Origin of the sequence: Arthrobacter sp. efr-133-R2A-120, from assembly GCF_030209835.1 — a bacterium.
Lineage (GTDB): Bacteria > Actinomycetota > Actinomycetes > Actinomycetales > Micrococcaceae > Arthrobacter.
The window spans coordinates 114,331-170,176 of sequence record NZ_JARVRF010000003.1; the positions used below are offsets into that span (position 1 = coordinate 114,331).

Below are 55,846 nucleotides of genomic sequence, written 5' to 3' on the forward strand. Positions count from 1 at the left end.
ATGAACTTTGCCGCCGTGATGAAAGCACCTGTCGTCTTCTTCATCCAGAACAATGGCTGGGCGATTTCCGTGCCCACCGAGCGGCAAGTGGCTGGCGGCTCGGTAGCTGCACGAGCCGCGGGCTACGGAATCCCCGGCATTCAGGTGGACGGCAACGATGTGGTCGCTGTCTATGAGGCCACCCGCAACGCCTTCGCCCACTGCCGCGGCGGGAACGGTCCGGTTGTGGTTGAGGCCATGACTTACCGCCGCGGACCGCATTCCACCGCCGACGACCCCGGGCGCTACCGGAGCCTCGACGACGAGCGCATCGACGCCGGCGAGGACCCACTGGAACGCCACCGCAAGCGTTTGCTGGCCGAAAGCGTGGCCGACGAGGCATTCTTCACGGCCGCCAACCAGGAAGCCCTGGCAGAAGAAGAAGCCATCCGCACCGGAATCGAAGCCCTCGGGCCCCGGCCCGGCAACGAAATGTTCGATTTCGTCTTCCAGGAAACCACCCCCGCCCTTGAAACCCAGGCCATCCGTTGGCGCGAGGAGTCCGAACATGTATGAGAGCACCACCGCCACCCTCGAAGCCAGGGCAGCGACAGAGAACCAGTCCGTCAAGCTTTCCATGCAGCAGGCCCTCAACCGCGCGTTGGACGAGATCCTCTCGAACGATCCCAAAACGGTGGTCTTCGGCGAGGACTGCGGCCGATTGGGTGGAGTCTTCCGTATCACCGACGGGTTGCAGGCCAAGCACGGAGAACCCCGGGTGTTTGACACGCCGCTCGCGGAATCGGGCATCCTGGGCATGTCCGTGGGTCTGGCCATGGCCGGTTTCCACCCCATTCCGGAAGTACAGTTCGATGGCTTCGCTTATCCCGCCATCAACCAGATCGTCTGCCAGATCGCCCGGATGAACTACCGCAGCCGCGGCACCTTGCCGATGCCGATCACGCTCCGGGTGCCCAGCTTCGGCGGCATCCGCGCCCCCGAACACCACGGCGAAAGCCTCGAGGCACTCTTCGCGCACGTTCCGGGACTCAAGGTTGTTTCGCCGTCGGACCCGCACGATGCCTACCACCTGCTCAAGCACGCGGCCTCGCGGCCGGACCCGGTGATCTTCATGGAACCGAAATCCCGCTACTGGCAAAAGGGCGACGTCGACGCAGCCGACGGCGGTACCCTCACCGGCGCCCGCGTTGTCCGGCCGGGCCGCCACCTGACCCTCGTAGCCTGGGGTGCAATGGTTGCCCGGTGCCTGCAGGTTGCCGAACTCGCCGCAGAGGACGGAATCGACGTCGAGGTCCTCGATCTGCGCTGGCTCAAGCCGATCGACGCCGAAGCACTGGCGACTTCCGTCGGAAAGACGCGGCGCGCCGTCGTCGTACATGAGGCTCCGCTGACCTCCGGGTTGGGGGCCGAAGTGGCCCAGCTGATCACGCAAAGCTGCTTCGACACGCTCAAGGCGCCCGTCGACCGGGTCACCGGCTTCGATGTGCCGTACCCCTCCGGCGACCTGGAGGACGAATACATTCCGAACATTGACCGCATCCTCCTGGGGATCCAACGAGTACTGGAGTATCGACGTGGCTGAAATCAGCTTCCCCCTGCCCGATCTTGGCGAAGGCCTCATCGAAGCGACCGTGCTGGACTGGCTCGTCTCCCCCGGCGACCAGGTGGAACGGAACCAGCCGCTCGTGGAGCTGGAAACGAGCAAATCGGCCCTCGAGTTGCCGAGCCCGCAGGCGGGTAAAGTGATCCGTATCCACGGCGCGCCGGGCGAGACCATCAACGTCGGTGAGCCGCTGGTGGTGTTCGAGGTGCCGGACAATACTGCCGGCATCGTGGGCACCGTTCCCAAGGATGACGCACCGAAGCGCCGGGTCCGCCTGAGCGCTGTACTTGATGAGGACTGACACCATGAGCGGCAGGCACACGGAAGAGCACATCCACACTGTGGAAGGAACAGATCCGCATCTTTTCGTGGAAGTCCATGAGCCCGCCGAAGGCACCGATGCGGGTCTGCGCCCGGTCCTGCTGCTGCACGGTTTCTCCTCGTCCACCAAACTCAATTGGGGCGACACAGGCTGGATTTCCACCCTTAAGTCCGCCGGCAGGCGTGTCATCACCGTGGACCTTCCAGGGCACGGCCAGAGCAGTTCCCCTGAGGACCTCGACTCCTACTCCCCGAGCCGGATCCGCGCGGACCTGCTCCAGATAGTCGCCGACGCCGGTGCGCGCCCCGTGCGCGCCGGTGACCCTACCAGCGGGCTCGACGTCATCGGCTATTCCTTGGGTTCCCGGCTTGCCTGGGAATTCGGTGCAACCCAGCCCGAACTCGTGCACCGGCTGGTGTTGGGCGGCCCGAACAAGGAGGACCCCTTGGCGTCCTTCGATCTCGCGGCAGCCCAGCGCTACCTTGCGGACGGCACACCCATCGAAGACGAGTCCACCGCAGGGTTGCTCAAGATGGCACAACTCTTGCCGAGCAACGATCTTTTTGCGCTCTTGTCGCTCATCGAAGCCATCAAGGGCGAACCCTTCGATCCTGCCGAAGCCGTGCCCCACATGCCGATGCTCCTGGTGGCCGGCGACAAGGACGAGCGCGCCATTACCATGCCGGAGCTCGCTTCGATCGCTTCCCACGCCGGAGGCATGGTCGAACAACTGCTCGTACCGGGGCGGAACCACAGCAACGCCGTGACCAGCCGGGTTTTCAAGGACGCCGCGGTGGCGTTCCTCGGCGTCTAGGGGGGTGGCGGAGCGATTGATAGTGGCGGAGCGGCTGCCTTAGCCGGCCAGCCGCTCCGCATTGAGCGTCATGCGCTCGAGCACGCTGACGGCCATGGCGTATTCGTCGATACCGATACCCATCGAGAGATCCCGGCGCGAGTCTTCAACGAGCCGTTGGGCTTCCGTTTGTTTTGCGTGGCCCAGTTCGCTGAGGCTGAGGCGATCATCCACCATGATGATCATTCCGCGGCCTACGAGCGCGGCGAGTTCGTTGTCGCGACGCCGTGTGTCGCCGCCCCAGAATGGGTTGAGTATTCCGTCAAGTTCCTCGGGGCTGAGGGGTGTCTCGGCCAGGACGTTGAGGGTCTGCCATTGCCTCCGGCTGAGTTTCAACCTCGCCAACGTGCTGTCCAGATGCGCCTCCAATGCGGCATCCAAGCGTTTGGTCCAGTAACCGATGGGCTTGTTCACATGGCCCATCGTGGCAGCGCGGAGCGGTCCCGGCAAGAAAGGTAGGCTTGATTCAGCGCTGGATGACGTGGAAGTGGGACGAATGGGCATGCGCTTCAAGGACCGTGCGGACGCCGGACGCCGCGTGGCAGCAGGGCTTCCGCAGCTCCGGCAACGGCCGGACACCATCTTGTTGGGCCTCGCCCGCGGTGGGGTCCCTGTGGCGGCCACTGCCGCCGTCGAGCTCCTCCAGCCATACGGCGCCATCCTGGTGCGCAAACTCGGCATCCCTGGGCGTGAAGAAACAGCGTTCGGCGCCTTGGCTTGGTCCAATGGCAGGATCGTCCGCATCCTCAACCGGCCCCTCGGCGAACGAATGCTGCGGCACGGAATCACCCAGGCTTCGCTCGACGCTGTGGAGGTACGCGAGCGGGGAGAACTCCTGCGGCGAGTGAAGACCTACCCCGGTATCAACTTCGACCTCAAGGGCAAGACTGTGGTTCTTGTCGACGACGGACTCGCCACGGGCGCAACGATGCGCGCCGCCGTCGAGGCCGTACGCGCGGGCGGGGCGGCGACTGTGGTGGCGGCCGTCCCCGTGTCATCCATTGAAGCCCAAGCGTCCATCAGCCGGGTGTGCGATTTCATGATGTGCCTGCACACGCCAGGCAAGTTCCACGCCGTGGGCGCGTTCTACGAGCACTTCGAGCAATTGACCGACGACGACGCGGTGCGGCTTTTGGAGCAGGCGGGGTAATTCGCAAATTTGCCGGAGGGTTGCGGTTGTTCCATCCATACGTGAGCGAGCGTCGGAGAATTTCCAGCCATACGTGAGCGAGCGTCGGAGTGCGAACGACGACGGCGATAGCTCGCCGTCGTCGTCCTACGTGCCGTGGCGAGTTCAGTCCTTCCGCTCCAAGAACTCCCGCACCCGGGCACGGGCCGGCTCGCGGTCGTAGCTGTTCACGAGGGCGGCTGCCATGCGGACAGGGTCACCGAAGAAGAAGTACTCATACAGGGCCTGGCGCCCGGCGAACGCGGAAATGCTGGCATCGAAAGCGAGCTTGAAGAGGCGCACGCGCTCCGGCCCGGTCAACGTTTTCGCCTGCAGGTATAGCTCGATGTCCGGCAACGCGTCACTCGCCACGTCCGCTTCGCCTGGCAGCGCCATGAGGCCCGACGCCGAGAACTTCCGGATAATGGCGGGGAACCGCTGGGCAACCTTGGGGTACCAGTTGCGAGCCGCATTCAGGGTGGGCCAATGCGGCAAGAACACGCCATCCGGGCTTGGAGCTGCCTGGGCTTCGGCGGCCACCATGAGCGCCTTGCCGATTTCGACGGTCTCGATCAGCTCCGCGAGGTCCTCCTGGATGTGTTGGAATCCGTCAATCCCGATCGATGCCGCGATCTCCGAGGCCAGGCCGAGGAAGAACTCGCTCTTCGCGATGGTCCTCGTGACCACCTGGTGGGTCATGAGGGCGCCGGCACCGGTCTCGGAGTAGAAGGCGTTGCACAGTTCAGGATGCCCGAGCATGAAGATGCGCTCGTTCGGCACGAACACGTGGTCGAAAACGACGACGGCGTCCATCTCCTCGAAGCGGCTCGCGAGCGGCTCGTCGTGGGTGCCTCCGCCGTTGTAGAGCGAGGTCCGGCACAGATAACGCATGCCCGGCGCATCGTTCGGGAGGGCGAACGCGTAAGAGTAGGGAGCATCTTCCGGCGTCGAGCGCAGGAGCGTCGAAGGGAACACGAGAAGCTCGTCGGCGATCGGTGCGATCGTGGCGAGCATACGCGCGCCGTGGACCACGATGCCGTCTTCCCGCTCCTCGACGACCCTCGCGGAGAGCTGCCCGCCGAGCTGTTCGGAACCTGACACCGAACGGTTGACTTGCGGCGGGATCAGCGTGTGCGTTGCAAGGAGATCGTTCTCGCGGCAATGCTCGTAGTATTTGCGGATGTTTTCGCCGAACATCGGATCGGCCTGGGCAAACCATTTTTCTGCGGCCGCGAGCGCCGTGAGGGCGCCGTTCATGTAGTCACCCGTCCGGCCCAGGAACCCAAGGGAGTACTCCGCCCAGGTGCGGATCGCTGCATGCCGATGTTCGAGGTCTTCCTTGCTGCGCGGCACGAGGAACGAGGCACTCACCCGGTCACCCGTCGTCGGGGACTCGTAGGTGAGGGCGTCCGCATACTTCGGGTCATGCTGCATGTCGAAGAGCTTCGCGTACGTGCGGGCCACGTTCCTGAAGGACGGGTGGTCGGCGATCTTCTCGGTGACCATTTCGCCGTCGATCAGGACGTGGGGGTTCATCGAGTTGAGCTTGTCCAGGTACTGCTGTCCGGTCCGGATTCCCATGGTTGTCTCCAATGATGGTTGAGCTGAAACGGCATACGGATGCGGCGCCGACGGGCGCCGGCAACTACAGAAGATCCTCCATTCCCAATTGGCTTTCCGGGATAGTGGTGAAAGAGCTGTTGGCGAACGCGAGCGCGTCGCCGCTGCGGTAGTTGAAGTCCGCCACTTCACCCAGGTAGAGGGTGTGGTCTCCGCCGTCGTAAGCCGCCCAGGGCGTGCATTCGAAATAAGCAAGGACGTTGGATAGCCGGGGCGCCGTGTCGCCTTCTACCCAAAGGGGCTCGGGCCCGGGTCGGCCCGAGAAATGCAGGGCGAGTTGCTTCTGTTCGGCGCCCAGGATATTGACGCTGAAGGGGCGCCCGGCCAGCTCATCGTGGGCTTTGGCGTTGCGGGCGATGCTGACCAGGACCAGCGGCGGTTCCATGGATACGGCGGTAAAGGAGTTGACGGTAATACCGTGCCGCTTGGTGGCGCCGTCGAACGTCACGATGGCGACACCTGTGGCGAAGCGGCCCAGGCTGCCGCGGAAATGATGTGCCCGCGGCCGCGAAGTGCGGCTCAAGGGACCGGGCTCCGCATTGTGGCTGGACTTGGCAATCATCGTTGATTCCTGGCTGGCGATTGTTCTATATGTGAATTTGTTCTATATTTGAATAACAAATTCTCATACAGAACCATAGTCTCTTGTGAGTGACAGCACAAGACGGCGGGCCGGTCGCGTTAGGCCCCAACATAGGATGGAGCGCATGATGTCTCCCAGCGCCGCGAAAAGTCTGCAGGGCACGACCGCGACGGTCTCGCCGTCGCAGACCCTCTCCCGCGGAATCCAGGCCCTCGAAATCCTGGCGGCAGCCGAGGCCCCGTTGACCATTGCAGAACTCGCCGGCGCCCTGCGCGTTCATCGCTCGGTGGCCTACCGGATCCTTCGCACGCTGGAGGATCATTCCCTGCTAGTGCGCGACGACGCCGGCCGCGTTCAGCCCGGTCCCGGCCTTGCGGTGCTGGCCCGGGGTGTCTCCCGCGACCTCCAGACGGCCGCCCTCCCGGAACTGACCCAGCTTGCCAACGCCCTGAACATGACGGCATTCGTAGCGGTCTGGGATCATCAGGACTGCGTCACGCTGGTCACGGTCGAGCCCCGCCACTCAGCCGCGACCCTGGCACAGCATCCCGGCACACGCCACCCTGTGAATACCGGGGCGCCTGGAATCGCGATCCAATCCACCATGAGCGAAGAGGAATGGTCCGCCCGCGCTCCGGGCCTGCCCTATCGACCGGAAGCGGCAGAAGCGCGCCGGCTCGGCTACGCCGCGAGCCACGACGAAGTCATCGCCGGCTTGTCATCCTTGGCCGCCCCGATCCGGGTGCCGGGCGGGCGGCCCGCCGCGATCGCCGTCGTCTACATCCGCCGCGAACAGGACCAGGCCGCCGTCGGCGAAGCACTGGCGGCGAGCGCGGCCCGGATAGAGTCCCAACTGGCGTAAGGACCCGTCCCTTGGACCCCTGAGCCTTCACGCTTTGATGCGTGCGTTCGTCCGGTTTCTTCCAACGCTCGCTCACTTATAGGGCCAAACCCGGGAACCATCTCGCAGATGATCTGAGCGAGGGTTCCCAAAAAATGGCCCATAAATGAGCGAGCGTCGTTATGGTTGCGTGCTTGGCCTGCGCCGGAGGACCAGCCCGGCAACGATGCCGAGCACCAGAAGCGCACCCGAAGCGGACGTGGACACCACAAATGCGGCGCCGGGTCCTTGGGTCTGGGCCAACTGGCCGGCAAGGTAGGCGCCCAGCGCCGTACCTGCCACGATGCCGCTCGCCAGGGCCGTCATGACCGTCGCCATCCGGCCGGCCGGTGCCACGACTCCCCCGATACTGAAGACCGTCACCATGACGGGTCCCACGGGAATTCCGAGCACCAACAGAACGACGGCCATCGGCCAGATCCCGGCGGGAAGGAACAACAGGAGGGAGAACGCCGTCATCGCGGCCGCGGCGAGCACCCAACGGATGGTCAGTCCGAAGCGCTGCGGCCAATAGGCAACAGACAGCGCAGCGACGGCGGAGCTCAGGCCCATGACGGAATACATCAGCCCCGCAATTTCCGCCGTGGCGAACTGGGCGGAGAAAGCGCTCAACGCATTCTGGGTTGCACCAAAGAATGTTCCCATGCAGACCATGGCCAGCACCGGAACGGCGACCTTTAGCCAGGCCAATGAACGGACCCTTGACTGCTGCTCTGCAGGGACGCTCCCGACGGCGGTGCGCGCCTTGCGCTTTGCCGGCACCACAGCCAATTGTGAGGGATGGACGGCGAAAGCCGGCACGAGGGTGGCCGTAAGGACCGCCGCCAATGCGAGCGGAAGCCAAGGCGCTACGAGGCTCGCCAGAATGCCGACCAGCGCCGGACCGAGGACGAAAGTGATCTCGTCCGCGGTTCCCTCGTAGGACAAAGCGGTGTCGAGGTCTGCGCGGCTGGATGCCACGCTTCCAGAAGCGGCGGCATTGGCCCCGGTTCCGGGGATCGAATTCCGGGTGTTCAGGTTCCTAGTGGTCAGTGCCATCCAACGGACACGGGCCATGGGCCCCACCTGCGGGCAACTCGCCCCGGCGAGGAACGCTGTCACCAATATGGCAATCGCGTCCGTGGGGGTGTTGAAATCTGGCGTCAGGTACGCCGCAACGAGCAATGCGATGACTGTCATGGCGTTGACAGCAGCGGCCACGAGCAGAACCGGGCGCTGGCCTGAGCGGTCGGCGAGCGAGCCGAGCACCGGCGCGCCCAAGGCCGATCCGATTCCGACTGCTCCGGCAGCCAGGCCGCCGATAGCGTAAGAATGACTGACGGCCGTGACCAGCGTGAGGGTGCCGACGGTCAGCATGGCAAGGGGCAGCCTCGCAAAGAGTCCCAGCGGGAGGAAGCTCCGGCCAGCGAGCTCGGGCAAGCGGGCGAAGCGCCCAGGTAGACGCGAGCGACGGGGCTCCGCCGACGGGGACTGGGCCGACGGTGGCGCAGAAGGAAATTCAGGGTGAGGCTTAAGTGCGGTGTTCGCCGCGGGGTTCTGTGGGGAGGAGCTCATGATTCCGGGTTCGCTGAATGGTGCGCATCGTCCCTCCTCCCGATGCGCGCGACCCGGTGTAACCCTCCAAGTCTACCGGACGGCTGCGCCTGCTCCAGCGGGCCGCATACACGAGCCCGCAGCCTGAACCGGTGTCTAGGCTGCCGCGGCGTCGACGATTCGCACGGTGGAACCGTTCCGGTTTTTGATCACTTGCAGCTGGCTGCTGATCCTCTGTTTCATCTCGGCAACGTGGCTGACCAGTCCGACGACCCTGCCGCCGTCGCGCAGTCCCTCCAGTGCATCCATGACCTGCTCAAGGGATTGCTCGTCAAGGCTCCCGAAACCCTCATCCACGAACAAGGTTTCGATGTCTACACCGCCGGCCTCCTGTTGGACCACATCCGCGAGCCCCAGGGCCAACGCGAGCGAAGCCATGAACGACTCCCCTCCGGACAGGGTTGCGGTGTCCCGCCGCTGGCCTGTCCACTCATCCACGACTTCCAGTCCCAGACCGGATTTGGCGCCCCGGGCAGCCTTGGCGTCCGTGTGCTGCAGGGTGTATCGGCCATCGCTCATGGCGATAAGCCGCTGCGACGCCGCCGCCGCGACCTGTTCGAGGCGGGCAGCGAGGACATAGCTGTTGAGGCTCATCTTGTAGCCGTTATCGCCTGCTCCCCTGGCGGTTTCAGCGAGCTCGTTGAGTACCCGGGCGCGTTCACGGGGGCCGCGCCCGGATGCCGCAGCGTCTTCGTACTGTGAGCGGATCGCCGCCAGGCTGGTCATCGTCCTGGCAGCGAGTCCCGCAGCTAGATCCAGCCGGCGGGCCGTTTCTTCCGTTTGTCCGGCCTCCTGTTCCAGGGCGGCGAGCTCGACGGCGGTCAGGGGCACCTCGCCGATCTGCGCTTCCTTGGCAGCGAGCACGAGTTCCTCGGACTCGAAGAGCTCCGCGAGTCGGGCGCTCTCGGTCTCCGCGGCCCTGATGGTTTCATCGAGCCTCGCGGCATGCTGCTCGTCGAGGATTTCGAGCCGCGCGGCCTCTGCGGTGTCGAATCCGTTCGCCGACAGGGCGGTTTCCAAGGCTGTGGAAGCATCATCCGAAGCCTCCCGGGCACGTTCCAACTGCACTCCCGCGGCCACAGCGGACTGCAGGAGCTCGCGTTGCCCGGTCAATGCCTCAATCCGCTCGCGCAGTGTGTCGAAGCCATCACGAAGGCCGCGAAGCAAGGTCTCCAGGGACTCGCGTTGTTCGTCGAGCAGGACCATGGAGGACGCAGCCTGCGCCGCGGCGGTGTCCTCCTGGACTTGCTCTTCCTCCAAGCGGGCAATGCGCTCCGCCGCGCGTGCAAGGTCGGTCTTGCCCCGTTTGAGCCCGTCGACAGCGGAACGTGCCGAGGCCAGGGCGTCTCTGGCTACGGCCTCCGCCGAAGCGGCTTCCTTCGGATCGATGTCTCCGCCTTGGGCGGCGAGCACGGCAACTTCCTGCTCGGCGGACGCGAGCTCGGCCGCCGCCTGCAACAGTTCGTGCTCGCTCTCGTCATAGCGTTCATGGGCGGATTGCTCTTCCTCGGCAAGGGCCAAGGCGGTTAGCCCGGCTGGCGCCGGAGACGGGTGTTCGGAGCTTCCGCAGACGGGGCATGCTTCGCCGTCGTGCAGCTTTGCGGCGAGTTCGGCAGCGGCATTGGCCAGCCGGGATTCGCGGAGATCCAGCCAGAGTTGCCGGAGGTCCTGGGAGAGGGCCCGGGCCAACGCGTGGCGCTTCACTGCCGCGGACTGGGAATCAAGGGCGGTTGTGTAACGGGCTACGGTTTTGACCGTGTTCTGCGCTGCTGCAGCTTCGCTTTCGCGGAGGGGCAGCTCCACAGCGGCCGCTTCCAGCGGGACCAACTCGCCTTCCAAGGCAGCCGCCTCCGCGCGAAGACCGGCCAATGCGACGGACCGCGCTGCTTTGGCCGACTCCCGTTGTCCTGCCGCCAGCTCAAGCGCGTCAAGCCTGGCAGTGATGTCCTCGAGCTTCTGTTCGTCCCCGACACGGGCCTCCACAATGGCCATCGTTTCTTGAATCCTGGCCAGGGACGCTCCGGGGTCGCTTGCGTCCAGAGAGGCGGCAAGAAGCTTCGCCGTCGCCGACTCCGCCTTCGCGCCCGCGAGGTCTAAGGCCTTCGCGGCGCGGTCGACGGCGTTGAGCTGTCCGCCGAGGACGGCGGCTTTGCGGTGGCGTCCAAGCCGCTCGCGGAATTCCTGCACTTCAGCCGCACGTGTGGCGAGGACTTCGCGCCGGCGCGTGGCGGCGTCGAGCTTCGCGTGCCGTTGAACCCGTTCCCGGGCGGAGCTGAGTTTGTCTGCCAGCTGAAGCCGGACGGCATCGGCAGAGATTGCAGCTTGCTGCCGCTCCAAAGATTCGGCCCGGGCCCGGGCCTCGAGGGTCCCTAGCCGGAGTTCGGGCGTGGACTCGTTGGATCCTGCGTCATCGAGACCCGGATCGCTGGCTTCTTCGATGCCCAGTTGCGCGTACTCTGACTCCGCCCGCTGCACGAGAAGCTGAAGTCCGTGCTGGTTGTCCTGCACTTTTGCTCGCGCGGCGTTTGCCTGGAGTACCAACTGCTGCTCGATCGCTTCAAAACGCTGGGTTCCGAAGAGTTTCTGCAGGAGATCCAGCCGGTCGGAAGCCTTGGAACGCAGGAAAGCCGCGAAGTCTCCCTGCGGGAGCATGACCACCCTGGTGAACTGTTCCCGGTCCATGCCCAGGACGTCACCGATTTCCATGCCGGCTTCGTCGTTGCGGGAAGTCTTTTCTTCCCACAAACCATTGACCCGTTCGCGCAGTAGCGTTTTGGCCTGCTGCGTGGTGAATCCCTTGCGTCCACGGGCGCTTGGCCGGTCCCATGCCGGGGAGCGGGTGACCTCGAAGCGCCTGCCGCGCGCCGAGAATTCGCAGACCACCCGGGGCTCCGCAGCCGGTTCCGCGTGGTCGCTCCGCAGGCGTTTGCCGTCCTGGCGGGCGCCCGGCACCGAGCCATACAAGGCAAAGCAGATAGCGTCGAGCACGCTCGTCTTTCCCGCGCCGGTGGCGCCATTCAAGAGGAACAGGCCCTGGGCACCCAGCTGGTCGAAATCGATTGACTGAAGCCCGGCAAACGGACCGAAAGCCTCAATTTCAAGGCGGTGGATTCTCACAGCTCTGCTCCTTCCAGCCGGACCGATTCCAGGGCTTCACGAAGGGCGGAAAGTTCAGTGTCGTCAGCGGGCCTCCCGCGCACATGGTCGAGGAAGCCGCAGCAAACACCAAGATCGTCCTCTGCCTCTGCAAGCCTGCTGCTGTAACTGGCTTTGACCTTTCCCGCGGCGTCTTCAGGGTCAAAACCCAGCACCAGCGTGTCCGGGAAACGGGCACGGAGCTGTTCCATAGCCTGCGCCGGCCGCGAGGAGTCCGTGAGGGTGACTTGGCAATACGCAGTCTCGGCCCAGGAATATTCCTCCGATTCCAAAAGCTCAGCGAGCTTCCCCCGGAGAATGGCCAGCTCCCGTGGAGCTCTCCATAGAACTTCCTCGACGCTCTCAACACCGTTGACGCCGACATCAATCAGCCATGCACCCTTCCGATGCTTGGCCTCCGAGAACGAGTACGCCAGCGGCGAACCTGAATAGCGGACGTGCTCCGAAAGTTCCTGTCGCCCGTGCAGATGTCCGAGGGCCGTGTAGCCGAAGCCATCGAAGAGATCCAGGGGCACTGCCCCCAAACCGCCGATGCTCAAATCGCGTTCGCTGTCCGAGGTGATGCCGCCGCTCGCGAAGGTATGTGCCAGCACAACCGAGTGCACCGGCCCTGCTTCGCTTCTCCGGGCAATGTCCTCACGGATGAGCTGGACCGCGGCCTGCGTGACGTCAAAGTGGCTCGGTGTTTGGGTACCGAGCCGTTCGGCGACAAGCCGCGGTTCAAGGTACGGAATCCCATAGACGGCAAGCACGGGCGCACCCGGCTGAGCCGCGCCGTCCTCGCCATCCAGCGGAAACAGGACAGGGGAATCGAGATCCTCTACCCGGGTCCGCAAATGGACTCCCCCGCGCTCCAGCAGGCGTGAGGCGAAACCAAGGCGGATCGCGGAATCGTGGTTGCCGCTTGTCAGGACCACCTTGGCTCCGGCATCCGTGATCCGCACGAGGGCGTCGTCGAGAAGCTTCACGACATCCAGGCCGGGCAGCGCACGGTCGTAGACGTCCCCGGCAATCAAGACGACGTCCACCGACTGTTCCCGAACGACTGCCAGCAATTGCTCGATGAAATTGCGCTGGGCGTCAAGCATCCCGACGCCATGGAACGAGCGTCCCAGATGCCAATCCGAAGTGTGCAAAAGCCTCATGTTTTCAAGCTAACTGGAGGCACCGACATTATTGGCGCGGCGCGGCGGCACCGGCCTTAACATGGGCTTCCGGGCAGCTGAATTCCTGCGTCAGTCCCGCTTGCCGTCGAAGAATTCACGGGCGGGGTCGCCGTTGGGCTTCGCTTCGACGGGCGTCGCGGCGGGCGCAGCAGCCGGCGTGGAAACTTCGGCCGCACTTTCCGGGGCAGCAGCTTCAGCGTCGTCGTCGGACTTTTCGTCCCAGCCGTCGGCCGGCAACGGTTCTTCGACCTCAGGCACGGCCGCCGGAGCAGTTTCGCCGAAGCCGCGGAAGATGAGGCCTGCGACCGCCGCGCCCACCACAGGCGCGACCCAGAAGAGCCAGAGCTGCTCCACTGCCCAGCTCGAGCTGAAGATGGCGGAGGCGGTGGCACGTGCGGGGTTGAAGGCAAGGTTGCCGGTGGATTGGCCCAGCTGCAGCAGGACTGCGACTGTCAGGCCGACGGCGAACGGTGCTGCGATTTTGCCGGGATTGCGACGCGCGGTGGCGCCCAGGAAGACACCCACGAGGAGCGCAGCACCCAGGATCTCTATGAGCATCACGCCGGTGACGGGAACCTGGAAGCTCGAATGCGTACCGAAGCCGGAGGTTGCCGTGTCAAAGACGGTCCGGCTGTCAGTGATCCCGGGAACGGTTCGGACGACGGCGAAAATCGCCAACGCGCCCAGCAAGCCGCCCACAATCTGGGCCCCAACGTACGCGGCCCCATCCACAAGCTTCATCCGGCCGGCAACCAGGTGACCAACCGTGATGGCCGGGTTGAAGTGCCCGCCCGACAAGTAACCGAAGGCGAGCATGGCAGCAGTAACGGTCAGACCGCTGGCCAATGAGGCCGGCATCGGAACCGCCTGGGGGTTGATGAAGATCAGCACGCCCAAGCCAATAACCACAAGGAACAGCGTCCCCAGAGCTTCAGCGGACGCCCGGGCTAGGAGCCGGGATCCGCGGGAGGAGGGAGCGGACACAGTTGTGGTCATGTCGAGGGATTCCTTTGTTCGAAGTTCGGGTGGTCTGTTGCGGAGGCGAGCACTCCTGGCACGGCAAGAAGCCCTGCAGCGGACCGCACTCTTGCCCCGCAGCATCCTGTCAGCCGAGTCTGGGCGCTTCCTGAATCCGAGCCTAGCCGCCCAACGCGATTGCGGCGACCGCAGCGCAGGCGAGCGCGATGATGGACAGGGCGCTCGCAAGCATCAAGATAGCCGACGCTTCCTCCGCGCCATGGTGCAACTGATGGGACCTGACCCAAACAACGGAGCCCAGGACGATCGTCGCAGCGGCGGCCGTCAAGGCGCAGATTCCCTGATAATCGAGCCCCGGTATCCCGGTGGGCAGTTGCCCCGCGCCGGACTTGGCCGTCAACCACCGGCGCCAGATGAAGAGGTCCACCACGAGAAGCGAAATCAGGGTCCGCCGCCAAGCCAGCGTGGTGCGCTCCGGTTGCAGCCCCCGATCCCTGGCTTCAATGCTCAACGCGCCACCAGGATCAGCACGGCAAAGGTGAACGCTGCCACGGCAACCACGATCGTCATCAGCAGCATGACCCGTGAGAACGGCAGGGCTTCGTCGTTGCGCATGGCCGCCTCCATCTGCGCCCACCGGCGGTAGGCAAGCGTCGCGAGGCCGGCGCCGATCATGGAAAGCACGACGCACAAGACAATGCGCACGGGCTGCGGCGCGATGTTCGGGGCGAGCTGATCGATAGCGACGGCACCAGCCAGCAGCGCCAAGGAAGTACGGATCCAGGCGAGGAAGGTGCGCTCATTCGCGAGCGAGAATCTGTAGTCCGGGGTCTTTCCGGTTTTCCGCCACGCGGGTTCACGCATCATGCCTCCTGGTTCACGAGCCACCGTATCAGCGGGCAGGTGAAGGCCAGCGATGCAGCCACGGTAAATTACCACTATGACTGCTGAACCGTCCCCCTCCACCATGCCGTCCTTCGAGTCCCGGGTTCACGGCTGCCTGCTGGGAGGCGCCTTGGGTGATTCGCTCGGCTACGCCGTGGAGTTCGACGACGTAGCCACCATCCGTTCCCGCTTCGGCGCCGCGGGCCTCACCTCTTTTGGCCAGCTCGACGGCGGCAGCCACTTTTCGGACGACACCCAGATGACGCTGTACACCGTTGACGGCCTCGTGGAAGCCCTCGAGTGGGCCAACGACGGCGTAGCAGCTGATGAAACGGCGTGCCTGTGGCTCGCCTACCTGCGATGGCTCGCTACGCAGGGTGTGGCGTTGCCTGCGTCTGCTCCCGCTCCCCAGCCGCGGTGGATCGACAGCCAGGAGGTACTCCGGCACCGCAGGCATCCGGGCAAAGCGTGCCTGAGCGGGCTCGCTACGGGCCAGATGGGGACCAAGTTCCGGCCCGTCAATCCGGAATCCAAAGGCTGCGGCACGGTCATGCGGTCCGCTCCGTTTGGCCTTGTCCCGCATATTTCCGAGGCCGCAGTCTACAAGCTGAGCACGGATGCCGCGTCTTTGACCCACGGACACCCTTCGGCGCGGCAAAGCGCGGGTGCCTTCAGCGTGCTCGTGCACAAGGTGACCGCGGGCTCGGATGTGCGGACTGCGGCTGAGCATGCCTTGAGCGTGGTGTCAGCACTGCCGGATCCAGATCCCGAGCTCCTAGGGCGCCTCCGGGAGGCGCTGGAACTGTCTTCCACCGGCACGCTGCTCAGCCCGGAAGAACTCACCGCGCAACTAGGCGAGGGCTGGGTCGCGGAGGAGGCACTCGCCGTCGGGCTCTACGCGGTGCTGGCAACCGCGGCAGAAGCTCAGCGCGATCCGGCCGCCCATTTCCGCCAGGCCATAGCGGTGGCGCTGAACCACAGCGGTGACAGCGACTCCACCGCGTCGATCGCCGGCAATATCCTCGGGGCACTCCATGGGGAAGAGGCACTGCCCTCGGACTGGCTTGAAGCCCTTGAAGCCCCTGAGGTCATCCGCGGGATGGCGCAACGGCTCATCGCCGTCACGGTGGGCTAAGAGCCAAACGGTTCAAAGCCTGCGAAGCGCAATGTTGTTGCACGCTTCGCAGACGTCCTCGGGGATGAGGCCGTGCCTCTGCAGGAACCCGAAAATGGCGCAGCCCAGGCAGAATCCCACAAACGATTCGAGGGACGCCGCGACGATCAGCAAGGCGAGCAGGATCCAGGCACCTGAAGCGAAACCGGCGAAGAACAGGACCACGGCCGCGGTGCTGAGCACCGCGCCGATTCCCTGCGCGAAACGCTTGGGCGGCCCCGGGACAAGTTTGGCAGGACCCACCCTGGGTGCCAGGACTTTGACGGATAGCAAGGCGAACGGCGAGATCCTCGGCCCGAACAACACCCGCAGCCAGAAGCCGGCGGCGATCAACACGAGTCCCCAGCCGAGGCCGCTCACGAGGGTGGCCACTGCCGCAACAACCACCAGGCCGGCCGTGATCCTCGCGGCGTACTCATTGACCGGATTGGGGAAAGCGAAGACGGCGCGCCATCCAGTGGGTGCGGGAGCTGCGGTCAACCCTGCAGTGCCGGCCTGTTTTCCCTGTGTCATGGCTCAAGGCTAGGAGCGCCGCGACACAACGGGAAGCTTTGTTGCTCCGTGTGAAATTCGACGTGGCTAGCGTCCGCCGACCATCTGCAGGAACTCCCCCTCGGACAGCACCTCGATCTGCTGGCCGCGGCTGTGCAACTCCAGGACCCTTTTGGCTTTGCCGGTGAGGCGACCGTTCCGGAGATCGCCGGCTACAAAGCCGTCGCCCACCACGAGGACCGTGGTCCTCCCGGTCACGCGGCTCTCCGGACGCGCACCCATCTCCGCTGCCCGCTGTTTCGCTTCCGGCCGGGCAATCGCAAGCTCACCTGTGAAGACGACGGTCTGCCCGAACAGGGGGTGGCCCGGTTCCGCTGCAGGGTTGGGCTCCGGATTGGTGCCTTCTTCAGGCCAATTGCTCCAGGCGCGTCCAAGCTGGCCGGCGCCATTCCCGACGCCGGCCCGGCCGGCGACCGCGTCGCGCACTCCACCGACGCCCGCGAGCGCAGCGAGCGTTTGTTTGGACAGTCCGTCTCCTGGCTGGAATGCCTGCTGTTTGGGAATGGCCAGGCCGAGGGACAAGTACAGCTCGGCGATGCTGTTGGCGTTGTTCCTCTGCGCGATGTCCACCAGGATTCCGGCGCAGGCCCGGGCGTCCTCCGCGGCGTCGTGATGGTTCACGAGGGGCACGCCCGCCTCCTCTGCCGCGTAGGGCAAGGAATTGGATACCAAGGAGTAGCAGCGCCGGGACAACATCACCGTGCAGACGTACTCGTATGCGGGGCCAGGCAGGCCGGAAACTTCGAGTCCGGAACGGATGACGCCCAGATCGAACGCCGCATTGTGGGCGGCAAGGATGTCTCCGCCGATGAAAGCCCCGATTTCAGGGAAGAGTTCGCCAAAGCGTGGAGCGCCGGCGACGTCCTCGGCGCGAATGCCGTGGATCCGCGTGTTGTGGTACTCGAAGTGGTCGTGGTTTTCCGGCGGCCGCATGAGCCATGAAGCTTCCTCCACCACGACGCCGCCGCGGACCTTGCTCAGCCCGACCGAGCACGGAGAACCCCTGAAGCCGTTCGCAGTTTCAAAGTCGATCGCCGTAAAGTCCAATGCCACTGGTCAAGGTTACAGGTGGACTGGTGAAGTGCGTGCTTCCCGGGGACCGGCGGGGTAGCCGCCGCGGCGGCTGGCCAGGATGATTGCGAGCGCTGCCGCCGTCGGGACGGCTGCGGCTAGCGGCACCCACAGCGCGCCGACAGTGGTCAGGGCCAGGGCGCCATATCCGGCGCCGACGGCGATGCCCAGTTGAATGGTCACCACGGTCAAGCCGTTCGCGGCGTCCCTGTGTTCTCCGCCGGCGCGAAGGATTGCTGCCTGGTTGTAGATGCCGATGGCCCCGAAGGCGGTACCCCACACGGTCACCAGCACGAGCTCGCCCACCCACGTGCCGCCAAGCAGCGGCAAGAGGCCGAAGGCCAGCACGAGCAGGGCGACCGCGGAAATCAGGGAGCGCCGCGGATGGGAATCGGCAGTGAGACCCGCGATCCAGATCCCCACGAGGCTGGCAGTCCCCACCACGGACAGGGAAATGCTCGTGAAGGCATCCGGCAGGCCGGAGACGTGGAGGAACGGCGCGATGTAGGTGAAGAGGGTGAAGTGACCCAAAAGCAAGAGCGGCCAGGCTGTGGCCACCGCGATCACGCCAGGCAGCTTCAGTGCTCCGCGAAGAGTCGGTGTCGTATTGCTGTCCTCGTCGTGAGCGGAGGGGAGCACCCAAACGGCCAGCAACGCGAGAACCGCACCGACTCCGGCCAGGATAAGGAAGGAAACCCGCCATGTAAGCACCGAGCCCATGAGCGTGCCGATCGGAGCGCCGACAGCCAGCGCGATGCTGTTGCCGCTGAAGACCACGGCCATTGCTTTTCCGACGGAGTGCGACGGAACGATCCTGGCAACGTAGGGGGCCATGCTTGACCACAGCATCCCGTGGGCCACACCCCCGAGGAGCCTCGCGGCAACTGCGAAGCCCAGGCTCGGGCTGGAAGCCAACAGCACGTTGCTTAGGGCGAACGCGAGCACCGTGCCGATCAACAACCCCTTGCGCGGGACCCGTCCGCCGAGCAGCCTCGACAAGGGAAGCGCTGTAAACACGATGACTGCTGCATAGGCGGCAGTCAGGGAACCTACGGCCGCCTCATCTACTCCCAGGTCCCGGCTGATCTGGGGCAGTAGTCCGGACGGGAGGAGTTCGGTGGTAACGGCAGTGAAACCTGCCGCGGCGAGGATCAGAAGACCTCCCCACGGGAACACCGGGGCTGGCCCGGCGGCGACCTTCGCCGGTGTCCTGGATATGGCTACGTCTCGCTTCAACAGTTCTTCCTCGTCACTCATGTTCAGTTAGGTGCGGACGCAGAAGTTTTCGTCTCTTCTGCCCATGTCCACCACGCTACCCACGTCCGGGGAAAGGTGGCAGTGTCTGTCAGACACCCCCAGCGGATGTCTCAAGGGCCCGACGGCGGATGTCCCGTACCCTTGAAGGGTGACCCTTTCTGCGATGAACGACTTTGCCGTATCCGCTTTGGGGGGTGCAGGGCAGGTGCAGCCGCATATGTCCGCGCTCCTCCCCGACTGGTTGAACCCCCAGATCTTCCTGGCCGACCCCGCCTTGGCACCATGGGTAGTCCTGCTCGTGTGCGGCATTGTGTTCGCCGAGACGGGACTCTTGGTGGGCTTCTTCCTGCCCGGCGATTCGATGCTCTTCACCGCAGGGCTGCTGGTCGCCACGGATACCATCAAGTTCAATATCTGGGCACTCGCCGCCCTCATCGTCGTGTCTGCGATCATCGGCAACCAGAGTGGCTACCTCATTGGTTCCAAAGCCGGACCCGCGATCTTCAACAAGCCTGATTCCAAGCTGTTCAAGCGGGAAAACGTCGAGAGTGCGCATGCCTTCTTCGAAAAACATGGCGGCAAGGCCCTGATCCTGGCCCGCTTCGTGCCCATCATCCGCACCTTCGTCCCGGTGATTGTTGGCGTCGCGCAAATGGACAAGCGCAAGTTCTTCATTTTCAACGTCATCGGGGCGGTGCTCTGGGGCGGTGGCGTCACGCTGCTCGGCTACCTGCTCGGCGACAAGGTTCCGTGGGTCCGGGACAATCTCGACATCATCTTCGTGGTCATCGTCCTGATCTCGGTGGTCCCCGTGGCCGTGGAAGTCATCCGCGGCTTGCTGGCCAAGCGCAAGGCAACGAACGGCGGAGCAGCACCCGCCGAAGAATTGGTCGACGGACGCGAAGCCGGAAAGCACGGCGAGCGCTAAGCCCGTTGCTTCAACAGAAGAGGCACCTCGCAGTTCGCCTGCGGGGTGCCTCTCTCGTTAATACCTACAGGAGTTTTAGCGCAGGGCGTCCACGATAGCCGGTAGCAGCGCCCTGAACGCCTTGCCGCGGTGGCTGATGGCGTTCTTCTCCTCGGAACTCAGCTCCGCGCAACTGCGGTCCAGCCCCTGCGGCTGGAGTACGGGGTCATAACCGAATCCACCCGCGCCTCGCGGTTCACGCAAAAGAGTGCCTTCCAGCTGGCCGTACTCGACCACCTCGCGCGCCCCGCCGTCGACGGCGGCCGGTACGGCAAGCGCCGCGGCGCAGACAAACGCGGCTCCCCGGTGCGCGTCGGGGACGTCGGAGAGTTGCGCCAGCAAGAGCTGCAGGTTGGCGGCGTCGTCACCGTGCCGGCCGGACCAGCGGGCAGAGAAGATACCCGGAGCCCCACCCAGGACGTCCACGGCCAGTCCCGAGTCATCGGCGATCGCTACCATTCCCGTGGCTTCAGCCACGGCCCGTGCCTTGAGCAGCGAATTCTCGGCAAACGTCACGCCGGTCTCGGCAACATCGGGAGCGCCGGCCGCGGCCGCGTCAATCACTTGGGTATCGACGTCGAGTCCTGGTACCTGCCCCCTGAGCAGTTCCCTGAGTTCGCGCAGTTTTCCTTTGTTGTGGGTAGCGAGAACGAGCCGCGGCGTCGTTGCCCCGCTCACGGAGCCTCGGCCAGGGTCTCGCGCTGGATTGCCGCCAACTCGCCCGTGCCGATGAGGGCGAGGTCCAGCAAGGCATTCAGTTCATCGCGGTCGAAGGGGGCTCCCTCCGCGGTGCCCTGGACTTCCACGAACTTCCCGGAGCCCGTGACCACCACGTTCATGTCGGTTTCGGCGCGCACGTCCTCGACGTACGGCAGGTCCAGCATCGGGATGCCGTCGATGATTCCCACGGAGACGGCAGCGATCGTGTCGATCAGCGGCTGTGCGTTCTTGGCGATCATCTTGTTCTCGCGGGCGAAGCGAATCGCTTCTGCGAGCGCTACGTAGGCGCCTGTGATCGCGGCGGTGCGGGTGCCGCCGTCGGCCTGCAGGACGTCGCAGTCCAGCACGATCGTGTTCTCGCCCAGGGCCTTGGTGTCGATAATGGAACGCAGCGAGCGGCCGATCAGGCGCGAAATTTCGTGGGTGCGTCCGCCGATCCTGCCTTTGACCGACTCACGGTCGGAACGGGTGTTCGTGGCCCGCGGCAGCATGGCGTACTCGGCCGTGACCCAGCCCCGGCCTTCGCCTTTGAGCCAACGCGGAACGCCCTCGGTCAGGGAAGCCGTGCACAGCACCCGGGTGTTGCCGAATTCGATCAGGGCCGAACCTTCGGCCTGCTTGGACCAGCCGCGGGTGATGCTGATGGGACGGAGTTGATCGGGCGTACGGCCGTCGGCACGGATGACGGGGACAGATGTGGCTTCGGAAGTCATACTGCAAGCTTAGCGATCCGGTGGCCCACGCCGGACTACTCAGCTGGACTGCGGGTTCAAACGGTGTAGTGGACTCCGGCAACCGCGACGGCGACATCGCCGGCAAACTCGGGACGCGCCTCTGCCATGACTTTGGTCTGCGATGTCCACACAGGGATGTGAGTCAGCAGGAGGCGTCGGGCTCCGGCGGCTGTCGCCGCCTGGCCCGCGCGCTTGCCGGTCAAGTGCACATCCTTGATGTCGTCGTCGCGCCCTTCTTCAAAGGCGGCCTCGCACAGGAAGAGATCGGCATTGCGGGCAGCATCCTCAAGGCCTTGGCACGAGTCGGTGTCTCCCGAGTACGTCAGGATCCGGCTCACCGCTTTGCCTTCTTTGTCCGGCTCGGTGACCTCCACGCGCAAGGCGTAGGCCTCTTCCACAGGGTGGTTCACGGCAAACGGCGTCACGGTGAACGGTCCGAGCTGCACGGATTGGCGTTCGCTCCAGTTGCTGAAGTCGAATTCCTCGTGCATTCCCGGGTCCAGATCGAGCCCATAGGCGGTGGCCATGCGGTCGGCGGTCGCGGCCGGCCCCCAGACGGGGATCCTGTCCCGCCCCCAGCCGCCCGGCTTCCAGCGTACGGCCACGTGCAGTCCGCAAAGGTCCATGCAATGATCCGGGTGCAAGTGGGTCAGGAAGATGGCGTCGATGTCTTCGAGGTCCGTGTAGCGCTGTATGGCCCCGAGGGCGCCGCTGCCGAGGTCCATGACGATCTTCCACTGTCGCTCACCGTCGTGCGCGGTCAGTAGATAGCACGACGCCGGCGACCCGGGACCGGGGAAGGAACCTGTGCAGCCAACAATGGTCAGTTTCACTGGATGCGGCCCCCGCGGGCCGCGCCGAAGTCGTTCACGGTGAAGGCTGCAGGGTCAACGAAATTGGACGTCCTCGCATGATGGCCGCCTGCGCGGGCGGCCTCCAACATTTCCGGGGTGATGCGGGCGAGGCTTCCGGTCGGGTATTGGGCGGCCACATGGTCCACGTGGCGCACGGACAGGACCTCCGGGCCGAGGAAACGGCGCGCCAGGGTTTCAAACTGCACGGCGTCGCCGGTGGCCATGAAGTCGTGCCGGGGCAAGCCGGCATCGGTCCGCTGGATCCCGTGGGTGGCCAAGGCGCGGTAAACGTCTTTGGCGGTCTCTTCGGCGCTCGACACAAGAGTGACGTCGTCCCCCATGACGTAGGAGATCACGCCAGTGAGCAAGGGATAGTGCGTGCAGCCCAGCACCACGGTGTCCACGCCGGCATCCCTGAGCGGTTCCAGGTATTCGTGGGCCGCTGCCAGCAGCTCGGGGCCGGTCGTAATGCCGGCCTCCACGAAGCTCACGAATTCAGGGCAGGCTACCGAGGTGATGCTGAGGTCCGGGGCTGCGGCAAAGGTGTCCTCGTAAGCGCGGGAACCCACTGTGGCCGATGTCCCGATCACGCCGATCCTGCCGGATCTCGTCGCGGCCACCGCCCGGCGGACTGCGGGTTGGATGACCTCGATGACGGGGATCCCGTAGCGGGCCGTGTAGCGTTCGCGGGCATCGCGCAAGACTGCGGCCGAGGCTGAGTTGCAGGCGATGGTCAGGAGTTTCACGCCGGAGTCCACGAGCTCGTCCATGACGCCGAGGGCATTGGCCCGGACTTCGGCGATGGGGAGCGGCCCGTACGGTCCGTTGGCCGTGTCCCCCACGTAGATGATCGACTCATGGGGCAATTGGTCGATGATGGACCGTGCCACGGTCAGTCCACCGACTCCGGAATCGAAGACCCCGATGGGGCGTGATCCCAGCAAGGGGTTGTGTGCGTGGTTGTTCAGTGTTTCCGGCTTGCGCTGTGACTCCGGCTTGCACTGTGATTCCGGCTTGCGCTGTGACTCCGGCTTGCACTGTGATTCCGGCTTGCGCTGTGATTCCGGCGCCGCCGCGGCGCTCTCCCCACCCGATACCGGGTCCGATGCTGAGTTCATGATTCTTAGAGAATAAGCCAAGGCATGTGCCGCAGCCACGACATGTGGCGGGGGCCTCGTGTCTGTTTTGTCACACGGACGGCCACAAGCCCCGGCAATTCCACTCAGGGTTTCCGGTCCATCGAGGCCATCATGGCCTGGACCAACGATTCCTGAAGCCAGGTGGTGAAGTTGTAGACGAGCGCCAGGTAGCTCTCTACGTCTTCGGCCTGCGACCAGTCCTGCATGGCGTGGACATGGTCGGCATCTTCTTCGTCGCGGATATCGAGGCGCTCCGCCAGCACCAAACGAACATCGTTGAGGGCCATGGACCAGAGCTTCGCCTCCTCGCGGGTGAGGACGAGCTCGTTTCGGTCCAGGCCCATCGCGGCCGCCCGAAGCGCGCCGATTTTCCCTTCCCGCAGCGAGCGCTCGGTGAGCTGGCGGAACTCCAGGGACGCGGCGTCGTCGTTCTTCATGACGTTCGGCAAGAGCCGCAAAAGGGCGCGATCGGACGGTTCCTTGACGTTCATGTCCAGGCCGATCAAGGCCGTCAGAGGATCTTCGTTCCTCGACAGCTCTGGTTCCAGCATCGAAATGACATCGTCCAGGAGTCCGCGCAGGAGTTCGCGCTCGGCGGGCTCAAGATAGCCGGTAATGCCTTTGAGTCCGTATTTGAAAGCCTTAGCCACGTGCGCCGCCCTTGCGTCCCCGGCCGTCGCCGCTGCTTGCCTTTTCAACCGTTGCCCACAGACCGTAGCCGTGCATGGCAACCGCGTGCTGCTCCACCTGTTCCTTGCCACCGTACGCCACGATGGAACGGCCCTTCTTGTGGACCTCAAGCATGAGTTTGTTTGATTTGGCCTCGGAATAGCCGAAGTAGCTCTGGAACACGTAGCTCACGTAGCTCATGAGATTGACGGGATCGTTCCAGACTACGAGGTTCCAAGGGATGTCAGCAGCGCTGAGGAGGTCGGTGGACGACTGCTCCGAGATGTCCGTCCTTTCCTCTCCCTTTAAGCCTGCGTCTGTCACTGTGTTGGTGCCCGTACAGGTGGCTATAGAGGTGCCGGGGGCTGTGCCGGGGCCGACGGTAGTGGTCATCTGTCCATTCTAATGGCGTTGTCTGGGCGAGCTAATGACGGTGGACCGGCGAGGGCCCCGCGTTGAGCGGAGCGAGACGTGGGAGCCGGTGGGTGGGCCCACACCGGCGAGGGCCCCGCGTTGAGCGGAGCGAGACGTGGGAGCCGGTGGGGACTAGAGTGAATTCGTGAGTAGATCCGTCGCCTGGGACCACCCCCGCACGTCGTTGTACACCGATCACTACGAGCTGACAATGCTGGAAGCTGCCCTCCATTCGGGCGCGGCGCACCGGCGCTCCGTCTTCGAGGCCTTCGCCCGCCGCTTGCCCGATGGCCGCCGCTACGGCATCGTGGCCGGCACCGGCCGGCTGCTTGAGGGAATCAAGGACTTCCGTTTCGGAGACGCCGAGCTCGCGTTCCTCGATCAGCACAAAGTCGTTGACAGGCAGACATTGGACTTCCTCGCGGACTACAGGTTTTCGGGCGACATCTGGGGCTATCCGGAGGGCGAAGCCTACTTCCCCGGCTCCCCCATCCTGATCGTCGAATCCACATTCGCGGAAGCCTGCATCCTGGAAACGTACATCTTGTCCGTGCTCAACCATGACACCGCGATTGCTTCGGCTGCTTCACGCATGACCAGCGCGGCCGGCAACCGGCCGTGCATCGAGATGGGCTCCCGGCGCACCCAGGAGGAATCGGCGACGGCTGCAGCCCGCGCCGCGGTCATCGCCGGTTTCGGCAGTACCTCGAACCTTGAGGCCGGCCGCCGTTACGGCATCAAGACCGTGGGCACAGCCGCACATTCGTTCACGCTTCTGCACGACACCGAGCGCGAAGCCTTCGAAGCGCAAATCTCGGCCTTCGGACCGGGAACCACGCTCCTGGTGGACACGTACGACGTCGAGGTCGGTGTACGCACCGCGGTGGAACTCGCAGGTGACAAGCTCGGGGCAGTCCGCCTGGACTCCGGAGACCTCGTGGCCCAGGCCCAGTGGGTCCGCGAGCTGCTGGACAACCTCGGCAACACCAACACCCGGATCGTCGTCACCTCGGATCTCGATGAATTCGCCATCGCGGCCCTGCAATCGGCCCCGGTGGATGTGTACGGCGTGGGCACCTCGCTGGTCACGGGATCGGGAGCTCCGACGGCCAGCATGGTCTACAAACTCGTCAGCCGGACCAACGATGACGGTGAATTCGTTTCCGTGGCCAAAATAGCCAAGAACAAGGCCAGCGTGGGCGGCCGCAAATACGCCCTCCGCAAACTCAACGAACTCGGCATCGCAACCCAGGAGATCGTGGGCATAGGACACCGCCCTGAAGACGACGGCAACGACCGCCCCTTGCTCCAGCAGTTCGTCAAGAACGGTGAGCTGCTCCCGGGATGGACCGGACACGAGGGCGTGGTCCGGGCACAGGAACGCCACGCTGCCACCATGGCCGAACTCCCCCCGGTAGTCCGGAGGCTGCAGCGCGGCGAGCCCGCAATCCCCACCGTCTACGAGGAGGACTGAATGTCCCGCGCCCTGATCATCGTGGACGTCCAGAACGATTTCTGCGAGGGCGGCTCCCTCGCCGTGGAAGGCGGCGCCGCTACGGCTGCCGCTATCAGCGAATACCTTGACGAGAACCATCAGCATTTCGACCATGTCGTGGCCACGCAGGACTGGCACGTGGACCCGGGCAGCCATTTTTCGGAAACCCCGGACTTCGTGGACAGTTGGCCGCCGCATTGCCGCGCCGGGAGCAAGGGCGCCGAACTCCACCCGGATCTCGACGCCGAATACGTCCAGGCCTACTTCCGCAAGGGACAATACACCGCCGCCTATTCAGGCTTCGAAGGAGTCCTCGCGCCTGAAGACGAAGTGCCCATGGGCGAGCTCACGCCCGGCGCGGTCCCCTCCGTCGAGCTGGACGAGGACGCCCTCGGGCTCGATGACTGGCTGCAGAGCCACGGAGTGGAAGAAGTCGTCGTAGTGGGAATCGCCACGGACTACTGCGTCAGGGCCACCGCGCTGGACGCCGTGCAAGCGGGCTACTCCGTGACAGTGATCGGTGATCTCACCGCCGGAATCGCGGAAGATCTTGACGAGACTTACGCAGAGCTGGAAGAAAACGGCGTCGAACTGGGGCAGCGCTAAGGACAGGAGCCCTGCCAGGAAGTTCTACTTCCGTCCGATGAACCAGTCCTGAAGCTTGCGCAGCCGTGACTGCAATTGCTCCTCGTTTGCCTGCGCGACTGCCGGTCCGCCACACACCTCGCGCAACTTGTTGTGAACGACGCCGTGCGGGGTACCGGTGCGGGCGGACCAGGCCGCAACGTTTTTTGCGAGCTCGTTGCGCAAGTCCATCAGCATGCGGTGGTCCGGAACAGCGGGTGACGCGGCGGCAGCCAACGGAGATTGGCGTTTCTTCCTCGACTGCTGATCATGCTGCCGCTGCCGGAGCAACGTTCCCACCTGTTCGGCGTCGAGCAGTCCCGGGATCCCGAGGAAATCAAGTTCGTCCTCGGAGCCGATATCGGCTCCCGTGCCGAATTCGCCGCCGTCGAACAGCACCCTGTCAAAGGATGCCTGCGAATCGAGGGCCTCGAATTTGCCCTTCTCCAGGGAGTCCGAGGCCTTCTCTTCGCGGTTGGCCTCAGCCATCAGGTTCTCTTCGGGGTTGAAGAGGCCGTCCGGATCTTCCTTCTCCGGCCGGTCCAGTGCGTGGTCCCGCTCGGCTTCCATGGAGTTGGCCAAGGCCATGAGGGGCGGCACGGACGGCAAGAAGACCGACGCCGTTTCGCCGCGTTTGCGGGCACGGACGAAGCGGCCCACGGCTTGGGCGAAGAACAGCGGCGTAGACGTGGACGTCGCGTAGACGCCCACTGAAAGCCGCGGGACGTCAACGCCTTCGGACACCATGCGGACGGCCACCATCCAGCGCTTGTCGCTGGCGGTGAACTCCTCGATCTTGTGCGAAGCCTTGGAATCATCGGACAGGATCACCGTGGGCGACTGGCCCGTGATCTTCTTGAGCTGACCGGCATAGGCGCGGGCGTCGTCGTGATCCGTGGCAATCACCAGGCCGCCGGCGTCGGGCACGGTACGGCGCACTTCGCTGAGGCGCTTGTCGGCGGCGGCAAGAACCGCGGGGATCCATTCGCCGCCCGGGTTGAGCGCGGTGCGCCATGCCTGGGAGGTGATGTCCTTGGTGACGGCAGCTTCGCCGAGCGAAGCCGCCATTTCGTCCCCCGCGCTGGTACGCCAACGCATCTGGCCCGAATACGCCATGAAGAGCACGGGACGGACAACGTGGTCCCTCAAGGCATTGCCGTAACCGTAGGTGTAGTCCGCCTTCGAGCGGCGGATGCCGTCGCGGTCTTCGGCGTATTCGACGAACGGGATGGGTGAGGTGTCGGAACGGAAAGGCGTGCCCGTCAGGGCCAGGCGCCGCGCGGCAGGGTCGAAGGCCTCGCGCAATCCGTCGCCCCAGGACAACGCCTCGCCGCCGTGATGGATTTCGTCGAGAATGACCAGCGTGCGGGCGGCCTCGGTCTTGGCCCGGTGGAGCATGGGCTTGCTGGCCACCTGTGCGTAGGTCACCGCGACGCCGACGAAGCCCCTGCCGTGCTGGCCGTCTGCGTTCTTGAAGTTCGGATCGATGGCAATGCCCACCCTGGCCGCGGCGTCCGCCCACTGCCGTTTCAGGTGGTCGGTGGGAGCGACGATCGTCACGCGGTTCACGGTTCCACTGTCAAGGAGTATCGACGCAATCCGCAGGGCGAAGGTGGTCTTACCTGCGCCCGGCGTTGCCACGGCGAGAAAATCGCGCGGGCTCGCGTTCAGGTACAGATCCAGCGCTTCCTGCTGCCAGGCGCGCAGCTTCGGGGCGGTTCCCCAGGCTGCGCGTTCCGGATAAGCCGGAGGCAGCGCAGGGCCGCCGAAGAGTGTTTCAGTCACGCGGTTTCCCCCCGACCAGCAACGATTCCAAGCAAGGCCGCTGCAGCCAGCGAAACCCAAATAACCACAAAAACACCAATCTGTTCCGGATGCGCCGAATCACGCAGGGCAGCAAACAGGCAGGGGAAAGCGCTCCCCCGCCTACTACCAGGAAATACCCGACTACTGGGGCTTACCTACTACTTGGAGTCGCCCGAGCCGCCCTTGTCTCCGCCGTCGTTACCGGGGCGAAGTCCTTCATAGATTTCTTTGCATTCAGGGCAGATCGGGAACTTTTGCGGGTCGCGTCCAGGGGTCCACACTTTACCGCACAGCGCAATCACGGGTTCGCCTGTCATAGCGGACTCCATGATCTTTTCCTTGCGGACATAGTGCGAGAAACGCTCCCGGTCACCGGGTTCCACTTCCTGGCGCACTTCCTCGCGCTCAATGGTTGCAGTGGAAGTTCCGGCTCCGGAAAGCTCGCGCATGGGATCGTTTTCGAATGGGTCCGGAGGCAGCGTCGTCATGACATCCATCTTAGCCGCTGCAGCTTCCCTATCCGATGCACCGCGTCAGATGCTCTGCCATTTCGGCTTGTTGTCATAGGTGTGGCGATAGTAGTCCGCGAGCTTGAGCGAGGAAGCCGCAGCCTCATCGATCATGATGGTGGCGTGCTGGTGCATCTGCAGCACCGATGCCGCGCAGATGGCCGCCACCGGTCCCTCCACAAAGTCCCTGACGGTCTGGGCTTTCTGCGCCCCCGTGGCAATCAGGACAACATGCCGGGCATCCATGATGGTTCCAAGGCCTTGAGTCACCACATGGTGCGGGACATCGTCAATGCTCTTGAAGAAGCGGGCGTTGTCCTTCCGGGTCTGCTCGATCAGCGTCTTGATCCGTGTCCGCGAAGCGAGCGAGGAGCCGGGCTCGTTGAATCCAATGTGGCCGTCCGTGCCTACGCCAAGGATCTGCAGGTCAACGCCGCCAAGTGCCCGCATGGAGTCCTCGTAGGCTTGGCAGGCCGCGGGAAGGTCGGTGGCGGTGCCGTCCGGGCTGTGGACATTGGCGGGGTCGATATTGACCCGGTCCGTGAATTCACGCCGTATGACCTCCCGGTACGACTCCGGATGCCCGGATTCGAGCCCGACGTATTCGTCAAGTGCGAAGGCGTGCGCCTGGCTGAAGTCGAGTCCCCGTTCCTGGTGGCGGCGCGCCAGTTCGTCGTAGACAGGGAGCGGAGAAGACCCTGTGGCCAGGCCCAGGACGGCATTCGGCTTTCGGAGGAGAAGCGCCTCGATGGCATCCGCGGCAAGCGCCCCGATCTGCTTGCTTCCCGGAAGGATGACAACTTCCATCGTCCACGACCTTTCTAGCTGTGTTTCCGGATCGACTGGTTCAAACTCGAGGTTATCCCATGTCCCATAACTTGTCATTGTTGGTCATGTAATCACCGGTTGACGCTCAATTGCGCGAAGAGCTCCGGCCCGCGTCGGTCAAGCCAGCGTCCTCCGACCCGGACACCCGCCACGAACAAGGCCGTCCCAAGAACCGTACCAATTGCCAGATTGATCCATCCCCACAGCGGATCGCCCGTGACTGATTGGACTATGACCAGTGCAAGTTCAGGAAGGACCAGAAGGAACAGCACCGCCATTCCCCCGAACTGGACAGCCAGCGTCTGGGCAACGTTCCCCGGTGGCTTCTTGAACGGGCTGTCCCCGGGCAACGGCACGGTGGACGCGTACCGCGCCGAGACGATGGAGGCTAATCCCAGGCCCGTGAACAGCACGCCCAGGGAAAGACCCAGGATGCCCGGCAACCAGCCCCATTCTCCCGTCAGGAAGAAGGGCCCGACGGCGAAGATCAACACCACCGGGAGGGCGAATGCCAGGCAGGCCAAGGCCCTGCCGAGCCGGTCATGGATACCGCGGACCCCGGTGGCCAGATGCAAGGCGAACGCGGTGCTGTCGTAGGAGACATCCGCGGCAATGGACCATGCGAGGACAAAGGCAGCCATTGGCCCCAGAATCACCAGCATGGAGTAGCTTCCGGACTGAGCGGACTGGAACAGGAAAATGACGGGCAATAACGGGACCACGATCAGCGAGGCTGCGTAGCGCGGGTCGCGGATCCAGTAGCTGAGGGCCCGCGCTGCTACTGCCCCGGTAGGAGTTGCCGGCAGCAGTCCGAACAAGCCAAGTTTCCCGCCGCGTTTCCCTGAACCGCCCGAGAATGGCGGAGTGACCAGCGCGCGCTTGAGCAGGAGATTCCAAGCGGCACATAACGCGAGGAGAGTGGCCAGCGCGATCAACGCCTTCAGGCCGGCAGCAGCAACGTCTCCGGACGCCAGATCGCCGCCAAGCGACCAGGAAGCTCCGAGTGGAGTCCAGGAGACCGTCCGGGCAAGTTCGGGGAGATACCCGGTGGAACCGGACACTCCCCTGAAGACGCCGGCCACGATCGGTCCCATCAGCACGAGTGGCACAAAGACAACGATGCTGCTTACGTCCTTGAAACGGCGGGAGGCTGCGAGGCTGGCCGTCGCCGTCGTGATGACTTTCGACAAGACCACGCAGCTCAGCACGCCAAGCGCGGCGCCTAACAGGGCGCCGAGCACGGCCGGCACGCTGCGCCACCATGTTGCCGCCGTGAATAGCGCCACGATCATCGTGGACAATCCGGGCACGCCGATGAATCCGGCGAGGGCGAGCCCGGTCAGCAGCTGGCGCATGGGGATCGCCGACGTCGTGAAGCGGGAAGGGTCAAGCGTCATGTCAGCTGCCGAAGCCATGAGGGGCACGATTGCCCAGGCCAGGATCGCGGCGGCGCCACCGAGGACGACGGCGGTATGGGCCGTCTCGGGGTCGGCCCACCGCAAGGCGACGAGTGTCCCCACCAGGGTCGCGACGACTCCCAATGCATAAAGCCCGCCGATCGCGATTCCCACGAGCTGGCCCGGGCTGCGTCGGAAGCCGTTCAGCAGGAGCCGCCACTTCAGGCTCAGAAGGTGCGCAACCATTCCAGGCCCCCCGTCTGGTTTCCGCCGCCCACCAGCTGCACAAAACGGTCCTCGAGCGTGGCGCCATCGCGGACCTCTTCGACGGTTCCGGCGGCGAGGACCCTGCCTGCAGCCACAACGGCCACGTGGTCGCACATGCGCTGCACAAGGTCCATGACATGGCTTGAGACGATGACCGTTCCTCCCGAGGCCACGTAGTTGTCAAGAATTCCCCTGATGTTGGCTGCCGAGACGGGATCCACGGACTCAAAGGGCTCGTCCAACACCAGCAGCCTGGGCGCATGAATGAGCGCCGAGGCGAGGGCAATCTTCTTTGTCATGCCGGCGGAGTAGTCCACCACGAGGGTGCCGGCGTCGCCGCTCAGGTCCAGCGCGGCCATCAGTTCTCCCACCCGTTGGGCAACGACGTCCCTGTCCATGCCGCGGAGCAAGCCGGCGTAGGTGACCAACTGTTCACCCGTCAAGCGGTCGAAGAGGCGGACGCCGTCGGGCAGTATCCCCATGAGCTTCTTGGCTTCGAGCGGTTTCGCCCAAACGTCCACGCCATGGATGTAGGCCGTCCCGAAATCCGGCCGCAGGAGCCCCGTGGCCATGGACAACGTGGTCGTTTTGCCCGCCCCGTTGGGACCCACGACCCCATAGAAGGAGCCGGCCGGCACATCCAGGCTGATCCCATCGACGGCGATCTTGCCGCCGAAGCGTTTTGCCAATCCGCGCAAGGCCAATGCAGGCACCGGGGAATTAAGAGACGGACCGGGAAGCTGGACATTCATGCAGCCAGCCTAGCCCCGGGGGCGCTTCCAGGGGTCGTCCCCGAGGGGTAACTACGGGACACCTTTCCGGGGCGGCCTCATCCCAAAGGACTAGATCGCCAAATGATTGGCTCCCGAGAGGGTCCGCTCCCGAAAAGAGCAGCTCCTAGAAGCTGTGCCGCGGAACCGCGCGCTGATACTGCGGCGCCCATTCCAAGGGGAATCCGAGTTCAAAAGCCGCGCGAAGCCACCAGTGCGGATCGCGGAGGGCTGCCCTTGCCATGAATACGCCGTCGGCCTGGCCTGTGGCCACCGTGTGTTCGGCCTGTCCCGAGGACGTCAGGAAGCCGACGGCCCCGGTGGGAACCCCCGCTTCGCGCCTGATCTGTTCCGAGAATCCCGTCTGGTATCCGGGACCGGCCTTGATCCGTTGGTGGGCCACGGCGCCACCGCTGGAGACGTCCACCAAGTCCACGCCGTGCTCGGACGCCGCCCGCGCGAGGCGCACGGAGGCGTCAATGTCCACGCCGCCCTCAGCCCAATCAGTGGCGGAAATCCGCAGCAACAACGGCATCGAATCGGGGATGACCGCACGCACGGCGTCGATGACCTCAAGCATCAAGCGGTTTCGTGCCGCCTCGCTGCCGCCCCAGGCATCGTCGCGCTTGTTGATCAAGGGGCTTTGGAATTGGTGCAGGAGGTAGCCGTGCGCGCCGTGGATCTCCACCGTGTCGAATCCGGCGTCCACAGCCCGTCTGGCTGCCGCCGCGAAATCGGCAATCACGGCTTGGATGTCCGCCTCGCCCATCGCCAGAGGACTTGCAAGACCGGCAAAGGCCTCAACCCCCGGGCCCCGGGTGACCCATCCGCCGTCGGACTCCGCTACGGATCCGCTCTCTTCGGCGAAGGGCCAATAGGTGGAAGCCTTGCGGCCGGCATGCGCCAGTTGGACGCCGATTTTGCCGTCCACGGCACTGTTGCGGTGGACGAAATCCACAATCCGCTCCCAAGCGGCCGCCTGCTCATCCGTGTACAGCCCGGCGTCGCGCGGGCTGATCCGTCCCTCCGGGCTGACGGCCGACGCCTCGGTGAGGATGAGGGCAGCGCCGCCCGTGGCAAACGCTCCAAGATGCACCAGATGCCAATCGTTCGGCACGCCGCCTCCGCCGTCGGGCGAGCAACTGTACTGGCACATCGGCGAGACCCAGCCACGATGCGGCAACGTCAAGGAGCGCAATTGAAGCGGGCTGAACAACGCCGGCTGTGTCATTAGAACAGGACCCGCGCCAGACCTTGCCGGGCCTTCGCCACACGTTGGTCCGAAATGCCGACGACGTCGAACAGTTCCAGCAGGCGCACGCGCGCCGACTCGCGCTCGGGACCGAAGTTGCGGCCGATGAAGGCGATGATGCGGTTGAACGCGTCCTCGATGTGTCCGCCCGAGATGTCAAGGTCGGCCACCGTGAGCTGTACTTCGATGTTGTCCGGCTCCTCTGCCGCCCGCTGACGGATGGCTTCGGCTTCCGTCGCCGTCAGGAGCTCGAGCCTGCCCATCAGTTCCACCTGGGCGAGCCCGGCCTTCGCCTCGGCATCGGCGGGTTTCTCTGCCAGCGCCTGGCGGTAGGCAGTGGCGGCAGCTGCGTAGTCCCCGGCTTCAATCGCGTCGAAGGCTGCCTGGTGCAACGGCGGGAGAGGACGGGCCTCCGCACTGGCAGCACCCGCACCGATACTGCCCGTTACGCCGTTGGCTTCAGCCACCTTGAGGAGCTCATCGATGAGGCTGCGGATTTCCTCGTCCGAAGCAGGCCCCTCGAAGAGCGGAACGGGCTGGCCCTTCAAGACCGCGACGGCGGTAGGGACGGCTTGGACCTGGAATGCCTGCGCAAGCTGTGGGAACGCGTCAACGTCCGCCGCGGCTAGCACTACTTTGCCGGCGTAGCCTTCGACGACACCTTCCAGGCTATGCAGGAGGGTCGAAGCCTCCAAGGATCGATTGGACCACAAGAGGAAAAGGACGGGAATCTGCGCGGACAGCTGGACGAGGTCCTGGAAATTGGCCTCGGTGGCATCTACGCGAAGGGGCTGGCTGCTTCCCGGGCTCCCACCCGACGCAGCCGGGGCACCGCTCGATGCCGCCGGCGCGGGACGCCGCAATGCGGAGAGGTCGACGGCGCCGCGCAGGTTGAGCTGGCTGGCGGCGGCTGGAGAGACGGGACGGGATCCTGGCGAACTCATACCGTCCACTCTAGCCGCTGCGCCAACAGCATTTGCCTACTTGAAGCTGGCTCCCACCAGACCGCGGACCGCGGCAACGAGCTTCATGGGAGCAGTCGAGCCTGCCGGTGGAATGTAGATGGCCACCGACTCCGAGAAGGTCTGCACTAGGCCGACTTTCGTGGAATCCCCGCCCGCAAGCACTGCCGCGGCTTTGTCCACGGTCAGCGTGTCGCCGTCGGCTTTGGGCTTGCTGGTGAAATCGAAGTCCAGCTTTCCCACCACCACGGCACCGCCGTCCGAGGTCCGGAACACGGCCGTATCCGCCGGAGAGGGTGTGTGCGTGAAGGTGAAATTGCCGTTGGTGCCGGACTTCACAGTGCTCGCCTGGTAGTCCAGGACATCTGCGATGTAAGGCGAGTTGGTGCCTTCCACGAGCTTGTCCTTGAACGCCGAATCCGCCTTGGTCAAACGATCGCCCAGGGCTGCCATCGCTTCGGTCCCGCTGTATTGCAGCCCGGACTTGTCTCCGGCAGCCAATTGCGCGGTTCCGCCCAAGGGGATCGCCGGGAAGGACGTTCCCGGCTGAAGCGGGGAGGTGCTCTTCAGCTTGTAGTTCTCCCGCGGCGAGGCCTGCACGAGGGTCAGGACCTGGGGAACCACGTTGCCATCGCCCTGGGTCAAGGCGATCACGGTTCGCGGCCAGGTGCGCTGGGTGGAGATGACGCTACCGAGCAATTTGCTGGACCGGACGGGCATCCGCGCCTCGTGCGTGGCAACCTGGGACCGGATCTTGTAGTTCTGCGTGCGAACTTGAAGCTCCGTGCCGTCAACCCGGGGAGCGAGTTTGGAGGCATCGCGTGCGGCATCCCCGGCGGCCACGGCGCCCGCGACCTGGTCCAGGATGCGCTTGAGCTGAGCGTCCACCAAGACGGGGACGGCCTGCGCACCGGCGGTCACTCCCGGGCTCGCCGTCGCGGATCCGGAGGGAATCGCGGACCCCGAAGGAGAAGGAGTCTCGGCCGCCTGCGCGCCTGCCGCGGTGACACCCACGAGGGCCGTCACAATGGCGGTAGCTACAAGAGAAATACGAAGTGCGGGACCCCCGCCCGTGCCCTTCTTGGTGTCCTCGGCAGCGGTGTCCTCGCCAATGATGTCCTTGTTGCTTTGCGCCCCAGCGTCCTCACCGACGGTCTCTTTTTCGGCTTCCGTACTCCCGCCGCCCAGCGGACCGTTGGCGCGAGGGCCTTTGCCCCGGCCCCTAGTGAACTTGTTGACGAACGGCAACGCCGCGCCCGCGGCAATGAGGATCGCGCCAATGACGATAAGCGGGACGGCCCACGGCATGGTGGCATCGTTGGCGAACGTGACGGAGACCGACGACGGCGCCGGCTTGGTTCCGTCGCTGGCCAGGAGGAGCGACCAGTTGCCGCTCGCGGGCGGGGTGAAGGTGTAGTCCAGCTGTCCGCTGGCGTTCTCCGTTTCCACCCACAGATCCGATCCCGCAGGCGACGGAGCGGTTGCTTCGCCGTCGGTGCCGGCAAGCTGCAGGGACTTGCCGTCCTCGGAGACACCGGTGATGCTGTTGTGCGCGGTCTTGCCTACCCACGCATCGACGTCATCGGGCCGTCCGACAGCCAACACGAATTTGCCGTCGCCCTTGATGCTGATTTGTTTGGGACCGCCCTTGTGGGCCAACACGTCTTGGGTGATCACGGTCAGCGGAGCGGCTTGGGAGTCGCCGGGGGCGGACGCGATCACCGTCTCGGCCGGGGCCCAAAAGGTCAGCTGGCCAATGCCGGCCAACAGTGTCAGCAGGCCAAGCAGCACCAGCGAAACTGCAGTCTTCAATCGCACAGGAATACCAATCATCAGCGGTCGTTGAACTTCAAGGGTAACGGTTTTGTTACCTAAGAGTCAGTTCGGGGTCCTCGCAAAGGGCTTCCCGGAGCACGGCTCAACCCCTAGAATTCGCCAATTCCGGCCTGCTGATAGTGTGGCGAACAACATGACATCGGGCACTCATCGAGCCTGACCGCGGAACGAAAAGGCAGCTGAAGCACGTGAAAGAGCGCAAGGATCCCACTACCGCTGATCAAGGCCCCGGAGCGACCCCGGGTGGCTTGGCCAACGGGTCTGCCCCGGACGGCAGGGATCACGGCGAGGGCCTGATGGCATCCTTCGTCCGCCGCCTCCGCCAGCCCATTCCGGGCGCCCAACCGCGGGTCCGTTTCGAAATGCCTCCCGAGCTTGAGCACGATGCAATAACCGAGCCCGCCCCGGATGAATCCGACGGTCCGCGTTTCGGCTCCCCCGGCCCGAGGATGTCCGCACAACATCCGCTGTATGTCGGCTTCATGGGCACGGCCGGCGTCGGCGTGGCCCTCATGCTGTATTACATCGGCACCAGTACCGTCCAACTGTTGTTGTGGATCGTTACGGCCCTGTTCATTGCCTTGGGACTGGACCCCGTGGTCCGTTGGCTCGAAAACCGCAAGGTTCCCCGCCCGGCCGGCGTCGTTATCGCCGTCGGGGTCCTCGTTGCCGGAGTGGCGGCGTTTTTCGCCACCCTTATCCCCACCATCGTGGAACAGGTCTCGCAGATCGTCCGGCAGGCTCCGGACTGGATCCGGGGCTTCGTGGATTCGGACTTCTTCCGCTCCCTTGACAGCCAATTCGGCGTTCGCGACAAGATCAGCCAGGAACTCGACAAGTTCGTCAAGAACCCCGATGCCATGGGCGGCATCTTCGGCGGCGTCGTCGGTTTCGGATCCACGGTGGCCAACGGGGTCTTCGGGACGCTTATCGTCCTGGTCCTCAGCCTCTACTTCCTCGGCGCCCTGCCCGCCATGAAGAGATGGGGATACCGGCTCGCACCACGGTCGCGCAGGCCCCGCGTGGAGGCGCTGTCCGAGGAAATTACGCGCTCCGTGGGCAACTATGTGATCGGCCAGGTTTGCGTGGCCTTGCTCAACGCGTTGTTCGCCTTCATCGTCATGAGCATCCTGGGCGTTCCGTTCAGCGTCCTGCTGGCCTTCGTGGTTGCCCTGCTTGCGTTCATCCCCTTGGTGGGAGGCATGATTGCCGCTGTGGTGGTCATTCTGGTAGCCCTGACCGCCGGCTGGCAGACCGCCGTGGTCTACGCCATCTGCTACTTCGCCTACCTGCAGTTCGAGGCCTACTTCATCTCCCCGCGCATCATGCAGAAGGCCGTTGCCGTTCCCGGTGCCGTTGCCGTGATCTCAGTGATCGCGGGCGGCAGCCTGCTGGGCGTGCTCGGCGCCTTGATCGCCATCCCGACGGCGGCAGCCATCATGCTGCTGATCAAGGAAGTCTTCATCGTCCGCCAAGACCGCCACTAGGCCGTGACGACTAGGCCGGGGCGACTAGGCCGTGGCCACTGGACCTGTCCAGCGGCGCGGCAGGCCATCCGGTCCTGAGCCGGCTTCCGTCACGTCGTCGACGATTTCGTCCAAAACCCGGGCCGCGTACTTCTCGCCGACCCACAAGTGCTTGGCGCCGTCGATGCCCAAGACCCGGGCCTGGGGCACCAAGCTGAATCGTTCGGCGGCCTCGGCGGGCTGAAGATAGTCGTCGTGTTCCGGAACCAGGACCGTCAGCGGTTTTCCCGAGGCAGCCCATTCCTTCAAATGCACATCCGTGGCCCGGTGCAGCGGCGGAGACAGCAGGACGGCACCCTCCACTTGGGAAGCCACGGGCTCAACGGCCCCGTACATCAAGGCCAGCTCGGTGCCGAAGGACCAGCCCACCAACCAGCGGTTCGGAAGCCCGCGTTCCACGGCGAAGCGAACGGCAGCCTCGACGTCGTACCGCTCACCGATTCCCTCGTCGAAATGCCCCTGGCTGGTACCCCGCGGCGAATGCGTCCCGCGCGTATTGAAGCGTAGTACCGCGACGCCGGCGAGTGCCGGCAGCCGATAGGAAGCCTTCCGGTAGACGTGCGAATCCATGAATCCGCCATGCGTCGGCAAGGGGTGCAGCATGATGAGCGTCGCCGAGATCTCGCCGGATTCCGGCAGCGCCAACTCTCCCACGAGCCGCTTGCCGTCTTCGGTGAGGAACTCCACGTTCTCGCGGTGCGCCGGCAAAACCGTGGATGCCCTGATGTCCGTGGCAGACTCCGGCTGGCTGAAAACGAGGGAAGCGGGATCGAAACTCATGCTTCCAAGTTTAAGTGCTCAGCGGTACCTGTAGGTCCGGCCTGTCCAGCAGTTGTTGTGCCAGTGGCGGCGTTCCGCCAACCCGGCGGCATCGCCGAAGAGGTGGGTCTCGGACCACACCACCAAGTGGGCGATGCCGGGCATGATGGCCATCGAACAACCTGGGCAGATATAGGTCTTCTCGGCATTCCGCGCGGTCATGGTCCGGACCATCCAGTCGCCGTCGGGGGCGCTTTCCCTGCGTGCAATGCCCGAACGGGCACGTTCCAGATCCAGTTCCGGCGACTCGCCTGTCCGTTTCCAGCTTGCCTTGGCTGATTCGGTGCGTCGGGGGCGGTTGGAGCGAGGCATGACTCCATTCTGCCCCAGTCGCTAGTTGCGCGCGGCAGGGTAAGCGGCAGAGGAAGTAAAGTGGAGCGGGTGCGACTCGTCATAGCCCGTTGTTCCGTAGATTACGTTGGCCGCCTCAAGGCCCACCTCCCGCTTGCCACCCGGCTCTTGCTCGTCAAATCCGATGGTTCCGTGCTGGTCCATTCCGATGGCGGCTCCTACAAGCCGCTGAACTGGATGAGCCCGCCCGCTACCCTGCGGGTGACCACGCCGGAGGAGACCGAGGTCGAGGAAGGCGTGGTGGAGCAGTGGACCGTGCAGTCGGCCAAGACCGACGACCGGCTCATCATCAACATCTACGAGCAACTCCATGACACGTCCCACGACCTGGGAACGGACCCCGGGCTCATCAAGGACGGCGTCGAGGCTGATCTGCAGCGACTGCTCGCCGAGCAGATCGAAACCCTTGGTGCCGGCTATTCGCTCATCCGGCGCGAGTACTTCACTGCCATCGGTCCCGTGGACATCCTCGCCCGGGACGGCGACGGCGGGACAGTCGCCGTCGAACTCAAGCGGCGCGGCGACATCGACGGCGTCGAGCAGCTCACGCGCTACCTCGAACTACTCAACCGCGATCCACTGCTGGCCCCGGTGCGGGGCATTTTCGCCGCCCAGCAGATCAAGCCGCAGGCGAAGGTCCTTGCCAATGACCGCGGAATCGACTGCATCACCCTGGACTATGACGCGATGCGCGGCGTGGACGACAGCGAGTCACGCTTGTTCTAGCTGTCCGGACCTTCATCCCTGGTAAACCAGGTCAAGCGTGGGCCCCGGCAACTAGAATCAAAACATGACTGTCCCAGACCGGCCTGTATCTTCCTCTGCGCCCGTGCGCCACCTGATTACCGGAACCATCGTCAGCGACGGTGCGGTGATCGAAGATGGCCTGGTGGCGGTGGAGGACGACCGCATAGCCTTCGCCGGGCCGGCGGCCGAATTCCACGAAGCAGCCTTCGAGGGGTTCGAGGAAACTCCGCGGACCGATTTCCCCACGGACCGGTACATCGTTCCCGGATTCGTGGATGTGCACTGCCATGGCGGCAATGGAGGCGACTTCCCCGGGGCCGATGAGTCCTCGGCACGAAAGGCCATCGATTTCCTGCACCGCTCCGGAACCACCACCCTCCTCGCCAGCATGGTCACGGCACCCCGGGAAGACCTGCTCCGCGGCATCGAGCTTTTCGTACGCTTGGCCGATGAAGGGCTCGTAGCCGGAATCCACCTTGAGGGGCCATTCCTCTCCCACGCACGATGCGGCGCGCAGAACCCCGCCTATCTACTTGAGCCGGACCTGGATCTCATGACCGAGCTGGTTGAAGCCGCCGCCGGCAAGCTCGCCACCATGACCTACGCCCCCGAGCTTCCCGGCGCAGCGGCACTCGTGGACCTGATGACGTTCCACGGAGTGACGCCGTCCCTTGGCCACACGGATTGCGACGACGCGACGGCCGCCGCCTCCCTGACCGCAGCGCGGGAGGGCTTGGAATCCGCTGGTTTCGACGGCGTCAGCTCGTTGCCGACTGTCACGCACTTGTTCAATGGCATGCCCCCCATGCACCACCGCTCCCCCGGCCCCGTGGCCGCCTCCCTTCGCACCGCCCAGGAAGGCAAGGCCGTGGTGGAACTGATCGCGGACGGCACCCACCTTGACCCAAGCACTGTCGCAACCGTTTTTCAGCTGGTAGGCGCCCCAAACATTGTCCTCGTGACCGATTCAATGGCGGCAGCGGGACTCTCTGACGGAAACTACATGCTCGGCCCCTCCCCGGTGACCGTGACGGACGGCGTCGCTACCTTGGATGCCACGGGATCCATCGCCGGTGGCACTGCAACCATGCTCGACGTCGTCAGGCGCACGGTTGCGGCCGGCGTCGGGCTCGCCGACGCGGTTGCCTCGGCGACGGCGGTTCCCGCCGCAGTGCTGGGGCTGTCCGACGAACTTGGCGGCCTTCGGCGGGGCCTGCGGGCCGATCTCGTCGTCGTGGACAAGGAACTGCAGCTCGCGGGCGTATTGCGCAATGGTGATTGGCTGGCATAGGTGGATTGGCTGGCCTAGCCCGAATTTGCGGCCCCCAATGCCGGATCCAGTGGCAAGCGCGCTTTCTTCCGTTACCTTCTTTTTACTTAAATTTTGTCGGAATTCCCCAGCAGACCGTTGACCTCCAGTATTCGCCATGAAAGTGTTGTAGCAGTCTTTGTGTAGGTGTGATTCATGCTCGCAAGACGTGTTGCGAGCGTGAAGCTCCTGCGAAGCCAACCAAGCCTGGCTTGGGCGGAAAACCAGGTCTTCTCGCGGAGTAACCAAGGCCGGCACGCGGTGTGCCGGACTTAAAAGTTCCACAATGAGGAGAAACAAAAATGGCACTGGGCACCGTCAAGTGGTTCAACGCTGAAAAGGGCTTCGGCTTCATCACCCCGGACGACGCCGAAGGCGACGTCTTTGTCCACTATTCCGAGATCCAGACCGGCGGATTCCGCACCCTCGACGAGAACCAGCGTGTTCAGTTCGAGATCGGTCAGGGCGCAAAGGGCCCGCAGGCCACCGGCGTAACCGCCGTCTAGTCTGACTGTTTGAATTCTGCCTGAAGGATTCACCGAAGGGGTTCCGCACACCTGCGGGACCCCTTTTTCTTCCCAACTGGCTCGCATTAGTTGTCGTTATGGGGCGTCAAAACGACAACAAATGCGAGTCAGTTGGGTTTTCAAGCAACGAGGGTGCGGAGGAGCCTCGCAGTTTGCCGGACGGACAGCCCCGGCAAATATGCGCGGCTTAGCGCGGCGCCGATCGCGGGAATCTCCAGGCTGTCTTGGTAATACATATACAAAGTCCTGTACTCCGGCTGGAACCTCGATTTGAAGCGGGCGAGGGAGCGGAATCCGTAAACAGGCTCCAAGGTCCTGCCAACGAGGTCCAGAATGCCCGCCATGCCGGCTTCCCCACGGGAGAATTCCTCGGTGTCCCCAGCCAAAGGCGAGCCCGACAGGGAAATGACTTCCACTCCCTGCCGCAACTCGTGGACTGCCGAGGCAATCATGAATTCCATGAGGCCAGGAAAGGCGTCGCTGCGCCGGCGCATGAAATCCAATGTCCAGCTGATCACCTGGCCGTCGCGGAACACCGGTAGCCAACTGGTGACCCCATAGACAAAGCCCTTGCCGTCGACGGCTATGCAGCAAAGCACTTCATCGTCCATCAGCTCGTCGAGGGAACCCAAGGTAAAGCCCATTTCAGGCACTTTTTTCCTGGCGGCCCACTCTTCCGACACCTCGCCGAGTTGGGAGCGTATGTGTTGCGAAAACTCCGAATAACGTCCCCACCGGGCTTCAACGCCGGCCTTCAGTGCACGGTTCTTGGCCGTGCGCACGTTTTGCCACGCTTTGCCCGTGAACTCGAGATCACGGATGGAGAGCCGGGTTTCCTGGGCGACCGCGATTCGGCGAAATCCGGTGGATTGCAGCATCGGCCACAACTCTTCAGTACAGGAATAAAGGCATGGCACCAATGCGTGGTGCGCGCAGTAGTCGAGGAAACCCTCGGTCGCGGCAGCGGCTTGTTCGGGATCACCGAACGGACCGGCGAGGGTCAGCGCGACGTTGCCGTGCTGCTGGTAGGCAACTCCGGCGTCCATTCCGGGGGTGAACCAGAACTTGTTCGGCTCCCATAGCGCCATCCAGGAAAGGGACTCTCCGCCGCGCTTGACCAAATCCCTGGCCGCCAAGCGAGCCGGATCATCACCGCCAGGACCGTGCTGCCGTTTGAGGAGCAGCGTCCACACCGCTGCCAGGGCCACGAGCCAGAAGATGATCCCTGACCACGCGAACAATATTGACTCCGCGGCACTCCGCTCCGCGAACACGCGACCAAATGCCGTGGGTATGGGCAAGGGAAGATACTGCCGGGCGAGTTCCGCAATAAGACCCAGGATGCCGCCGTCGTGCGCCAAACCGCCGGAGCCGAGCCAGGCCCCGGTGTAGCCACTCGCCAATACGAGCCACGTTGTGCCAACCAGCCACGCCATCTTCCGGCGGAGCGGCGCCCTCGAGCCCACCACGAAATTTCCCCTGAACAGGAAAAGCAGAACCGCGAGGATAAAGGGAACCAGGGCGAGGGTCAGGATGTGGAACACCGCGGAGCCCAAAACGACGGTGCGGCCCCGGCCTGGAAAATGCGGAATGCTGGCAAACAACACCAGGTAGGCGAAGGAGAGCGCCACTACGCCAAGTTGCACGCCGATGGCGATTTTCAGCGCCAGGCGCCTTCCTTGGCGCATACCCACCGCACAAATCAAGAGGAGCAATGCCGGTACCACCGCGAGGGCCACGCCGGCGGGCCCGGGGTAGCCTTGGCGTCCAAGTTCGAGGCAGCTGATGTCCACGGTTCCACCGCAGTTCGCCTGCAACTGATTGAGCGTCGGAACAGGGTTCAACACCATTTCGCGCAGCAACGCCAGCGGCCCCGCGGGGCTCCTCACGGCGCCCGCCACCAAGGGCCCGACGCCGAAAATCGCCACCATGAGCGACAACAGGTTTCGCGTCTCACGCCTGGTCGCACGGTGGCTCGGTTGGATGCCATGATCGAGCTGGAGCCAAAGACCGGCCCCCAGGCCAAGCAGGGCACCAGTCAGGGCCATGACAGCCGAGGGATCGCCAACGTACAGGACCAGGAGAAGCGCCAGGGACACGACCGTCGCCCTCAATCGCCGGCGCCACAAAGTCGGGAGGAGGCCACTGGCCGCCATCGAGACGAAGAGGGTCGCCGGAAGGGGTCCGGAGGTCCTGGCATCCATCATCCGACCCAGCCAACCGTCGTCGGCGTAGGCCGCCAACTGGACCACCAGCAAAAAGGCAGTGACCGTGGCAAACTGCCCGCCGAAGAAGCCCGCCGCAGTGCGGAACCACCCCAGCTTGCGCTCCGCAGAGCCCAGCAACACGACGAACAACAACGAGCTCGAGACGTAGTCGACGGGGTTGGCGGCGAAAAACATCGAGGTCCACATGGACCACCAGTCCCCCGCCTTCAATCCCCCACCGCTCACGCTCGAGAGGTGCCGCAACGCATCCGGGCCGTACCCGATATCGGGGTCGAAGATCGCCGGAGTGAGCAGGTACAGGGCGAGCACAATCACGGTGAAGGGGATCGCGCCAATATGGGCGGCAATGTTGCCAAGCATGGCCCGGGCAAGGACTGCCACCATCTTCCGGGCGGGCTTGCCATCTTCGGGTTCAGGCGCCTGGTCTCTGGACAATCGGGCTTCCTGGATACTCACTGAACGAGCCCCCAGCGGGGGGCCAGGAATTCCATTGCGGATGGAAGTTCTTGCACTGCCACTGCCCACGAGTGGCCGGCGCCGGCAACCGAAGCGTGCCTGATGTCGAACCCGGAGGTGCGGGCAGCTGCCGCCACCTCGGTGGAGTAACGGACGAATTCGCTGTCCGCGGCCCCGACCGCGAAGTAGCCTGCATGGCCGTCATAGCTCCGCTGTTTCATCAGGTTCAACGGTGTCAGGGCCTCGAAGGCCGCAGAGTCGCCGCCAAATGCAGTCTGGATGGTCCGCTGGCGATCAGGACCAAGCGAAGGTTCCCGCTCTCCCGAGAAGGCGATGAAGGAAGGGTAGATTTCAGGATGCAAAGCAGTCATCTGCACCGCACAGGTTGCACCGAAGGAAAACCCGCCGACAGCCCACTTCCTCGGGTCGGCGGAAACCTCGAGCGTCTGGTTGATCCAGCGCGGAACATCGATCGAGAGATACGTGTCGGCACGTGCGATAAGGCTATCCATGCACATGGTGTTTGCGGTATCGGAACCGTTTGGATCGACCACCACGACGACGGGCGCCACGCCTCCGTGCCGGGCGGCGAAGGTGTTCATGGTCGGCTCAAGCAGGCCGCCGGTCAGCCAATCGGCGGGACGTCCGGGCTGGCCGGCAAAGAGAACCAGTACGGGTAGTTGGCTGCGATCGGCGGCCAGGTAAGCCGGCGGCAGGTAAATGAAAGCGTCCTGGGCCTTGAAACCCGATTCAATCCCTGGAATCGATGCCCTCCGGACTATTCCCCCGCTAGGCGCTGACACCGGCAGGATTCCGGAAACACCCCTTTTGAACCCCTCCTCAAGCTCCGGGATCCGCCCCACGTTGTGGCCGAAGAGATCAGCCGCCGTGTGGTTGAGCCCGAAGTAGCTGTTGATCTGAAGCGCGGAGAGGAGCAGCACGGAGACGCACGAGACCCCTGCGGCGCTCCTGCCGCGCCACGACGAACCAGGGAGCCTGGCAAGGAAGAGGGCGAACGCAGAGAAGGCAACGGTCGACCAAATGAGGACATCGACGGGAAGGTCCTCCGGGAACACGGTGAGGACGTTGACGAGGAGCCAGTGGATGACTGCGACAACTCCACTCGCCACCGCAAGCGAGACAACTATGGAAAGTAACCAGCGCCGGTCCCGCCGCAGGAGGAGGAAGGCACTCCCGGCAATTCCGGCACCAAGGACGGTCCAGTAAAAGGGACCGTCAACAAGTCTCATGTTGAATAGGAAGTCCACTGTCCTCAGCGCCAGGTGCCGACGCCCACCACTGGGCCGGCCTCCAGCCAGGACGACAGCCCGGCGTAGGCATCAAATCTCATTGCCAGCATGAACCGCTGGCCTTCATGCTGCAGTTCGACTACCACGACGTCGGGTTGGAGCCTCGTCAGCTCTTCCTCCGTTGGCTTCCGGCGGCCAAGGAGCTCCAAAGAGCTGCGGCGGAAGCTATGTTTCGGACGGAAGCTGAGGGACAGCAGGCGGAACCACTCAAGCTCCGAGTCCTGATAACGACAAACCCCCATCCGCCAGCTGTTTCCAGCCGTGCAAATGGAGGCGTCGACCGTGCCGAGGGCGCGCCGCAAATTGAAGCGGCGCACCCCGACGAGGCACAGTGTAAAGATCAGCAACGCAAACGCCGTTGCCAAGGCGATGAACGGAATAGCAGAATCGTCCATCAAGGTCTTGCTATCGGATCCCCGCAGTAGCTGAATCGCCCAACTGGGCGTTGTCAGCGACGATCACCACGCGGTTGTTGTCGACGGAGAAGAATCCGCCGTCCACAACTACTGCAAGGCGGTCTCCGGTAACCGGCTCGATGGCCAGCTCGCCCGCGGCCAGAATGGCGAGGAGCGGCGAGTGGCCCGGCAGGATCCCGATTTCACCATCGCTGGTGCGGGCCTTGACCATCTTGGCCGCACCGGACCACACGAAGTGGTCCGCTGCGACAATCTCAACCTCGAGCTCAGCCATACTACTTGGTCTGTTCCTGGATCTTGGCCCACTGGCGCTCGACGTCATCCAGGCCACCGACGTTGAAGAACGCCTGCTCTGCGATGTGGTCCAGCTCGCCGTCGCAAATCGCCGTGAAGCCTTCCACGGTGTCCTTGATGGACACGGTGGAGCCTTCGACGCCGGTGAACTGCTTGGCGGTGTAGGTGTTCTGGGACAGGAACTGCTGGATGCGGCGTGCACGCGACACGACGATCTTGTCTTCTTCGGACAGTTCGTCAACGCCGAGGATGGCGATGATGTCCTGGAGTTCCTTGTTCTTCTGCAGGATCTGCTTCACACGGACAGCCGTGTTGTAGTGGTCCTTGCCGATGTACTGCGGGTCCAGGATGCGGGACGTCGACGTCAGCGGGTCAACGGCCGGGTACAGACCACGGGAGGCGATTTCACGGGAAAGTTCCGTGGTCGCGTCGAGGTGTGCGAAGGTCGTTGCCGGAGCCGGGTCGGTGTAGTCATCAGCAGGCACGTAGATGGCCTGCATTGACGTGATCGAGTGGCCCTTGGTCGAGGTGATGCGCTCCTGCAGGAGGCCCATCTCGTCGGCGAGGTTCGGCTGGTAGCCAACAGCGGACGGCATACGGCCGAGCAGCGTGGAGACCTCGGAACCGGCCTGGGTGAAGCGGAAGATGTTGTCGATGAAGAGCAGCACGTCCTGGTTCTGCACATCGCGGAAGTACTCCGCCATGGTCAGGGCGGACAGTGCCACGCGCAGACGCGTTCCCGGCGGTTCGTCCATCTGGCCGAATACAAGGGCGGTGTCCTTGAGGACGCCTGCCTCTTCCATTTCAACCCAGAGGTCGTTGCCTTCACGAGTACGCTCGCCGACACCGGCGAATACCGAAGTACCACCGAAGTTGCGGGCAACACGGGTGATCATTTCCTGGATCAGAACGGTCTTGCCGACACCGGCGCCACCGAACAGACCGATCTTTCCACCCTTGATGTACGGGGTGAGGAGGTCGATGACCTTGATGCCGGTCTCGAGCATCTCCGTGGAGCCCTCGAGGGACGCGAAGGCCGGGGCCTTGCGGTGGATCGGCCAGTAAGCGTCCGCGTTGATCTCGGACTCGTCGACGTCCAGCGGCTTGCCGAGAACGTTGAAGATGTGGCCCTTGACGCCGTCGCCGACAGGCACGGAGATCGGGGAGCCGGAGTCCCGCACGGAGGTGCCGCGGACGAGTCCGTCGGTGGCCTGCAGGGAGATGGCACGGACAAGGTTGTCACCCAGGTGCTGGGAGGTCTCGAACGTGATGGTCTTGGTCTCACCGTTGAGGGTTACCTCGGTGGTGAGTGCGTTGTAGATCGACGGGATTGCGTCAGCCGGAAATTCGACGTCGACAACCGGGCCGATGACGCGGGCAATGCGGCCGGTGGCGCCGGCCGTTGCGGCTGCGTGCTCGGTAGCGGTGGCAGTCATCTCTCTCACTTCACTCAGTAGATGGCGTGGGGTTAAGTTTATCTATTTGGTGCAGGTGTGGCTTGCGCCGAACCATGCACCGGCAACTACGCGCTCAGGGCGTCGGCGCCGGCCACGATTTCGGAAAGCTCCTGCGTGATCTCAGCCTGGCGGGCCGTGTTGCGCAGACGCGTGTACTTCTTGATCAGTTCGGTCGCGTTGTCGCCTGCCGACTTCATGGCGCGCTGGCGGGCGGCGAGCTCGGAAGCTGCTGCCTGCAGCATTGCTGCGAAGATGCGGGACTCGATGTAACGCGGCAGCAGTGCGTCAAGCACCTGCTCCGATTCCGGTTCGAACTCGTACAGCGGCAGAAGCTCGGACTCGGTGACAGCCTGCTCTTCAACTTCAAGCGGCAGCAGACGGACAACCGTGGGCTCCTGCGTCACCATCGACTTGAAGCGGGTGTAAACGACGTGGATCTCGTCCACGCCACCCTCAGCGAAGTCGTTGGCGAACTCTTCGAGAAGAGCGGCGCCGACTTCCTTGGCAGTCTCGAATTCCGGTGCGTCCGTTCCGCCGGTCCACACGCGGGAGTACGGACGGCTGCGGAAGTCGAAGTATGCCTGGGCCTTGCGGCCAACCAGGTAGGTCTTGACTTCCTTGCCCTCTGCACGGAGAAGCTCGTTGAGACCTTCGGCCTTCTTGAGCACGCTTGCGGAGTAAGAACCAGCCAGGCCACGGTCCGAGGTGATAACCAGGACGGCGGCACGGCGGATCTGCTCCGGCTCGGTGACTAGCGGGTGATCGATTTCGCTCTGGCTTGCGACAGCAGAAACAGCACGGGTAATCGCGTTTGCGTAGGGCGTCGAAGCTGCAACGCGGGCGCGGGCCTTACCGATGCGCGAGGTAGCGATCAGTTCCATCGCCTTGAAGATCTTGCGCATCGACGTCGTCGAGCTGATCTTCTGGCGGTAGACCCGGATCTGGGCTCCCATACATTTCCTTTCCTAAGATCCCGATGGATCAGCGGCTAAGGCTTTGGCGAAGGCCCCGGGCCTGCGGATACCGCAGGCCCGGGAACCAATGCTCTAGCGCTTCTGCTTGACGATCTTTTCCTGGTCGACTTCGCCACCGGAAATCGCTTCGTGCTCTTCGTGGCCGGCACCAACCAAGCGGTTGTCGCCTTCTCCGAAGAAGCCCTTCTTGAAGTCGATGATCGAGGACTTCAGCGCTTCAGCGGTGTCGTCGTCCAGGACGTTGGTCTGCGCCAGCGTGGTCAGGATGGAGGACTTGTGCTTGAGGTGCTCCAGGAACTCGGACTCGAAACGGCTGACATCCTCAACCGGGACATCGTCCAAGTAGCCCTTCGTACCGGCCCAGATGGAAACGACCTGGTCCTCGACCGGGAACGGCGAGTACTGGCCCTGCTTGAGCAGTTCCATCAGGCGGGCACCACGGGTCAGCTGCTGGCGTGAAGCAGCGTCGAGGTCGGACGCGAACATCGCGAACGCCTGCATGTCGCGGTACTGCGCCAGGTCCAGCTTCAAGGTACCGGAGACCTTCTTCATGGACTTGACCTGTGCCGCACCACCAACGCGGGACACGGATACACCGACGTCAACAGCGGGGCGCTGGTTGGCGTTGAAGAGGTCCGACTGCAGGAAGATCTGGCCATCGGTGATGGAGATAACGTTGGTCGGAATGTAGGCCGAGACGTCGTTTGCCTTGGTTTCGACGATCGGAAGACCGGTCATCGAGCCTGCGCCCAGCTCGTCGGAGAGCTTGGCGCAACGCTCCAGCAGACGGGAGTGCAAGTAGAAAACGTCACCCGGGTACGCTTCGCGTCCCGGCGGGCGGCGGAGCAGCAGGGACACTGCACGGTAGGCTTCAGCCTGCTTCGACAGGTCGTCGAAGATCACCAGTACGTGCTTGCCGCCGTACATCCAGTGCTGGCCGATGGCCGAGCCCGCGTACGGAGCCAAGTACTTGAAGCCGGCGGGGTCCGATGCCGGGGAAGCCACGATGGTGGTGTATTCCAGCGCGCCATGGTCTTCCAGGGTCTGGCGGACAGCGGCGATGGTGGAAGCCTTCTGGCCGACGCCGACGTAAACGCAGCGTACCTGCTTGGTGACATCGCCCGAAGCCCAGTTGGCCTTCTGGTTGATGATGGTGTCCACGGCGATGGCGGTCTTGCCGGTCTGGCGGTCACCGATGATCAGCTGACGCTGGCCACGGCCGATCGGGATCATGGCGTCGATAGCCTTGAGACCGGTCTGCATGGGCTCGTGGACCGACTTACGCTGGGTCACGCCCGGGGCCTGGAGTTCCAGTGCACGGGTGGTCTCGGCCTTGATCTCGCCGAGGTCATCGATCGGCTGGCCCAGCGGGTCAACCACGCGGCCCAGGAAGGCGTCGCCTACCGGGACGGACAGGATTTCACCGGTGCGGTGGACTTCCTGGCCTTCTTCGATGCCGGTGAAGTCACCGAGGATGATGACGCCGATCTCACGGACGTCGAGGTTCTGGGCCAAGCCCAGGGTGCCGTCTTCGAAGCGAAGCAGCTCGTTCGCCATGACCGAGGGAAGGCCCTCAACACGGGCGATGCCGTCACTTGCGGCGGTCACGCGGCCGACCTCTACGCGCTCTGCGTTTCCGGGTTCGTAGGACGCCGCGAACTCGTTCAACGCATTACGGACGTCGTCGGCGTTGATGGTCAATTCGGCCATCTGCAGTCCCTGCTCTCCTGTTTTCGTGATCATCGCTGCTCACGATGACCGGTGTTTGTATCAGTTAAGTTGTGCTTGTCTGGCTAGCCAGCGAGTTGCCGGCGGAGTTCGGACAGGCGGGCTACGACGGAAGCGTCAAGCACTTCGTCTGCCACCTGGACCCGGATTCCACCGATCAGAGTCGGATCAACGCTGACGTTGACTTTCAGCTCGCGGCCGTAGAGGGCATCAAGCCCGGCCTGCAGGCGGCTGGCCTGCGCATCCGTCAACGGACGGGTGACGCGGACAGTTGCGATCCAGCGCTGCTGGCGCTTGGCTGCAAGCTTTGCGAAGTTGTCGATGAGCTTGCCCGGCTTGACGCCGCGCGGCTGCGACACGGCCTGGCCGATGAGAAGCTGGGCCTCCGGGCTTGCGCCAGGAACCAACTTCCCTGCCAGGCTGATCTTGGCCGCAGCACTTGCCTGCGACTCTCCCAGAGCACGTTGTACCTCGTGGCTGGAAGCAACGGTCTGGTTGAAAGCAAACAGATCGTTTTCCAGCTCTTCCAGCCCCGTGATTCCGGAGGCAGAAACGGCCGACTTGTTTTCAGCCACGGCGATGACCACCGTGGCGGCAAGAGTCTCGAGTGCATCGCCGATATCGCGTGCCGATGCCCAGCGTGAGCTGGCCAATCCACTCGCGATTTCCGCAGCATCAGCGGAGACTTTCCCGCCAACCAGCTGCTTGACCAGCGCCGACTTTTCTTCTCCGCTACGGGAGGGGTCAGTCAGGGCGCGGCGCAAGCCAGCCGAGCTGTCCACCGTTCCCAGGATTCCGAAGAGGTCCCTAGCCAACTGCAGCGAGGCCGTCGGAAGCATGGCTTCCAACTGCTCCAGCGCTTTGGTCAGCGATTCGCTCGATACACCTGCCATTACTTAGCTGCACCTGCGCTCTGGGTCTCCAGATCTGCGAGGAAGCGGTCCACCACGCGGGCGGCACGCTCGTCATCGCTGAGCGATTCGCCAACGATGCGCTCTGCCAAAGTCGTGGCCAGGGTGCCCACCTCGGAACGCAGGGCGACAACAGCTGCCTGGCGCTCCGATTCGATCTGGGCGTGTGCCTGCTCGGTGATGCGTGCCGACTCGGCTGCTGCTTTGGTCTTCAGCTCCGCGAGGATCTGGGCTCCTTCAGCTCGAGCTTCTTCGCGGATGCGGTTAGCCTCGGCGCGGGCGTCGTGGAGCTGCTGCTTGTACTCTTCGAGAGCTGCAGAAGCTTCAGCCTGGGCCTTTTCAGCCTTGGCAATGCCACCCTCAATCGCCTCTGCGCGCTCCGCGAAGGTCTTCTCGAACATCGGGACAACAAACTTGACCACGATGTACAAGAGGACCGCGAAGCCGGCGAAGACGACGCCCATTTCCCACGGGTTGGGAAGGAGCGGATTAGCCGACTCGGCGGCGCCTTGAGCGGCGGCTGAGATGATCTGCTGATTCATTTTTCACCCGTCCTTATCTACTCGGTTCTGAATGTTCGCTTGGTTCTTAGCTGTTTACTTGAGAACGAAAGCGAAGACCAGGCCGAGGATGGCGAGGGCTTCGGTAAGTGCCAGACCAAGGAACGCGATCGGCTGGAGCACGCGCTGGGCTTCCGGCTGACGTGCAACACCGTTGATGTAAGCAGCAAATACGAGACCCACACCGATACCACCGCCGATGGCGGAGAGACCGTAGCCAATGAGGTTAAGGGAGCCGTTGATGTCGCCGTTCATTGTATTCCTTTCAAGATGCCGCAGTCGCGGCAGGTTGTTTGGTTTGCTTCAACCCCCGAGGGGGAAGATTAAGGGTTGTGCCTAGTGGCTGTCGGCGTGGAGTGCGCCTTCGATGTAGATCGCAGTCAGAAGGGTGAAGACGTATGCCTGCAGCACCATGATCAGGGCTTCGAGCATGTACATGGCGATGGCACCTGCGAGGACCAGCACCGATGCGCCCTTGAGGAGGACGTTTTCCTGCATGACAAGGAACTCGATACCCGAGCCGGCGATCATGACAATGAGGTGTCCGGCCATCATGGTGGCGAAGAGACGGAGGCTGTGCGTCACCGGCCGGACCAGGAAGTTCGAGATGATTTCGATCGGTACGACGATCGGCAGGATGAACCACGGGACGCCCGAGGGAACCGTGGCCAGCTTGAAGTACTTCAAGCCGTTCTTCTTGATGCCGATGCCGATCCAGGTGACGTATACAACCGCGGCCAGCACGTAGGCCCCGCCGACGTGCGAGAAGCTCGGGAGCTGGATCACGGGAATGGCGCCGTAGATGTTGTTCACCAGGATGAAGAAGAACAAGGTGAACAGGAGCGGTACGTACTTCATGAAGTCGCGGCCGCCGATAATGTCCTTGGCGATGCTGTTGCGGACGAAGCCGTAGGCCATCTCGCCCGCGAACTGCAACTTGCCGGGGACCAACTGCTGCTTGCGTGCAGCAGCGATGAAGAATGAAGCGATAAGGACGACCGACAGGATCACCAGCAACATCTGCTTGGAGAAGCCATCGCTCGCACCCCACGGCAGGATAGCCGGCAGGTGCATTTGGTCGATTCCGGGAGGAGTGAAGGTCCCTGAATCCTGGGCCGGGAGCGCAAGCGCGATCAACGCGTTTCCTCTCTGCAGTGTCCATCATTGGGCGTTGTTGAGGATCCGGCCGCGTTTCCTGCAGCCATTTCCCGTGTGAAATTATTTGGCATTACTGTCCCCGTCGTGGGGCGGACCGCTGTCTGCTTTGCTCTCACCAGATGAAGACCGCTGACTGGTAAGGCCATGCATGTGGGAAAGATAGAACCCCCCTGCGGCTCCGAGCAGAGCGCCAACGAGCACAATCCAGCGAGTCCCCCACAGAATATCCAGACCCCAGCCTATCAAACTCCAGACTATGATTCCGCCAACAATGTAGCTAAAGACGGCAATTCCGGCGTTGTATCCGCCGTCGCTTCCGTCGCTCGCTTGCTCAGTGGAATCGCCGGGTTTTGCGGCATGGGGTGTGACGGAGGGTCGCTTGTTCCTAGGAGTGAACATCGTCGCCTCCCTTGCCTGCTGCGGGGTCGTTGTAGATCTGCAGCCGGGCCTTACTGAAGCCATAGATTTCGGCGGCTTGCCACGAGACAACCGCGACGACGGCGCCTATCACGAACCAGCGTCCGTGCAGCCATGCGGGGGCGCCTAAGACGAAAAGCACCACCGCGAAACCGACGACCTTGACAAAGTAGCTGGCAACAAAAAGGCCGACCGCGCCGGAGGGATTATCCCGGCCGACAAAATGGCCGATCAAGAGGCTGATGGCAAAAAAGACCATGACCAGTGCCCCGCCGAATGCGGCAGAAAGCACTCCTACGCCACCGTTCATGACCGCCGCGACAACCGACGTTGCAGCGAGAGCCACCACTGCCGCCGTCGAGCTGAGGAAAAGAAGCCGCAGCCAGAGCGAAGAAGTGGAGCGTGAGGCAGCAACGCCGCTCGAGTCGGACTGCTGTCCGCCGGCGTTGGAGGTCATGGGGATGCCAATCGTCGTGGCAAAAATGCCAAAGTCTCAAAAAGGGTGGGTGCGCGGGCGAGTGACTGTCCGCCCTAAAATTCTACATGAGATAGAACTGTGATGTTAACGCCCTTGTCACACACCGTCTACTGGGCTTCGCGCCCTTTTCGGGCAAAGTACGGCCACGCTGTCACTCCGGCCATGATCAGGGCGGCCACGATGTCCACGGTGAGGACCATCTGCCAGGGGAAGATCGCAAACGCCAGGCCTCCAAACGCCAGAATGCAGGTCCACACGTACATCATGAGCACCGCCGTGCGGTGGGTGTGGCCGAGCTCGATGAGCTTGTGGTGCAAGTGTCCTCGGTCAGCCGACCAGGGCGATTGGCCACGTGCTGTACGCCGCAACACCGCAAGGCCGAGGTCCAGCAACGGTAGCGACAGAATCGCGAACGGCAACAGAATGGGAACGATGGTGGGAATACCATTCGCGCGGTCGTAAAGACCTGAACTGATCTGGCCCGTGGACACCACGCCGGCCGAGGCCATCACGAGGCCCAAAAGCATGGCGCCCGAGTCGCCCATGAAGATTTTGGCCGGGAACCAGTTGTGCGGCAGGAATCCGATGCAACAACCCACAATGATGGCCATCAGCAGCGCCGCCAGATCCGAGCGGTCCGTGAGTGTTGCATTCCGGTGGACCCAATACGCCGTCAGGAAGAACGCAACCCCGCCAATCGCGGCGACGCCTGCCGCCAGGCCATCGAGTCCATCGATGAAATTGACGGCGTTCATGGTGGTCACGATGAGGAGGGCGGTCAAGACGATCCGCAGCGGTTCCGCATCAATCCGTATGGGCTCCGGAACAAAGGGAAGGACGGACATCTGCACCCCCCAGACTGCGACGATCGTAGCGGCCGTGCATTGGCCGATCAGCTTGACCCACCAGCGGATGTCCATCACGTCGTCGGCGACACCCACCGCGACAATCACAAGGGCACCTGCCAGGATTCCCCACGGCGCACCGTTCCCGTGGAAGATGTCCTTCACGAAGAACGAATTGCTGGCCACGACGAGGGCCACGGCGAAGCCCGCGAAGAGTCCCAGGCCACCGAGTCGGGAAATTGGCACCGAGTGCATGTCCCGGCTGCGGATAGGGGCGAAAAGCCGGAGTTTGTTACCCATCTGGCGGGCTACCCACGTAGCGAGATACGACACGACGGCAGCCGTGAGCATCATGAGCGAATACATGATCACGTGGCGGCTCCTGTTGGCGGTGGTGGTGGATTTTGTCCCTGGCGACTAGCTGCCGGCACAACACCTGCAACACCTCTGCGCACCGCCGAATATTGCTGTACTACAGTTGGACTCTGTCAAGATACTAGCGGCTACGGCGGCTTTGCTCCGTTTCACGCGCCCCTAGGGCGAGCCGGGAGGACCCTCCCCGCAACTGCCCGGAAGGAACCCTACATGACTGTCTCCGTTGCCGTAGCGGCTGTGACCTTTGACCGCCCCGGAGAGCTAGCAGTCCTGCTCGACGCTATCAACAAACAATCGATGCCCGTGGACACCATTTGCCTCGTGGACAGCGGAACCACCCCTTCGCGGGAGCTTGCGTCAAGCCATCCAAAGGTGGACTACGTCCGCTCGGAGGCGAATCTGGGCGGGGCGGGCGGCTTCGCCCTTGCGATCCTCAAGGCGGTGGCCAGCGGCGCCGAATGGGTGTGGATCATGGACGATGACGCCGAACCCGGCGATCCCAAATGCCTCGAAACCCTGGTCCGCGAAGCGGAGGCCCGTGGACTCGATGCCGTCGTCCCGCTCGTCGTCGCGCCCGGACACCCGGACAAGCTCTCCTTCTTCTTCCGGATTGACGGCAAGGTGACCCACGACCGCGCCGAAGTCGAGAAGGCGGGGTTCCTGCCCGACGTCGGGCACTTCTTCAACGGTGCGCTCATCCGTTCCAATGTCTTCTTCAAAGTGGGAGTGCCGGATATCCGGCTGTTCATCCGGGGCGACGAGGTGGACTTCATGATCCGCCTCCGGAAAGCGGGAATCCGCTTTGGTACGGTCGCGACGGCGTGGATCAGCCACC

57 protein-coding genes (2 of these 57 running past the window's edge) are annotated in these 55,846 nt (G+C 63.9%); 15 read left to right on the top strand and 42 right to left on the bottom strand.

Translation table 11 applies throughout. From position 1 onward, the window contains the following. The 4 genes in view from QRN52_RS02400 to QRN52_RS02415 are tightly spaced (at most 4 nt apart) and all read left to right on the top strand, a layout consistent with a single transcriptional unit that may run on beyond the window. On the top strand, positions 1-555 hold the 3' portion of the coding sequence (locus QRN52_RS02400) for a thiamine pyrophosphate-dependent enzyme (protein WP_284751183.1). The gene continues 483 nt to the left of window position 1, outside the view; the window shows 555 of its 1,038 coding nt (coding positions 484-1,038); its start codon lies beyond the left edge, outside the window; the stop codon is at positions 553-555. Then, positions 548-1,582 (top strand): alpha-ketoacid dehydrogenase subunit beta, encoded by a 1,035-nt coding sequence (locus tag QRN52_RS02405; protein ID WP_284751184.1) that lies wholly within the window; start codon positions 548-550, stop codon positions 1,580-1,582. Before QRN52_RS02400 ends, QRN52_RS02405 begins: the two co-directional genes overlap by 8 nt. Continuing rightward, positions 1,575-1,904 (top strand): biotin/lipoyl-containing protein, encoded by a 330-nt coding sequence (locus QRN52_RS02410; protein ID WP_234747729.1) that lies wholly within the window; start codon positions 1,575-1,577, stop codon positions 1,902-1,904. The genes QRN52_RS02405 and QRN52_RS02410 overlap by 8 nt, the downstream gene beginning before the upstream one ends. A gap of 4 nt (positions 1,905-1,908) precedes the next feature. Next, a complete protein-coding gene (locus QRN52_RS02415; RefSeq protein ID WP_284751185.1) occupies positions 1,909-2,739 on the top strand; it encodes an alpha/beta fold hydrolase in 831 nt (276 codons plus the stop codon). 39 nt (positions 2,740-2,778) lie between these two features. Here QRN52_RS02415 and QRN52_RS02420 read toward each other — a convergent pair whose 3' ends face one another. After that, positions 2,779-3,192, bottom strand: coding sequence for a winged helix DNA-binding protein (locus QRN52_RS02420; RefSeq protein ID WP_284751186.1), 414 nt, complete (start codon positions 3,190-3,192; stop codon positions 2,779-2,781). 82 nt (positions 3,193-3,274) lie between these two features. On the opposite strand from QRN52_RS02420, the gene QRN52_RS02425 reads away from it, so the two are divergent. Next, positions 3,275-3,928 (top strand): phosphoribosyltransferase, encoded by a 654-nt coding sequence (locus QRN52_RS02425; protein WP_284751325.1) that lies wholly within the window; start codon positions 3,275-3,277, stop codon positions 3,926-3,928. Between the two features lie 144 nt (positions 3,929-4,072). Here the strand turns inward: QRN52_RS02425 and hpaB are convergent, their stop codons facing one another. After that, positions 4,073-5,527, bottom strand: a complete 1,455-nt coding sequence (gene hpaB, locus QRN52_RS02430) for a 4-hydroxyphenylacetate 3-monooxygenase, oxygenase component (RefSeq protein ID WP_284751187.1) — start codon at positions 5,525-5,527, stop codon at positions 4,073-4,075. 64 nt (positions 5,528-5,591) lie between these two features. Continuing rightward, a complete protein-coding gene (locus QRN52_RS02435) occupies positions 5,592-6,128 on the bottom strand; it encodes a flavin reductase family protein (RefSeq protein ID WP_284751188.1) in 537 nt (178 codons plus the stop codon). A 148-nt stretch (positions 6,129-6,276) separates the two neighbouring features. Here QRN52_RS02435 and QRN52_RS02440 point away from each other — a divergent pair, with 148 nt between their 5' ends. Beyond that, on the top strand, positions 6,277-7,011 hold the full coding sequence (locus QRN52_RS02440; RefSeq protein WP_284751326.1) for an IclR family transcriptional regulator: 735 nt from the start codon (positions 6,277-6,279) through the stop codon (positions 7,009-7,011). A 159-nt stretch (positions 7,012-7,170) separates the two neighbouring features. On the opposite strand, the gene QRN52_RS02445 is transcribed toward QRN52_RS02440, so the two are convergent. From QRN52_RS02445 to QRN52_RS02470, 6 genes are all read right to left on the bottom strand, one after another. Beyond that, positions 7,171-8,604, bottom strand: a complete 1,434-nt coding sequence (locus QRN52_RS02445) for an MFS transporter (RefSeq protein ID WP_284751189.1) — start codon at positions 8,602-8,604, stop codon at positions 7,171-7,173. A gap of 135 nt (positions 8,605-8,739) precedes the next feature. Beyond that, entirely contained in the window at positions 8,740-11,760 is a 3,021-nt protein-coding gene (locus QRN52_RS02450; protein ID WP_284751190.1) for an AAA family ATPase, read from the bottom strand. Further along, positions 11,757-12,944: an exonuclease SbcCD subunit D gene (locus QRN52_RS02455; protein WP_284751191.1), complete on the bottom strand. Its 1,188-nt coding sequence runs from the start codon at positions 12,942-12,944 to the stop codon at positions 11,757-11,759. Before QRN52_RS02455 ends, QRN52_RS02450 begins: the two co-directional genes overlap by 4 nt. A 90-nt stretch (positions 12,945-13,034) precedes the next feature. Further along, positions 13,035-13,961: an MIP/aquaporin family protein gene (locus tag QRN52_RS02460; protein ID WP_284751192.1), complete on the bottom strand. Its 927-nt coding sequence runs from the start codon at positions 13,959-13,961 to the stop codon at positions 13,035-13,037. Between the two features lie 142 nt (positions 13,962-14,103). Next, positions 14,104-14,454: a DUF202 domain-containing protein gene (locus QRN52_RS02465; RefSeq protein WP_284751193.1), complete on the bottom strand. Its 351-nt coding sequence runs from the start codon at positions 14,452-14,454 to the stop codon at positions 14,104-14,106. After that, positions 14,451-14,810 carry a YidH family protein gene (locus QRN52_RS02470; protein ID WP_284751194.1) on the bottom strand — a complete coding sequence of 120 codons (360 nt, stop codon included), beginning with the start codon at positions 14,808-14,810 and terminating at the stop codon, positions 14,451-14,453. The genes QRN52_RS02465 and QRN52_RS02470 overlap by 4 nt, the downstream gene beginning before the upstream one ends. A gap of 73 nt (positions 14,811-14,883) precedes the next feature. On the opposite strand from QRN52_RS02470, the gene QRN52_RS02475 reads away from it, so the two are divergent. After that, entirely contained in the window at positions 14,884-15,963 is a 1,080-nt protein-coding gene (locus tag QRN52_RS02475; RefSeq protein ID WP_284751195.1) for an ADP-ribosylglycohydrolase family protein, read from the top strand. Positions 15,964-15,975: 12 nt separating this feature from the next. Here QRN52_RS02475 and QRN52_RS02480 read toward each other — a convergent pair whose 3' ends face one another. The 3 genes from QRN52_RS02480 to QRN52_RS02490 all read right to left on the bottom strand — a co-directional run bounded on the left by QRN52_RS02480 (position 15,976) and on the right by QRN52_RS02490 (position 18,882). Beyond that, positions 15,976-16,515, bottom strand: coding sequence for a DUF4395 domain-containing protein (locus QRN52_RS02480; RefSeq protein WP_284751196.1), 540 nt, complete (start codon positions 16,513-16,515; stop codon positions 15,976-15,978). Positions 16,516-16,581: 66 nt separating this feature from the next. Next, positions 16,582-17,607: a 3'-5' exonuclease gene (locus tag QRN52_RS02485; RefSeq protein WP_284751197.1), complete on the bottom strand. Its 1,026-nt coding sequence runs from the start codon at positions 17,605-17,607 to the stop codon at positions 16,582-16,584. A 9-nt stretch (positions 17,608-17,616) separates the two neighbouring features. After that, the gene (locus QRN52_RS02490; RefSeq protein WP_284751198.1) at positions 17,617-18,882 is read right to left on the bottom strand and encodes an MFS transporter; all 1,266 of its coding nucleotides are present in this window, start codon (positions 18,880-18,882) and stop codon (positions 17,617-17,619) included. A gap of 163 nt (positions 18,883-19,045) precedes the next feature. Here QRN52_RS02490 and QRN52_RS02495 point away from each other — a divergent pair, with 163 nt between their 5' ends. Continuing rightward, the gene (locus QRN52_RS02495) at positions 19,046-19,810 is read left to right on the top strand and encodes a VTT domain-containing protein (RefSeq protein WP_284751327.1); all 765 of its coding nucleotides are present in this window, start codon (positions 19,046-19,048) and stop codon (positions 19,808-19,810) included. Positions 19,811-19,885: 75 nt separating this feature from the next. Here the strand turns inward: QRN52_RS02495 and rdgB are convergent, their stop codons facing one another. The 6 genes from rdgB to clpS form a co-directional block, all read right to left on the bottom strand. Beyond that, on the bottom strand, positions 19,886-20,527 hold the full coding sequence (gene rdgB, locus QRN52_RS02500; RefSeq protein ID WP_284751199.1) for an RdgB/HAM1 family non-canonical purine NTP pyrophosphatase: 642 nt from the start codon (positions 20,525-20,527) through the stop codon (positions 19,886-19,888). Continuing rightward, a complete protein-coding gene (rph, locus tag QRN52_RS02505; protein ID WP_078108499.1) occupies positions 20,524-21,282 on the bottom strand; it encodes a ribonuclease PH in 759 nt (252 codons plus the stop codon). The genes rdgB and rph overlap by 4 nt, the downstream gene beginning before the upstream one ends. A gap of 56 nt (positions 21,283-21,338) precedes the next feature. After that, positions 21,339-22,136: an MBL fold metallo-hydrolase gene (locus tag QRN52_RS02510; RefSeq protein ID WP_284751200.1), complete on the bottom strand. Its 798-nt coding sequence runs from the start codon at positions 22,134-22,136 to the stop codon at positions 21,339-21,341. Next, positions 22,133-23,275: a glutamate racemase gene (gene murI, locus QRN52_RS02515; protein WP_284751201.1), complete on the bottom strand. Its 1,143-nt coding sequence runs from the start codon at positions 23,273-23,275 to the stop codon at positions 22,133-22,135. The genes QRN52_RS02510 and murI overlap by 4 nt, the downstream gene beginning before the upstream one ends. A gap of 104 nt (positions 23,276-23,379) precedes the next feature. Next, on the bottom strand, positions 23,380-23,946 hold the full coding sequence (locus QRN52_RS02520; protein WP_284751202.1) for a DUF2017 domain-containing protein: 567 nt from the start codon (positions 23,944-23,946) through the stop codon (positions 23,380-23,382). Next, entirely contained in the window at positions 23,939-24,358 is a 420-nt protein-coding gene (clpS, locus tag QRN52_RS02525; protein ID WP_284751203.1) for an ATP-dependent Clp protease adapter ClpS, read from the bottom strand. The genes QRN52_RS02520 and clpS overlap by 8 nt, the downstream gene beginning before the upstream one ends. A 166-nt stretch (positions 24,359-24,524) precedes the next feature. Between clpS and QRN52_RS02530 the strand changes: the two genes are divergently transcribed. Continuing rightward, positions 24,525-25,853, top strand: coding sequence for a nicotinate phosphoribosyltransferase (locus QRN52_RS02530; protein WP_284751204.1), 1,329 nt, complete (start codon positions 24,525-24,527; stop codon positions 25,851-25,853). Beyond that, on the top strand, positions 25,854-26,480 hold the full coding sequence (locus tag QRN52_RS02535; RefSeq protein WP_284751205.1) for an isochorismatase family protein: 627 nt from the start codon (positions 25,854-25,856) through the stop codon (positions 26,478-26,480). Between the two features lie 24 nt (positions 26,481-26,504). Here QRN52_RS02535 and QRN52_RS02540 read toward each other — a convergent pair whose 3' ends face one another. From QRN52_RS02540 to QRN52_RS02575, 8 genes are all read right to left on the bottom strand, one after another. Next, on the bottom strand, positions 26,505-28,283 hold the full coding sequence (locus QRN52_RS02540; RefSeq protein WP_284751206.1) for a DEAD/DEAH box helicase: 1,779 nt from the start codon (positions 28,281-28,283) through the stop codon (positions 26,505-26,507). Positions 28,284-28,462: 179 nt separating this feature from the next. Then, positions 28,463-28,792 carry a DUF3039 domain-containing protein gene (locus tag QRN52_RS02545; RefSeq protein ID WP_502869681.1) on the bottom strand — a complete coding sequence of 110 codons (330 nt, stop codon included), beginning with the start codon at positions 28,790-28,792 and terminating at the stop codon, positions 28,463-28,465. Positions 28,793-28,837: 45 nt separating this feature from the next. Continuing rightward, on the bottom strand, positions 28,838-29,620 hold the full coding sequence (nagB, locus tag QRN52_RS02550) for a glucosamine-6-phosphate deaminase (RefSeq protein WP_284751208.1): 783 nt from the start codon (positions 29,618-29,620) through the stop codon (positions 28,838-28,840). 92 nt (positions 29,621-29,712) lie between these two features. Continuing rightward, complete coding sequence (locus QRN52_RS02555) at positions 29,713-31,284, bottom strand: transporter (protein ID WP_284751209.1); 1,572 nt, start codon at positions 31,282-31,284, stop codon at positions 29,713-29,715. Beyond that, positions 31,266-32,057, bottom strand: coding sequence for an ABC transporter ATP-binding protein (locus QRN52_RS02560; RefSeq protein WP_284751210.1), 792 nt, complete (start codon positions 32,055-32,057; stop codon positions 31,266-31,268). Before QRN52_RS02560 ends, QRN52_RS02555 begins: the two co-directional genes overlap by 19 nt. 145 nt (positions 32,058-32,202) lie before the next feature. Next, a complete protein-coding gene (locus QRN52_RS02565) occupies positions 32,203-33,306 on the bottom strand; it encodes an NADH:flavin oxidoreductase/NADH oxidase (protein WP_284751211.1) in 1,104 nt (367 codons plus the stop codon). Beyond that, positions 33,306-34,271: a tetratricopeptide repeat protein gene (locus QRN52_RS02570; RefSeq protein WP_284751212.1), complete on the bottom strand. Its 966-nt coding sequence runs from the start codon at positions 34,269-34,271 to the stop codon at positions 33,306-33,308. Before QRN52_RS02570 ends, QRN52_RS02565 begins: the two co-directional genes overlap by 1 nt. Positions 34,272-34,307: 36 nt before the next feature. Continuing rightward, on the bottom strand, positions 34,308-36,122 hold the full coding sequence (locus QRN52_RS02575; protein WP_284751213.1) for a DUF8094 domain-containing protein: 1,815 nt from the start codon (positions 36,120-36,122) through the stop codon (positions 34,308-34,310). A 299-nt stretch (positions 36,123-36,421) separates the two neighbouring features. Between QRN52_RS02575 and QRN52_RS02580 the strand changes: the two genes are divergently transcribed. Then, a complete protein-coding gene (locus QRN52_RS02580; RefSeq protein WP_284751328.1) occupies positions 36,422-37,612 on the top strand; it encodes an AI-2E family transporter in 1,191 nt (396 codons plus the stop codon). Between the two features lie 24 nt (positions 37,613-37,636). Here QRN52_RS02580 and QRN52_RS02585 read toward each other — a convergent pair whose 3' ends face one another. After that, on the bottom strand, positions 37,637-38,431 hold the full coding sequence (locus QRN52_RS02585) for an alpha/beta hydrolase (RefSeq protein WP_284751214.1): 795 nt from the start codon (positions 38,429-38,431) through the stop codon (positions 37,637-37,639). A gap of 18 nt (positions 38,432-38,449) precedes the next feature. Beyond that, the gene (locus QRN52_RS02590; protein WP_284751215.1) at positions 38,450-38,782 is read right to left on the bottom strand and encodes an Rv1322 family protein; all 333 of its coding nucleotides are present in this window, start codon (positions 38,780-38,782) and stop codon (positions 38,450-38,452) included. Positions 38,783-38,851: 69 nt separating this feature from the next. On the opposite strand from QRN52_RS02590, the gene nucS reads away from it, so the two are divergent. From nucS to QRN52_RS02605, 3 genes are all read left to right on the top strand, one after another. After that, positions 38,852-39,547, top strand: coding sequence for an endonuclease NucS (gene nucS / locus QRN52_RS02595; RefSeq protein WP_284751216.1), 696 nt, complete (start codon positions 38,852-38,854; stop codon positions 39,545-39,547). A 64-nt stretch (positions 39,548-39,611) separates the two neighbouring features. Then, on the top strand, positions 39,612-40,859 hold the full coding sequence (nagA, locus tag QRN52_RS02600) for an N-acetylglucosamine-6-phosphate deacetylase (RefSeq protein WP_284751217.1): 1,248 nt from the start codon (positions 39,612-39,614) through the stop codon (positions 40,857-40,859). 320 nt (positions 40,860-41,179) lie between these two features. After that, positions 41,180-41,383, top strand: coding sequence for a cold-shock protein (locus tag QRN52_RS02605; RefSeq protein WP_028264741.1), 204 nt, complete (start codon positions 41,180-41,182; stop codon positions 41,381-41,383). Positions 41,384-41,523: 140 nt separating this feature from the next. Here QRN52_RS02605 and QRN52_RS02610 read toward each other — a convergent pair whose 3' ends face one another. The 14 genes from QRN52_RS02610 to QRN52_RS02675 all read right to left on the bottom strand — a co-directional run bounded on the left by QRN52_RS02610 (position 41,524) and on the right by QRN52_RS02675 (position 55,008). Then, positions 41,524-44,016, bottom strand: coding sequence for a bifunctional lysylphosphatidylglycerol flippase/synthetase MprF (locus QRN52_RS02610; protein WP_284751329.1), 2,493 nt, complete (start codon positions 44,014-44,016; stop codon positions 41,524-41,526). Positions 44,017-44,084: 68 nt separating this feature from the next. Continuing rightward, a complete protein-coding gene (locus tag QRN52_RS02615; protein ID WP_284751218.1) occupies positions 44,085-45,338 on the bottom strand; it encodes an alpha/beta hydrolase in 1,254 nt (417 codons plus the stop codon). A 23-nt stretch (positions 45,339-45,361) separates the two neighbouring features. Beyond that, positions 45,362-45,793 (bottom strand): DUF2550 domain-containing protein, encoded by a 432-nt coding sequence (locus tag QRN52_RS02620; RefSeq protein WP_284751219.1) that lies wholly within the window; start codon positions 45,791-45,793, stop codon positions 45,362-45,364. 10 nt (positions 45,794-45,803) lie between these two features. Then, complete coding sequence (locus QRN52_RS02625) at positions 45,804-46,088, bottom strand: F0F1 ATP synthase subunit epsilon (RefSeq protein ID WP_059387616.1); 285 nt, start codon at positions 46,086-46,088, stop codon at positions 45,804-45,806. Position 46,089: 1 nt separating this feature from the next. Continuing rightward, entirely contained in the window at positions 46,090-47,544 is a 1,455-nt protein-coding gene (gene atpD / locus QRN52_RS02630; RefSeq protein WP_284751220.1) for a F0F1 ATP synthase subunit beta, read from the bottom strand. 86 nt (positions 47,545-47,630) lie between these two features. After that, positions 47,631-48,518 (bottom strand): F0F1 ATP synthase subunit gamma, encoded by an 888-nt coding sequence (locus QRN52_RS02635; RefSeq protein WP_284751221.1) that lies wholly within the window; start codon positions 48,516-48,518, stop codon positions 47,631-47,633. 93 nt (positions 48,519-48,611) lie between these two features. Then, the gene (gene atpA, locus QRN52_RS02640) at positions 48,612-50,249 is read right to left on the bottom strand and encodes a F0F1 ATP synthase subunit alpha (protein WP_078108478.1); all 1,638 of its coding nucleotides are present in this window, start codon (positions 50,247-50,249) and stop codon (positions 48,612-48,614) included. Between the two features lie 83 nt (positions 50,250-50,332). After that, entirely contained in the window at positions 50,333-51,160 is an 828-nt protein-coding gene (locus QRN52_RS02645) for a F0F1 ATP synthase subunit delta (protein ID WP_284751222.1), read from the bottom strand. Next, positions 51,160-51,720: a F0F1 ATP synthase subunit B gene (locus QRN52_RS02650; protein WP_284751223.1), complete on the bottom strand. Its 561-nt coding sequence runs from the start codon at positions 51,718-51,720 to the stop codon at positions 51,160-51,162. Before QRN52_RS02650 ends, QRN52_RS02645 begins: the two co-directional genes overlap by 1 nt. Positions 51,721-51,774: 54 nt before the next feature. Further along, positions 51,775-51,993: an ATP synthase F0 subunit C gene (gene atpE, locus QRN52_RS02655; protein ID WP_028264751.1), complete on the bottom strand. Its 219-nt coding sequence runs from the start codon at positions 51,991-51,993 to the stop codon at positions 51,775-51,777. A gap of 81 nt (positions 51,994-52,074) precedes the next feature. Then, on the bottom strand, positions 52,075-52,875 hold the full coding sequence (gene atpB, locus QRN52_RS02660) for a F0F1 ATP synthase subunit A (protein WP_284751224.1): 801 nt from the start codon (positions 52,873-52,875) through the stop codon (positions 52,075-52,077). A gap of 81 nt (positions 52,876-52,956) precedes the next feature. Continuing rightward, on the bottom strand, positions 52,957-53,295 hold the full coding sequence (locus tag QRN52_RS02665; protein ID WP_390279036.1) for an AtpZ/AtpI family protein: 339 nt from the start codon (positions 53,293-53,295) through the stop codon (positions 52,957-52,959). Next, positions 53,282-53,770 (bottom strand): Cg1360 family ATP-synthase-associated protein, encoded by a 489-nt coding sequence (locus QRN52_RS02670; RefSeq protein ID WP_284751225.1) that lies wholly within the window; start codon positions 53,768-53,770, stop codon positions 53,282-53,284. The genes QRN52_RS02665 and QRN52_RS02670 overlap by 14 nt, the downstream gene beginning before the upstream one ends. Positions 53,771-53,898: 128 nt before the next feature. Beyond that, the gene (locus tag QRN52_RS02675) at positions 53,899-55,008 is read right to left on the bottom strand and encodes an MraY family glycosyltransferase (RefSeq protein WP_284751226.1); all 1,110 of its coding nucleotides are present in this window, start codon (positions 55,006-55,008) and stop codon (positions 53,899-53,901) included. A gap of 213 nt (positions 55,009-55,221) precedes the next feature. Here QRN52_RS02675 and QRN52_RS02680 point away from each other — a divergent pair, with 213 nt between their 5' ends. Next, positions 55,222-55,846, top strand: the 5' portion of a protein-coding gene (locus QRN52_RS02680; protein ID WP_284751227.1) for a glycosyltransferase. Its footprint extends 272 nt past the window's final position; the window shows 625 of its 897 coding nt (coding positions 1-625); the start codon lies at positions 55,222-55,224; the stop codon falls past the right edge of the window.

What these genes read in the sequence shown, in the direction of transcription:
- QRN52_RS02615 (WP_284751218.1), bottom strand. Translation starts at nt 45,338, where the DNA reads ATGAGACTTGTTGACGGTCCCTTTTACTGGACCGTCCTTGGTGCCGGA.
- QRN52_RS02445 (WP_284751189.1), bottom strand. Translation starts at nt 8,604, where the DNA reads ATGAGCTCCTCCCCACAGAACCCCGCGGCGAACACCGCACTTAAGCCT.
- QRN52_RS02435 (WP_284751188.1), bottom strand. Translation starts at nt 6,128, where the DNA reads ATGATTGCCAAGTCCAGCCACAATGCGGAGCCCGGTCCCTTGAGCCGC.
- hpaB (WP_284751187.1), bottom strand. Translation starts at nt 5,527, where the DNA reads ATGGGAATCCGGACCGGACAGCAGTACCTGGACAAGCTCAACTCGATG.
- clpS (WP_284751203.1), bottom strand. Translation starts at nt 24,358, where the DNA reads ATGACCACTACCGTCGGCCCCGGCACAGCCCCCGGCACCTCTATAGCC.
- QRN52_RS02575 (WP_284751213.1), bottom strand. Translation starts at nt 36,122, where the DNA reads ATGATTGGTATTCCTGTGCGATTGAAGACTGCAGTTTCGCTGGTGCTG.
- QRN52_RS02475 (WP_284751195.1), top strand. Translation starts at nt 14,884, where the DNA reads ATGACTGCTGAACCGTCCCCCTCCACCATGCCGTCCTTCGAGTCCCGG.
- QRN52_RS02670 (WP_284751225.1), bottom strand. Translation starts at nt 53,770, where the DNA reads ATGACCTCCAACGCCGGCGGACAGCAGTCCGACTCGAGCGGCGTTGCT.
- atpE (WP_028264751.1), bottom strand. Translation starts at nt 51,993, where the DNA reads ATGAACGGCGACATCAACGGCTCCCTTAACCTCATTGGCTACGGTCTC.
- QRN52_RS02425 (WP_284751325.1), top strand. Translation starts at nt 3,275, where the DNA reads ATGGGCATGCGCTTCAAGGACCGTGCGGACGCCGGACGCCGCGTGGCA.
- QRN52_RS02455 (WP_284751191.1), bottom strand. Translation starts at nt 12,944, where the DNA reads ATGAGGCTTTTGCACACTTCGGATTGGCATCTGGGACGCTCGTTCCAT.
- QRN52_RS02650 (WP_284751223.1), bottom strand. Translation starts at nt 51,720, where the DNA reads ATGAATCAGCAGATCATCTCAGCCGCCGCTCAAGGCGCCGCCGAGTCG.
- QRN52_RS02405 (WP_284751184.1), top strand. Translation starts at nt 548, where the DNA reads ATGTATGAGAGCACCACCGCCACCCTCGAAGCCAGGGCAGCGACAGAG.
- QRN52_RS02610 (WP_284751329.1), bottom strand. Translation starts at nt 44,016, where the DNA reads ATGGTGGCAGTCCTTGCCCGGGCCATGCTTGGCAACATTGCCGCCCAT.
- QRN52_RS02625 (WP_059387616.1), bottom strand. Translation starts at nt 46,088, where the DNA reads ATGGCTGAGCTCGAGGTTGAGATTGTCGCAGCGGACCACTTCGTGTGG.
- QRN52_RS02570 (WP_284751212.1), bottom strand. Translation starts at nt 34,271, where the DNA reads ATGAGTTCGCCAGGATCCCGTCCCGTCTCTCCAGCCGCCGCCAGCCAG.
- QRN52_RS02460 (WP_284751192.1), bottom strand. Translation starts at nt 13,961, where the DNA reads ATGACCACAACTGTGTCCGCTCCCTCCTCCCGCGGATCCCGGCTCCTA.
- QRN52_RS02590 (WP_284751215.1), bottom strand. Translation starts at nt 38,782, where the DNA reads ATGCCTCGCTCCAACCGCCCCCGACGCACCGAATCAGCCAAGGCAAGC.
- QRN52_RS02415 (WP_284751185.1), top strand. Translation starts at nt 1,909, where the DNA reads ATGAGCGGCAGGCACACGGAAGAGCACATCCACACTGTGGAAGGAACA.
- QRN52_RS02580 (WP_284751328.1), top strand. Translation starts at nt 36,422, where the DNA reads ATGGCATCCTTCGTCCGCCGCCTCCGCCAGCCCATTCCGGGCGCCCAA.
- atpA (WP_078108478.1), bottom strand. Translation starts at nt 50,249, where the DNA reads ATGGCCGAATTGACCATCAACGCCGACGACGTCCGTAATGCGTTGAAC.
- QRN52_RS02635 (WP_284751221.1), bottom strand. Translation starts at nt 48,518, where the DNA reads ATGGGAGCCCAGATCCGGGTCTACCGCCAGAAGATCAGCTCGACGACG.
- QRN52_RS02555 (WP_284751209.1), bottom strand. Translation starts at nt 31,284, where the DNA reads ATGGTTGCGCACCTTCTGAGCCTGAAGTGGCGGCTCCTGCTGAACGGC.
- QRN52_RS02560 (WP_284751210.1), bottom strand. Translation starts at nt 32,057, where the DNA reads ATGAATGTCCAGCTTCCCGGTCCGTCTCTTAATTCCCCGGTGCCTGCA.
- murI (WP_284751201.1), bottom strand. Translation starts at nt 23,275, where the DNA reads ATGAACTCAGCATCGGACCCGGTATCGGGTGGGGAGAGCGCCGCGGCG.
- QRN52_RS02470 (WP_284751194.1), bottom strand. Translation starts at nt 14,810, where the DNA reads ATGATGCGTGAACCCGCGTGGCGGAAAACCGGAAAGACCCCGGACTAC.
- QRN52_RS02490 (WP_284751198.1), bottom strand. Translation starts at nt 18,882, where the DNA reads ATGAGTGACGAGGAAGAACTGTTGAAGCGAGACGTAGCCATATCCAGG.
- QRN52_RS02665 (WP_390279036.1), bottom strand. Translation starts at nt 53,295, where the DNA reads ATGTTCACTCCTAGGAACAAGCGACCCTCCGTCACACCCCATGCCGCA.
- nagA (WP_284751217.1), top strand. Translation starts at nt 39,612, where the DNA reads ATGACTGTCCCAGACCGGCCTGTATCTTCCTCTGCGCCCGTGCGCCAC.
- QRN52_RS02545 (WP_502869681.1), bottom strand. Translation starts at nt 28,792, where the DNA reads ATGACGACGCTGCCTCCGGACCCATTCGAAAACGATCCCATGCGCGAG.
- QRN52_RS02645 (WP_284751222.1), bottom strand. Translation starts at nt 51,160, where the DNA reads ATGGCAGGTGTATCGAGCGAATCGCTGACCAAAGCGCTGGAGCAGTTG.
- QRN52_RS02565 (WP_284751211.1), bottom strand. Translation starts at nt 33,306, where the DNA reads ATGACACAGCCGGCGTTGTTCAGCCCGCTTCAATTGCGCTCCTTGACG.
- nagB (WP_284751208.1), bottom strand. Translation starts at nt 29,620, where the DNA reads ATGGAAGTTGTCATCCTTCCGGGAAGCAAGCAGATCGGGGCGCTTGCC.
- QRN52_RS02605 (WP_028264741.1), top strand. Translation starts at nt 41,180, where the DNA reads ATGGCACTGGGCACCGTCAAGTGGTTCAACGCTGAAAAGGGCTTCGGC.
- QRN52_RS02440 (WP_284751326.1), top strand. Translation starts at nt 6,277, where the DNA reads ATGTCTCCCAGCGCCGCGAAAAGTCTGCAGGGCACGACCGCGACGGTC.
- QRN52_RS02585 (WP_284751214.1), bottom strand. Translation starts at nt 38,431, where the DNA reads ATGAGTTTCGATCCCGCTTCCCTCGTTTTCAGCCAGCCGGAGTCTGCC.
- atpD (WP_284751220.1), bottom strand. Translation starts at nt 47,544, where the DNA reads ATGACTGCCACCGCTACCGAGCACGCAGCCGCAACGGCCGGCGCCACC.
- QRN52_RS02495 (WP_284751327.1), top strand. Translation starts at nt 19,046, where the DNA reads ATGAACGACTTTGCCGTATCCGCTTTGGGGGGTGCAGGGCAGGTGCAG.
- QRN52_RS02480 (WP_284751196.1), bottom strand. Translation starts at nt 16,515, where the DNA reads ATGACACAGGGAAAACAGGCCGGCACTGCAGGGTTGACCGCAGCTCCC.
- rph (WP_078108499.1), bottom strand. Translation starts at nt 21,282, where the DNA reads ATGACTTCCGAAGCCACATCTGTCCCCGTCATCCGTGCCGACGGCCGT.
- QRN52_RS02620 (WP_284751219.1), bottom strand. Translation starts at nt 45,793, where the DNA reads ATGGACGATTCTGCTATTCCGTTCATCGCCTTGGCAACGGCGTTTGCG.
- QRN52_RS02535 (WP_284751205.1), top strand. Translation starts at nt 25,854, where the DNA reads ATGTCCCGCGCCCTGATCATCGTGGACGTCCAGAACGATTTCTGCGAG.